General features: G+C 46.9%; 55 protein-coding genes (2 of these 55 cut by a window edge). 12 read left to right on the top strand and 43 right to left on the bottom strand.

Features of this window, described 5'->3' with window-relative positions:
• Positions 1–686, top strand: partial view of a Na+/H+ antiporter NhaC gene (gene nhaC, locus ACFQZR_RS03620; RefSeq protein WP_379342931.1) — the end only. The gene continues 691 nt to the left of window position 1, outside the view; 686 of the gene's 1,377 nt are visible here — the last part of the coding sequence; its start codon lies off the left edge, out of view; the stop codon is at positions 684–686.
• Between the two features lie 365 nt (positions 687–1,051).
• Here the strand turns inward: nhaC and ACFQZR_RS03615 are convergent, their stop codons facing one another.
• The 7 genes from ACFQZR_RS03615 to ACFQZR_RS03585 all read right to left on the bottom strand — a co-directional run bounded on the left by ACFQZR_RS03615 (position 1,052) and on the right by ACFQZR_RS03585 (position 8,032).
• Positions 1,052–1,252, bottom strand: a complete 201-nt coding sequence (locus tag ACFQZR_RS03615) for a hypothetical protein (RefSeq protein ID WP_018756525.1) — start codon at positions 1,250–1,252, stop codon at positions 1,052–1,054.
• A 161-nt stretch (positions 1,253–1,413) separates the two neighbouring features.
• Positions 1,414–2,403 carry an acrylyl-CoA reductase family protein gene (locus ACFQZR_RS03610; protein ID WP_018756526.1) on the bottom strand — a complete coding sequence of 330 codons (990 nt, stop codon included), beginning with the start codon at positions 2,401–2,403 and terminating at the stop codon, positions 1,414–1,416.
• 162 nt (positions 2,404–2,565) lie between these two features.
• Complete coding sequence (locus ACFQZR_RS03605) at positions 2,566–2,853, bottom strand: stage VI sporulation protein F (protein ID WP_379342928.1); 288 nt, start codon at positions 2,851–2,853, stop codon at positions 2,566–2,568.
• Between the two features lie 70 nt (positions 2,854–2,923).
• Positions 2,924–4,981 (bottom strand): ATP-dependent DNA helicase RecG, encoded by a 2,058-nt coding sequence (gene recG, locus ACFQZR_RS03600; RefSeq protein ID WP_379342926.1) that lies wholly within the window; start codon positions 4,979–4,981, stop codon positions 2,924–2,926.
• Positions 4,982–4,983: 2 nt separating this feature from the next.
• The gene (locus ACFQZR_RS03595; protein WP_379342924.1) at positions 4,984–5,859 is read right to left on the bottom strand and encodes a DegV family protein; all 876 of its coding nucleotides are present in this window, start codon (positions 5,857–5,859) and stop codon (positions 4,984–4,986) included.
• 55 nt (positions 5,860–5,914) lie between these two features.
• Positions 5,915–7,657 carry a DAK2 domain-containing protein gene (locus ACFQZR_RS03590; RefSeq protein WP_379342922.1) on the bottom strand — a complete coding sequence of 581 codons (1,743 nt, stop codon included), beginning with the start codon at positions 7,655–7,657 and terminating at the stop codon, positions 5,915–5,917.
• Positions 7,658–7,672: 15 nt separating this feature from the next.
• A complete protein-coding gene (locus tag ACFQZR_RS03585; protein WP_379342920.1) occupies positions 7,673–8,032 on the bottom strand; it encodes an Asp23/Gls24 family envelope stress response protein in 360 nt (119 codons plus the stop codon).
• 169 nt (positions 8,033–8,201) lie between these two features.
• On the opposite strand from ACFQZR_RS03585, the gene rpmB reads away from it, so the two are divergent.
• A complete protein-coding gene (gene rpmB / locus ACFQZR_RS03580; RefSeq protein ID WP_018756532.1) occupies positions 8,202–8,390 on the top strand; it encodes a 50S ribosomal protein L28 in 189 nt (62 codons plus the stop codon).
• Positions 8,391–8,550: 160 nt separating this feature from the next.
• Here the strand turns inward: rpmB and spoVM are convergent, their stop codons facing one another.
• From spoVM to rlmN, 7 genes are all read right to left on the bottom strand, one after another.
• A complete protein-coding gene (spoVM, locus tag ACFQZR_RS03575) occupies positions 8,551–8,631 on the bottom strand; it encodes a stage V sporulation protein SpoVM (RefSeq protein WP_018751565.1) in 81 nt (26 codons plus the stop codon).
• A gap of 115 nt (positions 8,632–8,746) precedes the next feature.
• Positions 8,747–9,004: a hypothetical protein gene (locus tag ACFQZR_RS03570; RefSeq protein WP_379342917.1), complete on the bottom strand. Its 258-nt coding sequence runs from the start codon at positions 9,002–9,004 to the stop codon at positions 8,747–8,749.
• Between the two features lie 12 nt (positions 9,005–9,016).
• Positions 9,017–9,679 carry a ribulose-phosphate 3-epimerase gene (rpe, locus tag ACFQZR_RS03565; RefSeq protein ID WP_379342915.1) on the bottom strand — a complete coding sequence of 221 codons (663 nt, stop codon included), beginning with the start codon at positions 9,677–9,679 and terminating at the stop codon, positions 9,017–9,019.
• A gap of 3 nt (positions 9,680–9,682) precedes the next feature.
• Positions 9,683–10,615, bottom strand: coding sequence for a ribosome small subunit-dependent GTPase A (gene rsgA, locus ACFQZR_RS03560; RefSeq protein WP_379342912.1), 933 nt, complete (start codon positions 10,613–10,615; stop codon positions 9,683–9,685).
• A 53-nt stretch (positions 10,616–10,668) separates the two neighbouring features.
• Positions 10,669–12,825 (bottom strand): Stk1 family PASTA domain-containing Ser/Thr kinase, encoded by a 2,157-nt coding sequence (pknB, locus tag ACFQZR_RS03555; protein WP_379342910.1) that lies wholly within the window; start codon positions 12,823–12,825, stop codon positions 10,669–10,671.
• Positions 12,822–13,595, bottom strand: coding sequence for a Stp1/IreP family PP2C-type Ser/Thr phosphatase (locus ACFQZR_RS03550; RefSeq protein ID WP_379342908.1), 774 nt, complete (start codon positions 13,593–13,595; stop codon positions 12,822–12,824). Before ACFQZR_RS03550 ends, pknB begins: the two co-directional genes overlap by 4 nt.
• A gap of 13 nt (positions 13,596–13,608) precedes the next feature.
• The gene (gene rlmN, locus ACFQZR_RS03545; protein WP_379342906.1) at positions 13,609–14,652 is read right to left on the bottom strand and encodes a dual-specificity RNA methyltransferase RlmN; all 1,044 of its coding nucleotides are present in this window, start codon (positions 14,650–14,652) and stop codon (positions 13,609–13,611) included.
• Between the two features lie 187 nt (positions 14,653–14,839).
• Between rlmN and ACFQZR_RS03540 the strand changes: the two genes are divergently transcribed.
• Together ACFQZR_RS03540 and gerQ are read left to right on the top strand one after the other, a co-directional pair.
• Positions 14,840–15,271, top strand: a complete 432-nt coding sequence (locus ACFQZR_RS03540) for a cell wall hydrolase (RefSeq protein WP_379343791.1) — start codon at positions 14,840–14,842, stop codon at positions 15,269–15,271.
• A 40-nt stretch (positions 15,272–15,311) separates the two neighbouring features.
• Positions 15,312–15,836, top strand: coding sequence for a spore coat protein GerQ (gerQ, locus tag ACFQZR_RS03535; RefSeq protein ID WP_379342904.1), 525 nt, complete (start codon positions 15,312–15,314; stop codon positions 15,834–15,836).
• A 78-nt stretch (positions 15,837–15,914) separates the two neighbouring features.
• On the opposite strand, the gene rsmB is transcribed toward gerQ, so the two are convergent.
• The 12 genes from rsmB to ACFQZR_RS03475 form a co-directional block, all read right to left on the bottom strand.
• Complete coding sequence (gene rsmB / locus ACFQZR_RS03530; protein ID WP_379342902.1) at positions 15,915–17,294, bottom strand: 16S rRNA (cytosine(967)-C(5))-methyltransferase RsmB; 1,380 nt, start codon at positions 17,292–17,294, stop codon at positions 15,915–15,917.
• A complete protein-coding gene (gene fmt / locus ACFQZR_RS03525) occupies positions 17,291–18,220 on the bottom strand; it encodes a methionyl-tRNA formyltransferase (protein ID WP_379342900.1) in 930 nt (309 codons plus the stop codon). Before fmt ends, rsmB begins: the two co-directional genes overlap by 4 nt.
• Complete coding sequence (gene def, locus ACFQZR_RS03520; protein ID WP_379342898.1) at positions 18,221–18,703, bottom strand: peptide deformylase; 483 nt, start codon at positions 18,701–18,703, stop codon at positions 18,221–18,223.
• Between the two features lie 39 nt (positions 18,704–18,742).
• The gene (gene priA, locus ACFQZR_RS03515) at positions 18,743–21,262 is read right to left on the bottom strand and encodes a primosomal protein N' (protein WP_379342896.1); all 2,520 of its coding nucleotides are present in this window, start codon (positions 21,260–21,262) and stop codon (positions 18,743–18,745) included.
• A complete protein-coding gene (gene coaBC, locus ACFQZR_RS03510) occupies positions 21,259–22,494 on the bottom strand; it encodes a bifunctional phosphopantothenoylcysteine decarboxylase/phosphopantothenate--cysteine ligase CoaBC (protein WP_379342894.1) in 1,236 nt (411 codons plus the stop codon). The genes priA and coaBC overlap by 4 nt, the downstream gene beginning before the upstream one ends.
• A gap of 133 nt (positions 22,495–22,627) precedes the next feature.
• Positions 22,628–22,837 carry a DNA-directed RNA polymerase subunit omega gene (gene rpoZ / locus ACFQZR_RS03505; RefSeq protein WP_018756546.1) on the bottom strand — a complete coding sequence of 70 codons (210 nt, stop codon included), beginning with the start codon at positions 22,835–22,837 and terminating at the stop codon, positions 22,628–22,630.
• Positions 22,838–22,887: 50 nt separating this feature from the next.
• Entirely contained in the window at positions 22,888–23,463 is a 576-nt protein-coding gene (gmk, locus tag ACFQZR_RS03500) for a guanylate kinase (protein WP_379342890.1), read from the bottom strand.
• 13 nt (positions 23,464–23,476) lie between these two features.
• Positions 23,477–23,737: an extracellular matrix/biofilm regulator RemA gene (gene remA, locus ACFQZR_RS03495; RefSeq protein ID WP_005548256.1), complete on the bottom strand. Its 261-nt coding sequence runs from the start codon at positions 23,735–23,737 to the stop codon at positions 23,477–23,479.
• Positions 23,738–23,764: 27 nt separating this feature from the next.
• Positions 23,765–24,649 (bottom strand): YicC/YloC family endoribonuclease, encoded by an 885-nt coding sequence (locus ACFQZR_RS03490; protein WP_314584206.1) that lies wholly within the window; start codon positions 24,647–24,649, stop codon positions 23,765–23,767.
• A gap of 84 nt (positions 24,650–24,733) precedes the next feature.
• Positions 24,734–26,608: a bifunctional homocysteine S-methyltransferase/methylenetetrahydrofolate reductase gene (locus tag ACFQZR_RS03485; RefSeq protein ID WP_379342888.1), complete on the bottom strand. Its 1,875-nt coding sequence runs from the start codon at positions 26,606–26,608 to the stop codon at positions 24,734–24,736.
• 208 nt (positions 26,609–26,816) lie between these two features.
• The gene (gene dapF / locus ACFQZR_RS03480; protein ID WP_379342886.1) at positions 26,817–27,653 is read right to left on the bottom strand and encodes a diaminopimelate epimerase; all 837 of its coding nucleotides are present in this window, start codon (positions 27,651–27,653) and stop codon (positions 26,817–26,819) included.
• A 70-nt stretch (positions 27,654–27,723) separates the two neighbouring features.
• Positions 27,724–30,522: a calcium-translocating P-type ATPase, SERCA-type gene (locus ACFQZR_RS03475; RefSeq protein ID WP_379342884.1), complete on the bottom strand. Its 2,799-nt coding sequence runs from the start codon at positions 30,520–30,522 to the stop codon at positions 27,724–27,726.
• Between the two features lie 219 nt (positions 30,523–30,741).
• Here ACFQZR_RS03475 and ACFQZR_RS03470 point away from each other — a divergent pair, with 219 nt between their 5' ends.
• Positions 30,742–32,520, top strand: a complete 1,779-nt coding sequence (locus tag ACFQZR_RS03470) for an Rqc2 family fibronectin-binding protein (RefSeq protein ID WP_379342882.1) — start codon at positions 30,742–30,744, stop codon at positions 32,518–32,520.
• Positions 32,521–32,588: 68 nt separating this feature from the next.
• Here ACFQZR_RS03470 and ACFQZR_RS03465 read toward each other — a convergent pair whose 3' ends face one another.
• The 9 genes from ACFQZR_RS03465 to ACFQZR_RS03425 form a co-directional block, all read right to left on the bottom strand.
• Positions 32,589–33,029 carry a DUF2500 domain-containing protein gene (locus ACFQZR_RS03465; protein ID WP_379342880.1) on the bottom strand — a complete coding sequence of 147 codons (441 nt, stop codon included), beginning with the start codon at positions 33,027–33,029 and terminating at the stop codon, positions 32,589–32,591.
• Positions 33,030–33,082: 53 nt separating this feature from the next.
• The gene (locus ACFQZR_RS03460) at positions 33,083–33,931 is read right to left on the bottom strand and encodes a PHP domain-containing protein (RefSeq protein ID WP_379343789.1); all 849 of its coding nucleotides are present in this window, start codon (positions 33,929–33,931) and stop codon (positions 33,083–33,085) included.
• Between the two features lie 87 nt (positions 33,932–34,018).
• Positions 34,019–34,924: a selenium metabolism-associated LysR family transcriptional regulator gene (locus ACFQZR_RS03455; RefSeq protein WP_379343787.1), complete on the bottom strand. Its 906-nt coding sequence runs from the start codon at positions 34,922–34,924 to the stop codon at positions 34,019–34,021.
• A gap of 127 nt (positions 34,925–35,051) precedes the next feature.
• On the bottom strand, positions 35,052–35,489 hold the full coding sequence (locus tag ACFQZR_RS03450) for a hypothetical protein (RefSeq protein ID WP_018756556.1): 438 nt from the start codon (positions 35,487–35,489) through the stop codon (positions 35,052–35,054).
• A 113-nt stretch (positions 35,490–35,602) separates the two neighbouring features.
• Positions 35,603–35,866: a YlbG family protein gene (locus tag ACFQZR_RS03445; RefSeq protein WP_018756557.1), complete on the bottom strand. Its 264-nt coding sequence runs from the start codon at positions 35,864–35,866 to the stop codon at positions 35,603–35,605.
• Between the two features lie 24 nt (positions 35,867–35,890).
• Positions 35,891–36,334, bottom strand: a complete 444-nt coding sequence (locus tag ACFQZR_RS03440) for a YlbF/YmcA family competence regulator (protein ID WP_018756558.1) — start codon at positions 36,332–36,334, stop codon at positions 35,891–35,893.
• A gap of 76 nt (positions 36,335–36,410) precedes the next feature.
• Positions 36,411–38,411 carry a helicase-associated domain-containing protein gene (locus ACFQZR_RS03435; protein ID WP_379342877.1) on the bottom strand — a complete coding sequence of 667 codons (2,001 nt, stop codon included), beginning with the start codon at positions 38,409–38,411 and terminating at the stop codon, positions 36,411–36,413.
• Positions 38,408–40,108: a DNA repair helicase XPB gene (locus tag ACFQZR_RS03430; RefSeq protein WP_379342875.1), complete on the bottom strand. Its 1,701-nt coding sequence runs from the start codon at positions 40,106–40,108 to the stop codon at positions 38,408–38,410. The genes ACFQZR_RS03435 and ACFQZR_RS03430 overlap by 4 nt, the downstream gene beginning before the upstream one ends.
• A 132-nt stretch (positions 40,109–40,240) precedes the next feature.
• Complete coding sequence (locus ACFQZR_RS03425; protein WP_379342873.1) at positions 40,241–41,422, bottom strand: amidohydrolase; 1,182 nt, start codon at positions 41,420–41,422, stop codon at positions 40,241–40,243.
• 224 nt (positions 41,423–41,646) lie between these two features.
• Here ACFQZR_RS03425 and ACFQZR_RS03420 point away from each other — a divergent pair, with 224 nt between their 5' ends.
• On the top strand, positions 41,647–41,994 hold the full coding sequence (locus ACFQZR_RS03420) for a YugN family protein (protein ID WP_018756562.1): 348 nt from the start codon (positions 41,647–41,649) through the stop codon (positions 41,992–41,994).
• A 12-nt stretch (positions 41,995–42,006) separates the two neighbouring features.
• The gene (gene ftsW, locus ACFQZR_RS03415; protein WP_379342870.1) at positions 42,007–43,203 is read left to right on the top strand and encodes a putative lipid II flippase FtsW; all 1,197 of its coding nucleotides are present in this window, start codon (positions 42,007–42,009) and stop codon (positions 43,201–43,203) included.
• 129 nt (positions 43,204–43,332) lie between these two features.
• Here the strand turns inward: ftsW and ACFQZR_RS03410 are convergent, their stop codons facing one another.
• Positions 43,333–43,722 (bottom strand): Asp23/Gls24 family envelope stress response protein, encoded by a 390-nt coding sequence (locus tag ACFQZR_RS03410; protein WP_026263877.1) that lies wholly within the window; start codon positions 43,720–43,722, stop codon positions 43,333–43,335.
• Positions 43,723–43,866: 144 nt separating this feature from the next.
• On the opposite strand from ACFQZR_RS03410, the gene cax reads away from it, so the two are divergent.
• A complete protein-coding gene (gene cax, locus ACFQZR_RS03405; protein WP_379342868.1) occupies positions 43,867–44,928 on the top strand; it encodes a calcium/proton exchanger in 1,062 nt (353 codons plus the stop codon).
• 45 nt (positions 44,929–44,973) lie between these two features.
• Here cax and ACFQZR_RS03400 read toward each other — a convergent pair whose 3' ends face one another.
• From ACFQZR_RS03400 to ACFQZR_RS03380, 5 genes are all read right to left on the bottom strand, one after another.
• Entirely contained in the window at positions 44,974–45,261 is a 288-nt protein-coding gene (locus tag ACFQZR_RS03400) for an Fpa/YlaN family protein (protein ID WP_018756566.1), read from the bottom strand.
• A 139-nt stretch (positions 45,262–45,400) separates the two neighbouring features.
• The gene (locus ACFQZR_RS03395) at positions 45,401–45,640 is read right to left on the bottom strand and encodes an HPr family phosphocarrier protein (RefSeq protein ID WP_314584242.1); all 240 of its coding nucleotides are present in this window, start codon (positions 45,638–45,640) and stop codon (positions 45,401–45,403) included.
• An 89-nt stretch (positions 45,641–45,729) separates the two neighbouring features.
• On the bottom strand, positions 45,730–46,845 hold the full coding sequence (locus ACFQZR_RS03390) for an aminopeptidase (protein ID WP_379342864.1): 1,116 nt from the start codon (positions 46,843–46,845) through the stop codon (positions 45,730–45,732).
• A 96-nt stretch (positions 46,846–46,941) separates the two neighbouring features.
• A complete protein-coding gene (locus ACFQZR_RS03385; RefSeq protein WP_379342862.1) occupies positions 46,942–47,697 on the bottom strand; it encodes a hypothetical protein in 756 nt (251 codons plus the stop codon).
• A gap of 125 nt (positions 47,698–47,822) precedes the next feature.
• The gene (locus ACFQZR_RS03380) at positions 47,823–49,787 is read right to left on the bottom strand and encodes a sensor domain-containing diguanylate cyclase (protein WP_379342860.1); all 1,965 of its coding nucleotides are present in this window, start codon (positions 49,785–49,787) and stop codon (positions 47,823–47,825) included.
• A gap of 365 nt (positions 49,788–50,152) precedes the next feature.
• On the opposite strand from ACFQZR_RS03380, the gene rpsD reads away from it, so the two are divergent.
• Both rpsD and ACFQZR_RS03370 read left to right on the top strand, forming a co-directional pair.
• A complete protein-coding gene (rpsD, locus tag ACFQZR_RS03375; RefSeq protein ID WP_379342858.1) occupies positions 50,153–50,752 on the top strand; it encodes a 30S ribosomal protein S4 in 600 nt (199 codons plus the stop codon).
• Between the two features lie 149 nt (positions 50,753–50,901).
• Entirely contained in the window at positions 50,902–54,048 is a 3,147-nt protein-coding gene (locus ACFQZR_RS03370) for a transglycosylase domain-containing protein (protein ID WP_379342856.1), read from the top strand.
• 49 nt (positions 54,049–54,097) lie between these two features.
• Here the strand turns inward: ACFQZR_RS03370 and ACFQZR_RS03365 are convergent, their stop codons facing one another.
• Positions 54,098–54,850: a DUF1836 domain-containing protein gene (locus ACFQZR_RS03365; protein WP_379342854.1), complete on the bottom strand. Its 753-nt coding sequence runs from the start codon at positions 54,848–54,850 to the stop codon at positions 54,098–54,100.
• A gap of 285 nt (positions 54,851–55,135) precedes the next feature.
• Here ACFQZR_RS03365 and ACFQZR_RS03360 point away from each other — a divergent pair, with 285 nt between their 5' ends.
• Positions 55,136–56,437, top strand: a complete 1,302-nt coding sequence (locus ACFQZR_RS03360) for a hemolysin family protein (RefSeq protein WP_379342852.1) — start codon at positions 55,136–55,138, stop codon at positions 56,435–56,437.
• 62 nt (positions 56,438–56,499) lie between these two features.
• Here ACFQZR_RS03360 and ACFQZR_RS03355 read toward each other — a convergent pair whose 3' ends face one another.
• Positions 56,500–57,150: a GNAT family N-acetyltransferase gene (locus tag ACFQZR_RS03355; protein WP_379342850.1), complete on the bottom strand. Its 651-nt coding sequence runs from the start codon at positions 57,148–57,150 to the stop codon at positions 56,500–56,502.
• Positions 57,151–57,239: 89 nt separating this feature from the next.
• On the opposite strand from ACFQZR_RS03355, the gene ACFQZR_RS03350 reads away from it, so the two are divergent.
• Positions 57,240–57,671 carry the 5' end (the start) of a MerR family transcriptional regulator gene (locus ACFQZR_RS03350; RefSeq protein WP_379342848.1) on the top strand. Its footprint extends 435 nt past the window's final position, so only the first 432 of its 867 coding nucleotides appear in the window; the start codon lies at positions 57,240–57,242; its stop codon lies beyond the right edge, outside the window.

Raw genomic sequence — 57,671 nt, 5'->3', positions numbered from 1 at the left:
TCCATTGGCTAACATTGTTATCGCCATTAGCTGTTCTGATCTGCTCCGTTAGACGCGTACCCATCTTGCCTACGCTAATCGTAGGGATCGTCACAGGCCTCTTGATCACCGCGTTCGTGCAGCATCAGAGTGCAATCGACATGTGGTTCCAAGTCATGCAGAGCGGCTACAAGAGCACGATTGCGAACGAGACAGTCGCTTCCATCGTCAATCGCGGCGGCTTGCAATCGATGATGTGGTCCGTCTCTCTGATCTTGATCGCCTTATCTCTAGGTGGATTGCTGCAGCATTGCGGCGTCATTGAAGCCTTCTTCCGCACCGTAATCGCGCCGCTGAAGCGGAAGAGCAGCATCGTGCTTATGACAGGCGCATCCTCCATTGCGGTGAACGGCATGACGGGGGAGCAATATCTATCGATCCTTCTACCTGGTCAAATGTTCAAGGACGAATACGCGCGGCGCCAAATTCCGGCGAGAACGCTCTCCCGGACGCTTGAGGACTGTGGAACCCTCGTGAATCCTTTAATTCCTTGGGGAGTCAGCGGCGCCTTTTTCGCATCGACGCTGGGCGTTCCGGTCGTCGAATACTTACCATATGCGATATTCCTATGGGCCAGTCCTTTATTCACCTTCGCCTATGCCATTATCAAGCCGTTACAGAAGAACTCGCTCGGAAGCAACGAATAACCATCCAAGATGAATCACATCTCATCGATCAACGCAAAAAGGGAGCGCGCAGCGCTCCCTTTTCTTCTAATTTGATTTCATCCTAATCTCAGAACCCAAAAAACCAAATACCTTCATCGTTCTCCCTCCTATAGCTTGCTATAGGTGTACGCATTCTGTTTTGATGTTATCACCTGTCATAGCACTCAAAATGACCAAATGACCATTACGGTCATTCATCTAATATTTAGACTTTGTAATTATAAACCTATCGATGCAATTGATCCAGTCACAATAAAAAAAGGATCCCCCGCTCATACCTTATCGGATTGAGCTGGCATCCTTTTTACCCCTTCACCTGCTTTCCTGCTATTTTCATCTCTCTTTTACGTGAAATCCCCCCCTTGACGATGTTCTTGCAATTTCTTGAACCAAGGCTGATGAATAACCCCTTCAACTTTACGCATCCCAACCCAAGCTCCAGCCCCCTGTACTGACCCCGTTTCCTCACGTGCTCGACTTCCCAGTAGGTCCGTATTTCGATGTTTCAAGCCACAGTCCAAGTACGATGACAGTCTTACTCTCATAACGAATCCACCTTCCTATGCTGATGACAACAAAAAAAAGAACGCAAACCGGGAGTTATCTCCTCAGCTTGCGTTCTTCGCAAACGTAATATTTTCCAATTACCCCTATTGTATCAGAACAAGTATCGACCGTCTACCAAATTATGTCGATTCCTGTCACGTTATAACGCTACGATCAACCGCCCGCGTTGCTTCCCTTGCAGGATTATCTTCAGTTCATGTGACAAATGCGCAAGTGTCGTCACACGCCCAATCTCCTCGAGCAGCAAATCCGGCTTCAGATCCGAACCTAACCGCTTCCAAATCGCAATTCGCTCGTCCATCGGACAATAGACGGAATCGATCCCAATGAGTTGTACGCCGCGCAAAATAAATGGATACACATTGCCCGGGAATCCCGCGCCCCCGATCATTCCACTCACCGCAATAGCCCCACCGTACTTGGTGGTACTAAGTGCATGTGCAAGTGTATTCCCGCCCACAGGATCAACAACAGCTGCCCAGCGTGCTTTGCTGAGCGGTCTAATCTGCTCAGGCGATACATCCTCCCGTGAGAGAATCTCCTTCGCCCCTAATTTACGTAGGAAATCATGCTCCTCCGTCTTGCCCGAACTTGCCACCACGTGATAGCCGATCTTGGATAGCATGGCCACCGCCAGACTCCCTACGCCACCAGATGCACCCGTGACTAATACTTCTCCCTGGTCCGGCCTCAGACCGTGTTGTTCCAACTTATGTATAGATAATGCCGCAGTAAACCCAGCTGTACCAAGTGCCATCGATTCTTTGAGCGTTATGCCTTCCGGGAGATGAACGATCCAATCCCCTGGTACTCGAATATATTCGCTATACCCGCCAAAATGAGACACGCCTAACCCATAACCTGTGACTAGGACGAAATCTCCTTCTTCAAACCGCTCGTCCTTCGACTCGATAACCGTCCCTGCAACATCAATGCCCGGGATGAACGGATATTGGTTCACAATACCGCCATTTAGCAGTGTCGCCAGGCCGTCTTTATAGTTCACACTGGAATATGCAGCACGTATGGTTACATCCCCAGCAGGTAGATCTTCCATCGTTAACGTCTTGACTTGCGTAATGACTTCCTCATCTTGTTTATCTACCACGAAAGCTTGAAATCTTGTCACGTCAAATCCCTCCCGTATGTACGTAAATCATGTATCCGCGCTTCCTATTGTAGCATATGTTGCCCAAATCACATAAAAATGACTTCCTACTTATATGGAGCAAAAAACCCGCCTTCTAAAATCGAAGAACGGGCATTTCCCTGAGAACCAGGCATCACAACCTTAACGGAACATCCCCCACAGCTTAATGAGATGAAACGTATTATTCGGATCAATCTTCTGCGCCAAGACGAACGCAACAATCTGATCTTCCTGCGTTCCCGAAATCTTCTCATTCAGAATGACCCCAGCCGATTTGACGAGACGGCGCACCTTCGTTCGATCCTGCAGATCGTGTTTGTTCACGCCATCCAGCATTTTTTTCAATTTGTCTTTCACTTGCGGATTCTTCGTCTTCGTCTTCACCCGCTCCACGAATTCCGGACTAATCCCATATTTGACATAACTCACCCGTAGACACCTCCTGAGAAACGACTTATGCAATATTCCCAGTATATGCGCAGGCAGCTTGTCAATTGAACTAATCTAACAGGTCCCCTTGGAAAATTTGTTCACGCTGCAAGAACTTACGAAGCCCAACATATTGCGCAGATGTCCAGAACGCCGCATCATTGACGAGTCTACCTGCGTCATCACGCGCTTGTTCAAGAACAGCAAAATCCGCTACCATATCCGCAAGACGGAACTCCGGAAGACCACTCTGTTTCGTACCGAAGAAATCCCCCGGACCACGCAGCTCCAAATCCCGCCGAGATACCTCGAACCCATCATCCGTCTCCGTCATGACCTGCATTCGCTGCTGACCCACTTCGGACTTTGGATCTGCGATCAGAATACAATAGGATTGGTGTTCTCCCCGACCAACGCGTCCACGAAGCTGATGAAGCTGCGATAACCCGAATCGATCCGCATCCATTACGATCATCAATGTGGAATTCGGCACATCCACCCCAACCTCGATAACCGTCGTCGAGATAAGTACCTGCACTTCATTTCGACTGAATTGCTGCATGACTTCTTCTTTCTCCTGCGCACTCATCCGACCATGAAGAAGACCTACACGATAATGAGGCAGTGCTTGCTGAATCTGGACATGCAGATCAATCGCATTCTGAACATCAATCTTCTCCGACTCTTCGATTAACGGACAAATCATATAGGCCTGTCGACCTTGATCCACCTCTTTGCGAATGAAGCCAAGTACGCGCTCCAGCATGCTGTGCTTCACCCAGAACGTCTGAATCGGCTTCCTCCCTTTAGGGCGTTCCGAAATCGTGGAGACATCCATATCACCAAAAGCAGAAATGGCGAGTGTCCGTGGAATAGGAGTCGCTGTCATCGTCAGCACATCCGGGTTCATCCCTTTGCGCCGCAGAATACTCCGCTGATTCACCCCGAACCGATGCTGCTCATCCGTCACGACAAGACCAAGCTGTCTGAAGAATACATCCTCTTGGATCAACGCATGTGTACCAACCACAATATCGATCATGCCCATCTGAAGCGATGCGAGCAGATCCTTACGTTTGCGTCCCGTTACACTGCCTGTGAGCAGACCGACTTGAATACCGTGAGGCTCGAAGAGCTTCTGCAGTGAGCGCAAATGCTGCTCGGCGAGAATCTCTGTCGGTACCATCAGCGCGCCTTGATACCCTGCCCGTACCGTAGCGAACAATGCAATTGCAGCAACAACCGTCTTCCCGGAACCAACATCCCCTTGCAGTAGTCGATTCATACAGCTAGGAGAGCGTAAATCACTTAATATTTCGGTGACGACCTGCTTCTGTGCATCGGTTAGCTCGAAAGGCAAGCTGCGCACAAACTCTCGCACTGTGCGATTCTCGACTTGATGTGCTATACCATCCATCCGTTCACGCGTCAACGTCCGGAACGCTTGCAGCTTCAGCTGGAACATGAACAATTCCTCATAGACCATCCGATTGCGGGCCTGCTGCCCTTCTTCCGTATTCTGCGGATGATGGATAAGTGCAATCGCTTGTTTGCGAGGCATAAAATGATACTGCTCCACCAAAGCGTACGGAAGCACCTCTTCAATCATCGCACCGAACTGTGCTAAGGCTTGTACCATCGTCTTGCGCATCCAGGTCTGCGTGATCTTCCCGCCGACCGTATAGACTGGCTGCAGCGTACCTTTCCGTCCGGCACCACGGTCTGGGAACTCCGAGTCCGCGACCGTAATTTGCATCCGCTTCTGCTCCCATTTTCCCGTTAGCACGATTTCTCGGCCAGCAATGATCTGCTCTTGAAGGAAGTGACGGTTGAACCACGTGGCTGTCACTAGAAAATCGCCAATCATCACCTTACAAGTCATTCGAGATTTATTCTTGCCGAATCGAGAGACGACGGGAGGGCTCGCGATCTTCCCTTCTACCGTGACTTTCTCGCTATCTTTCACTTCGGTTAAATCTCGTAGCCGATAGTCCTCATAGCGGTAGGGATAGTATTCGAGCAGATCGGCTACCGATAAAATGCCAAAGGCGTGAAGCTCTAGTTCCTTCGGAGCACTCACGCCACTTACTTTACGTAATGAAATTTGTCTTAAGTCCATCTGTTCCATGGCTAACCCTCATTCACCGGGGTCACGAAGAGTGCGATTACACCTGGACCCGTATGGGTTCCGATGACCGAGCCAATCGTTGTATATTCCACAGAAGCTACATCGAATTGCTCACGCATAAGACCAATTAATTCTTCTAACGCACCACGCTCTGTCGCATACCCCGCAGCAATATGTATTTGTCTGCCCTCAAAATCCTTCTTGAACATGTCGACAACGCGCGCCATTGCTTTCTTCTGACCACGTACCTTATCGACAGCGTGCACTTCGCCTTCCTCATCAATCGATAGGATCGGCTTAATGTTCAGTAACGTTCCGAGTACAGCCGAGGCTTTCCCGATACGGCCGCCCTTCTGTAAGAAATCGAGCGTATCGAGAAGAAAGTACAATTTACGTTCCTGCTGAAATCTAGCGATCATCGCTAGAATTTCATCCTTCGACTTCCCTTGCTCTGCAAGCTGGGCGGCCAGCACGACCATCTGCCCGAACCCATAGGAGGCCGATCTGGAATTCACTATGGATACGCGCCCCTCATTGGAGGTATCCTCTTCTTCAACCATCGATTTCGCGAGAACAGCCGACTGATACGTACCGCTTAAAGCCGCAGATAAATGAATCGATATAATTTCGGTATCTGGCTCCGCTAACAATTGTTTGTAGACCTCAGTGAAATCAAGCGGAGAAGGCTGCGACGTCGTCGGGAGCTTCTCCGATTTCGTAAGCTTATCATAAAATTGTGCCGGCTCGATCGTAACCGCATCCATGTACATCTCATCACCAAAATGCACTTTCAGTGGAACCATTCGGATATCATACTGCTCTCTTATCTCACGAGGGATATCCCCGGTGCTATCTGTTACAATACGCACTTTACCCATATCCAATTCCTCCTTCAAGGCTTAGGTATACGCAATGCGAGTTATTATCGAAGATTTACTCTACGGAGAACAGATAATGATAGATTGGCTGTCCGCCTGAATGAATCTCCACTTCCGCATCTGGGAATTGCTCTGCCATCCATGACGTTAACTGCCCAGTTGTCTCTTCTTCTGCATCGTCTCCGACCAAGATCGTGACGATCTCGTCGCCGCTGCCGATCATTTGGCGAAGCAAGTCCTGACAAGTCTCCACAATGGAATCGGTTGTCGCGACAATTTTGGAATTATGAATCCCGATATAGTGACCCGCTTTGATCTCAAGGCCATCTAGGCTCGTATCACGGATCGAATACGTCACTTGACCTGACTGCACATGCGAAATGGCCTGCCCCATCGCTTCAATATTCACTTCGACGGATTCGTCTTCTTGGAAAGCAAATGCTGCCGCAAGACCTTGCGGAATTGTCTTCGATGGCAATACCGTCACTTCACGGTCCGTTACGAGCTCCTTGGCTTGTTGTGCCGCAAGAATAATGTTCGAGTTGTTCGGAAGAATTAAGATATGCTGCGCGGAGATCGACGCAATCGCCTTAACGAAATCTTCTGTACTCGGGTTCATCGTCTGCCCACCTGAGAGAACGACATCTACGCCAAGACTTATGAAGATATCCGATATCCCTTGTCCCATCGAGACAGAAATCATCCCATAAGCAGCAAGCTCATCTGCTGGAGGTTCAACAACCGTCTCTACAGTTCCCGCTTCTTCTCTATTAATGGCAGGATACAGTTCCGGCATCGGCGTAACATCGCCGCCATCGGCTAGTAGATCACGGTGCTGCTCACGCATATTCAGAATATTAATCTTGATCAATTCGCCATATTGCAGCGATTCACTCAGGACATCGCCTGGCGCTTTGGAATGTACGTGAACCTTCACAATCTCTTGATCCGCGATCACGATGATCGAGTCCCCATTCTTCGCAAGCGCTTTCCTGAATTGGTGCTCGTCGAACTTCTTTTGCGGTTTTCCTAAATTTAACTGAATGAAAAACTCCATATCGTACAAAAATTCAATATCTTCCGTTGATAATTGCGATTGTGCAGACACCGTATGCTTCACTGAATCTACAGTGGAAGCTGTAGTTGCAGGATGCGCTGGCACGTCCGTAAGAGAAGCTTCGCCAGCCTCAATAGCTTGCAAGAACCCTTCGTAAATGTAGACGAGTCCTTGTCCCCCTGAATCCACGACACCGACTTGCTTCAGCACCGGCAGTTGGTTTGGCGTGTTCGCCAAAGCCTCATTCGCCTTCTGGAGCACTTCACGCATCAATTCCAAGATATCTGTCGTACGGCGAGCGATTTGCACTGCGTGCTTGGCTGCCTCTTTCGCAACGGTCAAGATGGTCCCTTCTACGGGTTTGACGACTGCTTTGTAAGCTGTATCCACACCACTCTGCAGTGCAGCAGCAAATTGATTCGAATTGATGGAATCTAAACCTACGACGGATTTGCTAAATCCACGGAATAATTGGGAGAGAATAACTCCCGAATTCCCACGTGCGCCCATCAGTAATCCTTTGGACAGCACCTCAGCGCTCTTCCCAAGCGACGGAGAGCTCTTCTCCCGTAGTGCATTCACGCCCGCCGCCATCGTTAAATTCATATTCGTTCCTGTATCTCCGTCTGGGACAGGAAACACATTTAATGAATTCACATGATCGGAATACTGATGCAATTGATTTGCACCCCGTAAGACCATGCTTGTAAAATCTGCCCCATCCAATGAAAACTTCCTCAAGGTGTATTCCCCTTCCTAACTTATTACACGTACGCCCTGCACAAACACATTCACCACATCAACATGAATTCCGACGATTTCATTCAGCACATACTTCACTTTAATTTGAATATTATGAGCAACTTCGGATATTTTCGTACCATAGCTGACAATAATGTATAAATCTATTTGAACCTGGTCATTCACCTTACGAATCTCAACACCACGAGCCAAGTTCTCACGGCCGAGCAGTTCAGCAATGCCATCCTTCAATTGTTTGCGCGAAGCCATTCCTATCAGCCCATAACAATCCAGAGCAGCAGAACCTGCAATGATCGCTACGACATCATCAGATATGTATACTTTTCCACTTTCCATGCTGAGTTGAATAGTCATCTCTCTTTTCTCCACTCCTTTTTGTGTATTATGGACTAATCAACATTGTACTATAATAGATAAGATAAATAAATAAAGTTTTTTAGGTGAGTTGACGAAGCAAATTTGCCTATGCTATTATATATAAGTATTGTTTTATGCAGGTGTCTCGAACAAGGAGGTGTACTCAATGTCTCGCAAATGTTTCGTAACTGGCAAATCGCCAAAAACAGGAAACCACGTTTCCCACGCAAACAACAAAAACAAACGCACTTGGGGCGTTAACGTTCAAAAAGTTCGTATTTTGGTAGATGGCAAGCCAAAACGTGTTTATGTTAGCACACGCGCATTGAAATCCGGTAAAGTAGCTCGCGTATAATAACTGATAAACTCATAAGCAAAAAGCACCTGCTCGCGCAGGTGCTTTTTTAAATGTAAAAAACTTTTATAAGTATCATAATTCCAGCTAGCCTATACAAAGTCTTGACTCCACCACAGGATGAAGAAGACGATACCGCAGATTAGCGCGTTACTACGCGCTAGTTCTTATGGAACGTATTCAGAATCGCCTTTACAAAGCCTCCCAAGAACTTCGGTAACTTGAATGTATAAAATTTCATACTCCACCCTCCCAACATTTTCTAAAGAACCCCCACTCCCGCACACTTATGTATCCATCATATGCGGGAACGGCATGCCCTATTCCATAGAGAATGATAAGGATAAGCCCAAATCCTAAATCGATGCAGGTATCGGATTCGTCTTCACAAATTGAATCATCGTGATCACGATAATAAAGAGGAAGAAGAATATGATCGATAGAACGACATACCAAATCCGAATCGCAAGGCGTTCATATTTGCGGAAGAAATAAATCGTAATCACAAGCGCCAGCAAGGAACAGATTAAGTTCGCAGGCGACGCCATTAACGTATAAGTCCCGAGCAATATGCCCGATAATAGACTGGCTACAATTAACCACAGTGCTGTCACGAAAGTCACTCCTTACAATGTCATGCGATCTCGAATGCGTTCCATTGCAGCTTTGCGATCTTGCTGCCCAAATACAGCGCTGCCTGCAACGAGCACGTCTGCACCTGCTTGAACGACACGCGCAACGGTCTCTTCGTTAACTCCACCATCTACCTCAATATGCACATGCTGTAATCCACGAGCATCTAACATGTTGCGTAGTCTAGTGATTTTGGACAACGTGCTCTCAATGAAGCTCTGACCGCCAAATCCCGGATTCACCGTCATAATTAAGACCATATCCAGATCTTCAAGCACTTCCTCAATCGCCGATAACGGTGTTGCTGGATTCAGAGCGACGCCAGCCTTAACCCCCTGCTCTTTGATCAAGTGGATGACACGGTGGAGATGCGTACATGCCTCAGCATGAACCGTAATCCAATCCGCACCTGCCTTAGCGAATACAGGAATATATTGTTCAGGTTTCTCAATCATCAGATGAACGTCAAGTGGTAGCGTTGTATGCGGACGTATGGCATCCACAATTAACGGACCAATCGTAATATTCGGCACGAAATGACCATCCATCACGTCCACATGGATCCAGTCGGCTCCTCCGCGCTCAACTTCTTTAATTTCATCCCCAAGCTTAGCAAAATCCGCAGACAAAATGGACGGAGCAATTTTATGTTTCATCGATTAGTACCTCCGTTTCTTTTCTTTCATTTCATTGTAGAACAGCTCGTAATGCGCATACCGGCTCGCCGAAACCTCACCCGCTTCTTTGGCAGCAAGCACTTTACAGCCCGGCTCATGCAGATGCGTACAACCTCGGAATTTACACCCTGCCGCATAGTCCCGGAACTCCCGGAAGCAGTCGCCTAATGCCTCAACACCAAGCTCTAAGAAGTCGAGCTGACTGAATCCCGGCGTATCCGCTACGAATCCCCCAGCAGGCAGAGGAATCAATTCCACATGTCTTGTCGTATGCTTACCGCGGCCAAGCCGCATACTGATCTGATTCGTCTCCAGTGCAAGCCCTGGCAAGAGCGCGTTAAGCATCGAAGACTTACCCACCCCGGATTGACCAGCAAAGACACTGATTTTCCCCGTCAGCTGCGCCATGAGTTCTTCTGTGCCCAGGCCCGTTACAGAACTTGTCCGAATAACGGTATAGCCAATTTGTTTGTACAGCGCCTCAGCATCCTCTATCTTCGTTAACTCTTGTTCCCCATTGAAGGACAGGCTAACCTCTGCATCCTTCTCCATTGAAGACTCATCAAGCAAGTCTTCCTTGGTGAAACAGATCACAACATCCAGTCCAGCATGTTCAATATGAACAAGGAATTTGTCGAGCAACTGTAGATTAAGTTCCGGTTCTTGAACTGAGAAGACAAGAATCGCTTGCTCCACATTGGAGATTGGTGGACGGATCAGCTCCGAAGAGCGAGGGGAGATCGCATCGACCATCCCCTCCCCGTTCTCCGTAAGCGTATATTCAACGTAATCGCCAACGAGCGGCGACTCGCCTCTTTTCTTGAAAATCCCACGCGCCCGGCATTGAATGAGCTCACCTGACACTTCAACATAGTAATAACCGCTTAATGCCTTGACAATTAACCCTTGAGGCATATTCTCGCTCCTATTCTTCGAATGGCAGCATCCCTCCGCTTCGATTATGTGACTTAGTTATCATTATGTTTGTTTTTCTTGTCTTTCCCATTACCATGGCCGTTGCCATTACCGTTCCCATTGTTCCCCGTATCGAAGGTGCTATCGGTCCATTCGTCGGTCGTAGTTCCATCCGTAGGATCCGTTGTCGCAGGGACATCGATTTGCGGAATTTGAACCGTCCCATTCTTCGCATCAAAGTAAGAGACAGGATACGAATCAAGGAACTCTTTGTTCCGATAGACATTAACGACACCATCTTTATTCGGCGCAAGCACGAGATCGATGGCAAACGTCTGAACATGTGAAATGGTCTGAGCAGGACCCCATTCAATATTTTCTCCGCGAGCATCGGAATAGACAATCCGAATGGAGCTCTTCTTGCCCTCTTCAACTGGCGCAACCGGCAGATTGAACGTATATTCAATCGCTTCCGGCGGATAACCTGAACTCACGTAGATCATAACCTCCGAATTCGGCTCCACCATCTCCTTCGGTTCATACGGCCATTGCTTAAACACTTCACCTTTCGGGAAGTAGCTCGGCTCGCGCTTCACGCCACCGGATTCCGCTGCAAGCTTCAAGCCTTTGGATTGAATAGCCGCCTTCGCTTCATCTTCCGTCATTGTGATCAAATTCGGCATCGGGATGGCTGCGCTGCCCTTACTCACTGTCAGGCGTACTTGCACCTGTGTGAGGTCACTATCCGTACCAGCCTCAGGCGTTTGCGCGAACACGAGGCCTGCTGCCACATTATCATTATTTTCTTCCACTTTCGTAATCTGGCTCTCCGGCACCTTCAGATCGATTAGCATCTGACGTGCTTCCGAATACGATTTATTGGTCAACTCCGGCATCTTAAACATTGGAACCCCTTCGCTGACCGAAATCGAGATCGTAGAGCCTTCCTTCACTTTCGTGCCTTCCGGCTTGCTCTGCTCGAATACAATTCCCTTCGCAAAGCCTTCCTTATTCACGCGGTTAACCGGCTCTTCGATGTCAATCTTCAGATCCGACAACTGCTTCCTTGCCTCTTCCTCCGTAAGATTCACGAGGTTCGGCAGCGTTACCTCCGGGACATAGACAAGCTTCTGCACGTACAGCACGACCCCGAGCATAATCGCAAGAAACACGATAGTCGCTCCTACCCAAACGGCTGGCTTCACCCACTTCTTCTTGGGCTCTGTACGTTCGTTCTCCTGCTCTTCTGTCTCTTCTTTCACTTCACGAGCAATCGGAGCTGCAGCTTTCTTCGGCGCAATACGATCCGGCTTAATGGCAGGAATAACACGAGTCTTCTGCTCATCGATAAATGCATCGTCTTCGAAGCCAATCTTCTTCTCGAACCGACGATCCGCTGATAGACTCGTATCCAGATCCGCCATCATTTCTTTAGCCGATTGATAACGTTCCTGTGGATTCTTGCGCATCGATTTCAGAATGATGTTCTCTACACTCTGCGGAATCAACGGATTGACTACGCGAGGCTCCTCGAATTCATCTTGCAGATGCTTAAGCGCAACACTGATCGGGCTCTCGCCAAGGAATGGCAGACGCGCAGTGAGCATCTGATAGAGCACAATCCCAAGCGAATATAAGTCCGACTTCGCCCCTGTAGCAACGCCCTTCGCATGTTCTGGCGAGAAGTAATGCACAGACCCCAGCACCGAACCTGCATGTGTAATCGTAGACGAGGTTACAGCACGTGCTATCCCAAAATCCGTCACCTTCACACGGCCATTTTTGCCAATAAGAATGTTATGGGGCTTGATGTCACGATGAATAATCTCGTTATGGTGCGCATGATCCAAAGCATCACAGATTTGCATCGCAATATGTATCGCTTCTTCGGCCTGGAGCGGCGCCTTCTCTTTAATATACTCATTTAAATTCTGACCTTCGACGTATTCCATCACAATATAATGAATGTCTTCTTCTTGACCTACATCATAGATACTTACAACATTCGGATGTGATAAGGCTGCCGCTGACTGGGCCTCCCGACGAAACCGACGAATAAACTCCTCATCATGGACGAACTCTTGACGCAAAATTTTAACGGCTACGTTACGTCCTAATAATAGGTCCTGGGCTTTATAGACAAGCGCCATACCGCCGCCGCCTACTCGTGTTAGTATCTCGTATCGTCCGCCTAGTTCATGACCAATCATTCCGCCCACCCCCTTACTGCGCTGTCGTTAATTCTTGATGTCTGTTCCAATAGAACAACTGTAATATTATCTTCGCCGCCCGCTTGCAGGGCTAATTGAAGCAGTTGATCCGCTCTCGCAGCAAGAGAGTCTTGTACCGTATTGACGGTACGCTTCATTTCATCTTCCGTAACGCGATTGCTTAACCCATCGCTGCACAGCATAAGCGTATCATGCTCAGTAAGTGCGACAGGGATTAACTCTACGGACACATGTGGGTCCGTTCCTAATGCACGAGTCACAACATTTTTCATCGGATGATGCTGCGCTTCTTCGCTGCTAATCTGACCCTTCTTCACCAACTCGTTCACGAGAGAATGATCTTCTGTCAGCTGTTCGATCACATCTTCATTTATTTTGTAGACGCGACTATCTCCAATGTGACCGATCATGCCCTTCAGACCATCGAGAAGGACAGCCACGATCGTCGTCCCCATATTATGATACTTCCTGTCTTGCGAAGCGAGTTCGTAAATCACGCGGTTCGCTCGCAGAATCGCTGCAGCTAGCGCATCTCCTAATTCTTCAGCAGAAAGCCCCGAACGGAGCGACAGCAATTGCTGCGAGACCGTCTCAACGGCTAGCCTGCTCGCGGTGTCCCCCGCTTGATGACCACCCATTCCATCTGCAACAATCGCAAGTGTTACCCCGCTGTCCAGAGCTTGTACCCAAGATAGATCTTCATTGACTGTTCGAACGCGCCCAACATCGGAACGCTGTACCATATTCATGGCTCTCACCTCGCTATTTGGCTTCCAAATGCTTCGCCCGCAATTGTCCGCAAGCCGCTGCGATATCATGTCCTTGTTCGCGACGAATGGTCGCATTAATTCCTTTACGTTCTAGAATCCGTTGGAATTCAAAAATATCATTACGCGGTGTTCTTACGTAGTTGCGCTCAGGCACGTGGTTAACAGGAATCAAATTCACATGGCAGAGCATGTCCTTAATCACATCAGCAAGCTCTTCCGCATGTTCAGGACGATCGTTCACACCGCCAATGAGGGCATATTCGAACGTAATTCTGCGTCCCGTCTTCGCCAAATAATAACGAAGTGAATCCATAACATCATTGAATGGGAATCTGCGATTCACCGGCATGAGCTTTGAGCGAAGCGCATCATTGGGAGCATGGATGGAAATCGCTAGATTAATCTGTGTATTCTCGTCCGCAAATTTATAAATATTCGGTACAATGCCACTTGTCGAGACAGTGATATGACGCTGCCCAATATTAAGACCTTTCTCATGAATCATAAGACGCAAAAACTTCATGGTCTCCTCATAGTTCTCGAAAGGTTCGCCTGTTCCCATAATCACGATACTGCTTACGCGTTCATCGCGTGTATCGAGAATTTTCTGAGCTTGAACGACTTGCGCAACAATCTCGCCTGCTGTTAAATTCCGTTTCAATCCACCTAAGGTTGAAGCACAGAACGTACAACCGACACGGCAGCCCACTTGCGTCGTGACACACACGCTATTACCGTAGTTGTGCTTCATCACAACTGTCTCAATCGCATGTTCATCGTGTAGACCGAAGAGGAATTTCACCGTACCGTCTTTGGATTCATACTTCGTAATTTCTTTTAAGGTTACAAATTGAAACTGCTCTTCTAGTTTATGCCGGAGTTCTTTGGACAAATTACTCATTTGTTCAAAGTTATCTACGCGTTTCACATAAATCCAATCGAAGATTTGAGCCGCTCGAAATACAGGCTCCCCGTTCTCCTTGGCCCATGTTTGCAGTTCTTCAAGTGTAAAATCATAAATAAATGGTTTATCCAATTTTTCTCACAACCTATTCAGTCCATTTTCTACTTAGTTTATCTCATTCGTCCTATTTTAACATAAATAACCCCCTGGCTAAAGAGGGAGGAATTTTTCGCAAGAAAGTAATCACCTCTTACCCCCTCGCTCAATATGATAGGTATGGGTGAATGACCACGTCAGAGACGGAAGGGGTGAAGAGAGTATAGCTGTCATCAAAGCAAATTCCGAAGATTTGAAGTTGCTGGCACGACTCTTGCGAGCAGAGGCAGAAGGCGAGGGTGAACAAGGCATGTTGATGGTTGGCAACGTTGGTGTTAACCGCATTTTAGCTGACTGCCTTGATTTCTTGAATATTCGCAGTATCAACGATATGGTCTACCAAAGTCCTGGCGGATTCGAAGCAGTCCAAAAAGGATACTTCTATCAAAAGGCACGCGACAGAGATATCCGCCTCGCCCAAAGAGCAGTTAACGGCGAACAATTATGGCCGGCAAGCAATGCACTATGGTACTTCCGTCCAGTCGGAGACTGCCCGCCCTCTTGGTACAACCAAGAGCATAGCGGCAGATTCAAATTGCATTGCTTTTATATCCCGAAAGGTGAAGATTGCCCGCAAGTCTATCGTTCATGTTAACACCTAAAAAGAGATATTATTTGAGGAGGAATAGAACGCAATGAATTACGTTTATCGAGGATCAGTAGGTAATTATGGGTATATGATGCCAGCTCCCGCTCCAGCACCAGCAGGAATCCCCATGCCGCAGAGCACCATGCCCGGTTATCCCGCTACCGCTCCAATGAACCCTGGCATGCAAGGCATGCAAGGAATGCAAGCGCAAGGGGCAGCACCAGCACCTGGTACGCCCGTCGGGCCTATGGCTGCCACAACCGGTGCCCTGATTACACCATCAGGGACGACAGTAGCTCCACCTCAATTTGAGCAATCTTATGTAGAGAATATTCTTCGCCTGAACCTCGGCAAAACCGGTACATTCTACATGACATATGAGAATAACTGCGAATGGAACGCCAAAATTTTCCGCGGCGTCATCGAAGCAGCAGGGCGCGACCACATTATCATCAGCGATCCGATAACAGGACAACGCATCCTCCTGCTGATGGTGAACCTCGATTATATAACTTTTGACGAACCTCTCAACTATACGTATCCAGGCGTTATAGGCAACCCGCCTCGCTAATTCACGAAACAAGTTTATAAATCTAAAAAAGAACCTCCCGCTCCCACAAACCTGTGGAATAGGAGGTTCTTTGATGGATTAGGATTTGCGTTTCATGAATCTTGCGATAAAAAATCCGTCCGAATGGAACTGATGCGGTAGAATCTGAATTAGATTCGCAGACTCCCCAGTCTTCTCGCAAATATCGAGCCAAGCCGGACTCGCCGATTCTTCGTCCGCCCAAGTGAAGTCAGGGTGCCGGTCAAGGAAAGCTTCCGCCATACGAACATTCTCTTCCGGTTCGGTCGTACAGGTGCTATAGACGAGAATTCCGCCTGGACGAAGTAGAGATTGAACTTCATCCAGAAGCTTCGATTGCAGCGCTGCAATCTGTTCCACTTCTTCCGGCTTCTTTGCCCATTTCAAGTCTGGTTTACGCCGAATTACGCCAAGTCCTGAACAAGGAGCATCGAGCAGAATGCGCTCGAAGGACGCAGGCTTCAGCTGCTTAGCCAAAGATAACGCATCACTCACTCTCGTCTCAATCGACCCTAGCTTCAATCTGAAGGCTTGTTCCGCAATCAGCTTCTGTTTGTGCGGGTGTACATCATTCGCCAAGACATGGCCTTTATCATTCATCAGCTCTGCGATATGTGCCGTCTTGCCGCCTGGGGCTGCACAGCAATCCAATACTTCCATTCCCGCCTCCGGATTCAGCGCTTCGGCAACAAGCATCGAGCTCTCATCTTGAACCGAGAAGAGTCCGTCTTTGTACCAATCCGTCAAAGCCATATTGCCGCCGCTATCAACCACAATGCCTGCAGGCGATAGCTCGGACGGACGTGCATCCATACCTGCTGACGTCATCGCTTCAAGCATGGAATCCCGATCCGTCTTCACACGATTTACTCGAACACTTACATGTGGTGCTTCATTGTTCGAAGCACACATCGCAATGGCAGCTTCTTCACCATACTGCCGAATCCAACGTTCTACCATCCATTCCGGATGCGAATAAGAGAGCGCGATGCGGGCAACACGATCCAGCGATTCAGGAATGCTAAGTGATTCCTTATTACGCAGCACATTCCGCAGAACGCCGTTCACCATGCCTGAGATCCCTTGATGTCCTTTGCGTTTGGCAATGTTCACCGCTTCATTCACGGCCGCATGCGGTGGAATCCGATCGAGGTAATAGATCTGATAGAAGCTTAAGCGCAGCAAATTTCGTACCCAAGGCTGCAGCTTCGCAAGTCCTTTGCTCACGAATGAGCTTAAGAAATAGTCAATGGTATTCAGTCGTTGAATTGTCCCATAGACCAATTCCGTAGCAAATCCAGCCTCCGTACGTTCTAACTGCAATTTCTGGAGCGATTGGTTCAAGAGCAGATTGCTATAAGCTCCCTCTTGCTCGACACGGGTCAAGACATCAAGTGCAACTTCACGAGCAGGCACCTTTCTTTTCGCCGCCCCGCTCACGTGAGTATCGTTCCCTTCGTCATTTTCCCGCCGCGCACAAATTCCGAAGCATCCATTGCTTTCTTGCCAGCAGGCTGAACTTGCGTCAGAATGATCGAACCGTCTCCTGTCTTCACTTCAATGCCATTCATATCGCAGGCAAGGACTGTGCCTGGCACAGCATCCGAAGTGCTCGCTGACACACGGCATGACCATACCTTGAACACTTCATCCTGCCAGAGGGTAAACCCACCTGACCATGGAACAAGGCCGCGGACTTGGTTGAAAATATCTCTCGAGCTGCGTGACCAATCAATTCGCTCATCTTCACGCGTCAAATTCGGCGAATACGTAGCGAGTGACTCATCCTGCTTCACAGCTTCGATGCGTCCAGCAATCAATTCAGGCAGCGTCTCTCGAAGCAGATTCGCTCCAGCAATACTGAGCTTCTCGAACATCGTGCCCGCCGTATCCTCGTCGGTAATCGGTACCTCGACGCGCGAGATCATATCCCCCGTATCCAAACCTTCCGCCATATACATAATCGTAACACCGGTAACGGTCTCCCCATTCATAATCGAACGTTGGATTGGCGCTCCACCGCGGTATTCGGGCAGAAGCGAACCGTGTACATTGATGCAGCCTAATCGCGGAAGATCCAAAACCGCTTTTGGTAGAATTTGTCCATACGCAGCCGTTACGATCAAATCAGGTTGCAACTTGGCAAGCTCATCGACCGATTCAGGACTGCGAAGTTTCATCGGCTGGAGCACAGGAATACCGTTCTCAATCGCTACTTCCTTCACAGGGGTCGGTGTTAATAGCCGTTTTCTACCCTTTGGCCGATCCGGCTGCGAGACGACTGCCGCTACGTTATATCCTTCGCTTAATAACATTTGTAGTGATGGAACGGCGAACTCCGGCGTCCCCATAAATACAATTTTCATTTAATTCTCCTTGCCTTTCCGTTCGGAAGTGTCGTAGAGTTTCTCGGCAAGCTCTGTGAACAATATCCCATTCAAATGATCAACCTCGTGCTGAAAAGCGCGTGCCAGCAGCTCCGAGCCTGTAATTGTAAATTCTTCGCCATGACGATTCAATCCCTTCACCGTAACCGTCATTGCACGACGAACATCACCATTGATTCCAACGATGCTTAGGCACCCCTCTGAACCGAATTGCTCACCTTCTTTGGAAAGTATCTCCGGGTTAATCATCTCAATCAACCCATGCTCATCACCACAATCAACCACAATAACACGCTTAAGGATGCCCACCTGCGGCGCAGCTAAGCCAACCCCATCCGCATCATACATCGTCTCTGCCATATCATCGATCAATTTAATAATTTTAGGCGTAATCTCCGTTACTTCTTTTGCACGTTTATGCAGCACCGGATCTGGCTCTTGCACAATAACTCGAACGGCCATCACAGCACCCTCCTTCATTCACTTTTCTCTATCTAGTCGTTACATTAACATTTGGGGATCGACATCCACACTGATAAGCAGTTGTTGTCCTCTGACATGTTCATCGAACTCCGCCGAAATCTCGCGTACAAGCTGCACGGCATCAACGTTCCCCCGATATTTTAACATACATTGAAATCGGTATCTATTCTTGATCCGCGGCATCGGCGATGCAACGGGCCCGAGCAATTCGAATGCATCTTCCGAAGGACTATCCAGCGCCTGACTCCATCCGCGTGCAATCGCTTGTTCCCTCACGCGCGTCGCGAAATTCTCACTCATACGAACCAGCAAAGGAAGCTGTTCATGTGAGAACGTAATCAGAATCAGATTGCAATAAGGCGGATAGGCCCGCTTCCAGCGATGCTCTATTTCATCCCGAGCAAACGCCTCATAATGATGCTCCGATGCATGCTGAATGGAATAGTGCTCTGGCGTATATGTCTGAATAAAGACTTCCCCAGGCAGATGATGACGGCCTGCACGGCCAGCTACCTGCGTTAACAGCTGAAAGGTACGTTCCGCTGCACGGAAATCCGGAATGTTCAGCGCCGAATCAGCTGTGATGACACCGACCAGTGTCACATAAGGAAAGTCAAGTCCTTTCGCAACCATCTGTGTGCCTAAGAGAACATCGGCCTGACGATCTCGGAACTGACCGAGCAGCTTTTCATGGGAGCCTTTCTCCGTCGTCGTATCCACATCCATTCGAATGACTCGGATACCTGGGAACAGCTTGGAGAGCTCCTCCTCGACGCGCTGCGTACCGGTTCCGAAATAGCGAATATGCTCACTCTCGCAAGAAGGACATGTCTTTGGCGCTTTCTCCGCATGACCGCAATAGTGGCAGCGTAAGTGATTCGACTTCTGATGAAAGGTCAAGGCGATATCGCACTCCGGACATTGAGCCACGTATCCGCAAGTCCGGCACATGACAAAAGTCGAATATCCACGCCGATTAAGAAGCAGGACCATCTGCTCCTGCTTCTTGAGGCGGTCTTCAATCGCTTGGTACAGCGGACGACTGAACATCGAACGGTTGCCGTTCTTAAGCTCTTCACGCAGATCTACGATATGAACCGTCGGAAGATCTCGCCCGCCAACCCGCGTCGGCATAGACAGCAGCCGCATCGGAGCTTGATCGTCGAAGCCCGGCAAAGGCTGCCCTTCAACGGCAGCACGATAGCTCTCCAGCGAAGGCGTAGCCGAACCCAAGATGACGACAGCCCCTTGCTGCGCAGCTCGTTTCACTGCCACATCTCGAGCATGATACTTCGGACTCTCTTCTTGCTTATACGAAGTCTCATGTTCCTCATCGATAATCACAAGCCCAATTTGTTCGAATGGCGCGAAAATCGCTGAACGCGCACCAATCGCAACCTTCACCTTGCGCTCGCGAATTTTGCGCCATTCATCATACCGCTCACCATGAGAGAGTCTGCTATGCAGCACGGCGACTAACGCGCCAAATCGGCTCTTAAATCGTTCCACCATCTGCGGCGTAAGGGAGATTTCCGGGACGAGTACGATGGCTTCACGGCCCTGGGCTATACAATGCTGAATCGACTGCAAGTAGACCTCCGTCTTCCCGCTTCCAGTAACACCGTGCAGCAAGAACAAATCATGTTCGCGTGTGTCTAGCGATGCCTCTATCCTATCATATACGTGCTGCTGTTCTTCGGTGAAACGCATCGGCTCCGATTTCTTGAACCGACGATCCGCATAAGGATCACGGAACACTTCCATCTCCTGGATTTCTACATAACCTTTATCTTCAAGCCCTTTAATCGTTGAACTCGTCGTATGCAGCTCTGTGAGCAAATCCGTCATGAGCATCGGCTGCCAGGTCTGCATGAGGAACTCTAAAGCTTCCTTCTGCCGACGGGCCTTGGTTGGGAACGAAGCGAGTATCGCTTCCGCTTCTTCTTCCTCGATCTTTAAGAGCACCGTCTTCACTTTCTTCTTCGCGACACGGTCTTTGATGGATTGTGTCTCGATTAAGTACCCTTGCTTTAGCAGGCGTTTGATCAAGTTCTCATGCGCGGGGAACATCGAGGTCACCTGTTCAAGCTTCATCGGCCCTAAACGCTCAACGGTCTCAAGCACACTGCGTTCCTCTGGAAGCCACAGCAATTCATCATCCTGATATGTCTCCGAGACATGCAGCACGCGCTCAACCTTGCCTTTCAGCGCGGTTGGTATCATCGATTGCAGTGCGGCAATATCGTGGCATACATACTTCGCACTCATCCAAGCGCCCAGCTCGATCAAATCGGGGGATAAAGGAGGAACGAGATCCAAGAGTTCCTGAATATATTTCATGCGACTTTTATTCACTTCTAATGATTCATCCGATGTGAACCCCACCACAAAACCTTGCACAGTTCTTGGTCCGAATGGAACCCCGACCCGGCTGCCGACTTCAATCCAAGGCTCCATCGCATCCGGAATCATATAATCAAATGGCCGATTGGTCTGCTTACTCGGCACATCGACAATCACTCTTGCATAACGTGTCAACCGCGTCCACCCGCCAACCGTTCAGAGACGATGCGGAGTAGACGATGCGCAACTTGATCTTTGGACATTTGCGGTAGTGCTTCAATAAGGCCCTGACGGTCATAGATATGAACAATATTCGTATCCACGCCGAATCCGGCGCCTTCCGCAGTCACATCGTTTGCGACCATAAGGTCGCAATTTTTCCGCGATAATTTATCAAGCGCATAGCGCTCCACATCATTCGTCTCTGCCGCGAATCCAACAACGAACTGCTGCGTCTTCCGTCTCCCAATTTCCTGCAAAATATCTTGCGTACGCTCAAGCTCCAGCGTCAACCGTTCATTGGTCTTCTTCATCTTGCTGGATTCCATTTTCGCAGGACGATAATCCGCGACTGCTGCCGCTTTGATAATAATATCCGCTTCATCCATCCGTTCCATCACACGATCGTACATGTCTTGTGCTGACATCGCCCGAATGACCTCGACACCTTCCGGCGGAGGCCCATCCGTACTTGCTGCGATCAACTGCACATTCGCACCCAAATCCCGTGCTGCACGCGCAATCGCGTATCCCATTTTGCCGGATGAATCATTCGTAATGTAACGAACAGGGTCAATCCGTTCAACCGTCCCCCCTGCTGTTACGATCACTGTGCGACCTGCTAACAGCAATGGCTCATCCTGCTGCGTCGCCGCACGATGCTGATCCGCGAAGAAGCGCTCGATGAAGTGGAATATATCCTCGGGTTCAGCGAGTCTTCCTTGTCCGACGTACCCGCAAGCCAATTGACCTGTCCCCGGCTCAATAAACAACACCCCGCGTTCTTCGAGCACTTTCATGTTATGAACCGTTGCAGGATGCTGATACATGTGTACATTCATCGCAGGGGCAACAACCACAGGAGCTGTCGTTGCAAGCAATACATTCGTTAACATGTCATCTGCCAGTCCATACGTCATTTTAGCCAATGTATTGGCTGTTGCGGGTGCGACTACGACTAAATCTGCCTCGTCAGCGAGATGAATATGAGATACGACGGACGGATCGCGCTCATCGAACGTATCCGTGTATACCGGGTTGCGTGATAACGCCTGCAATGTCAATTCCGTCACGAAATGTTTGGCAGACTCCGTCAAGATGACATGGACGTTCGCACCATGCTGCACGAGTCTGCTGCATAGCGTAATTGCCTTATACGCTGCGATACCTCCGCTAATCCCTAGAATAATCTTCTTTCCGTTCAACATGGGTATCCCCCCTTATCAATAAATAGAATTTGGCATCTCTATCCTTAGAGAATTTCATAAATTCTATTGTGGTAAAAAAATAACAACCTTTCGGTTGTCGAGGAAGAACGAGCCTTATCTTTATAATTCGTGATTAATCTCTAGGTTCAGCGTTCCGCTCAATTTGAACAAAATCACCATAGATCTCTTCAAGCGCTGTTCCTACGAATTTGTGGGATTTGGGATTGCGAAGATCAGACTTGGATCCATCTCTTAATTGTCTAGCCCGACGTGAAGCTGCAACGACTAGCGAGTATTTACTGTCCACTTTGTTCATCATTTCATCGATCGAAGGGTATAGCATTTGAACACCTCATTCTTTTCTAATAAAAATCCAATAAAGCCTTGGCGCTATTATTCTTTCGAGATCTTGCAATGCTCAGCGGTGATAATCGCATCAATCCGTCTGCATGCATGTTCGATCTCATCGTTGACAACCGCATAGTCGTAATATTCAATCATATTGATCTCTTCTTCTGCTACAGACATTCGATGATCAATAACGGTTTCGTTCTCTGTGCCACGGCCTTTGATACGATCCTTCAACTCATCCAAGGAAGGCGGCAATAAGAAGATGAAGACCCCTTGCGGGAAAGATTTTTTCACTTGCAATGCACCTTGAACTTCAATCTCAAGGATAATATCTTTGCCTTCATTGATTGTCTGCTCGACGAAATCGCGCGGTGTTCCATAATAGTTCCCCACATATTCAGCATACTCGAGCAGTTGGTTATGCTCAATCATATCCAGAAATTGCTCGCGGGACTTATAGAAGTAGTTCACACCTTCTTCTTCACCCATACGCGGCTGACGCGTCGTTGCAGACACGGAATAGATTAGATTAGGCATCTTTTTGCGCAGGGCGGTACATACCGTACCTTTACCTACACCAGAAGGGCCGGATAACACAATTAATAAACCTTTACTCATAGTATTCTCCATCTCATTCGTCGTTGTCATCATCCTTGGTCGAGAGGCGATGCGCTACAGTTTCAGGTTGTACTGCAGATAGAATAACGTGATCGCTATCTGTAATAATAACCGCACGCGTACGGCGACCATAGGTTGCGTCAATCAGCATATGCCGATCGCGCGCTTCTTGAATAATCCGCTTAATCGGCGCGGACTCTGGGCTTACGATCGAGATAATTCGATTCGCGGATACGATATTCCCGAAACCGATGTTAATCAGTTTGATAGCCATTTCTGGTTTCCCCCTATAATAAATGCATTATTCCATATTCGCGACCTGTTCACGAATTTTCTCCAGTTCGGCTTTCATGTCAACCACACGATTTACAAGCGCAAGGTGATTCGCTTTCGATCCAATCGTATTCACTTCACGATTCATTTCTTGAATTAGAAAATCCAGCTTACGTCCTATCGGCTCATGCATCTGTAACAAAGTACGGCATTGCCCAAAATGGCTCTTGAGCCGAGTCAATTCTTCATCAATATTGCAACGTTCCGCGAACAGGGCTAATTCCATACCGAATTTATGCTCATCGAATTTGAAGGTGGCATCCTGCAAATCCGCTAGCCGCTGTCTTAATTTCGTTCGGTATTCGGAGACGACGGTCGGGGCGAGGAGGACAAGTTCTTGATGAATCGCCTCTAAAGTGGTCAATCTAGATCCTGTATCTTCTGCGAGATGGTGCCCCTCTCTAGCACGCATCTCACATAATCCGTTCAGTGCTTCTTGTAAGCCAGCTACCAAATGCTCCTCGACTTCTTCGTTCGCAAGCGTCGAATCCTCACGCGCAACGAGAACATCAGGCATCTGCATCAATTGATTCAATGTTAACGTATCCGTGAATCCGAATCGCTCTCGCAGCGCACTAGCTGCTTGCACATAAGAATGTGCTGCAGACCAATTGATATGCGGTGTATTGAGAGCATCTTCTTCCTTCTCTTTGTTGATAAAAATATCAATTCGTCCACGTCCAAGACGGTTCTGGACGATACGTTTCAGTACATCTTCGTAGCATGTCCATTCCCGCGGAAGGCGGATAACCGTCTCACAGTAGCGGTGATTAACGGATTTAATCTCGATCTGCACTCTATAGCCGCCAAAATGTCTCGCGGAATGACCAAATCCTGTCATACTGAAAACCATGGGGACCACATCCATTACACTATAATAATTGATTCTAATAATCGTTACAAGTATGCGTTCAAAAAGTCTGCTTTTGAGCTTCCTCTACCTAGTGGATTGGAGCACTGAGGCTTTTTCCCAGACATACGACGTCAACGTAACACTCATTTCATAGAACATGAACGGTGTCATGAAGTAGATTCCATTAAACCGCGGCATCGCCGTATCGAGCAATTCCTTCGCAATCTCGATACCTACTTTTCTTCCCTCTTCCCCTTCCAGGCCAGCCATCCGTTTGAGAACCTCATCAGATAACTGAATTCCTGGCACTTCATTATGAAGATATTCGGCATTGCGTCCGCTTGCAAGCGGCATAATACCAATGAAAATCGGAATATCCAGATGCTTCGTGGATTCATAGATTCGTTCAATTAATGCTGGATCATAGACAGGCTGTGTCATAATATAATCCGCGCCAGCTTCAATCTTCTTCTCGAGGCGCTGTACAGCTTTATCCAAGTATTTTACATTCGGGTTAAACGCTGCGCCTATGATAAAATTCGCTTTCTGCTTCAGCGGTTTCCCAGAGAAAGCAACGCCTTCATTTAATTGTTTGATCATACGAATAATCTCAAAAGAAGTTAAATCATAGACCGAGCTAGATCCCGGTAAATCGCCAAATCGTGCAGGATCCCCTGTGACGGCGAGTACATGATCAATATTTAATGCATCGAAGCCCATCAGATGCGACTGTGTTCCAATCAAATTACGGTCACGGCATGCAATATGAATGAGCGGGCGCAATCCCGTCTCTACCTTAACTTTATTGCCGAGGGCCATATTACTCATACGTGTAACTGCAAGAGAATTGTCAGCTAACGTCAATGCATCGACCCTCACATCCTTCAAGGCCGCTGCACCCTTCATGAATTTCGTGATGTCCAGATCACGCGGAGGATCTAGTTCAACGATGACTGTATGACGCTGCTTGACAAGATCCACAATGCTAGGATTCCCCGTTGTACCCGCAGGAGGTTCTACAACAGCTTGTTTGGCCGCAGACACGCCCGTGCTGGACGGACCCTTCACATGTACATTTCCTTCCGCGTTCGGTACGAATCCAACAAGCGCCTTTGCAATCGCTTCGACATGCGCCGGTGTTGTTCCGCAGCATCCACCGATAAGCTGTACGCCCATATTCGCGAATTTGATGGCGCATTCACCGAAATACTCCGGAGAAGTCATATACATATATTTGCCATCAACATAGTCAGGAATACCCGCGTTCGGGAACACGGAGATCGGCAAATGGTAGAATCCTTGAATTTTTTCAACGGAATGAAGAATTCCTCTAGGGCCTGTATGGCAGTTAAATCCAATGACATCCGCACCTGCAGCTTCAATAATCTTGAAAGCTTCTTCTAACGAAAATCCGTCCATCGTTGTACCGCCGGCTTCAACAGCAAATTGGCAAATGACCGGCAGATCACTTAATTCTCGCAGCTTCTCGAGCGCAATTTTCATTTCTTCCACATCATAGAATGTTTCTAATAAAACCCCATCGACACCTTCTGCGAGCAGCGCACGAAACTGCTCTTCGAAGCAATCTTGTAAATAATCTACTAAAATATTTTTACGGCGACCGGCACGAATCGGGCCGACAGCGCCTACGACATAAGCCGATTCCCCCGCAGCTTGACGCGCGATACGAACGCCGGCACGGTTAATTTCTTCTACTTTGCCTTCGAGGCCATATTTGGATAATTTATCAGCATTCGCAGAGAATGTATTGGTCTCTACGAGCTGCGCTCCCGCTTGAACATACTCCCGATGAACATTCTCGATAACGTCCGGGTGGAGCAGATTCAACTCCTCATAGGAAATGCCCACAGGAAAACCCATGTTGTACAAATAGGTCCCCATCGCTCCGTCACCTACGAGAATTTGCTGCTGTAATGCTTGACGTAAATCAATCTTCATGAACCCCACCCCATTAAGTTTAAGTAAACCTACTGTATCATAATTCATATGAAAAAATAAGCACAAAATGACTCCACACCGGGCGGCCTTAACTTCGAAGCCGATTCAAGTACTTTGCGAGGACCCCCAAAATCAACCATTCAATAAACAAAAAAATGCTCCTCTCGGAGCATTTTGGACGTCATCTTTCAACGTTCATCGGTTTGAATTATAACACTCCGTCGAACACCATCGCCGCAGGTCCCGTCATATACACATGATTGTCTGTCTCATTCCATTCAATATGCAAGTCGCCGCCTTTGAGCGAAATAACAGCTGTCCGGTCCGTTAATCCATTCAGCACCGAAGAGACGAGCGTCGCACAAGCACCTGTTCCACAAGCAAGCGTAGGTCCCGCACCGCGTTCCCATACACGCATATCCACATATTCCTTCGATTTCACGGTCGCGAACTCTACATTAATCTTCCGCGGGAAGAACGAATGCACCTCAAGCTTCGGCCCCCATGTCTCTAGATCGAAGTTCACGGCATCATCCACGTAGATGACACAATGCGGATTGCCCATGGATACCGCTGTAAAATGAAATGTCTGACCATTGACCTCAATCGGCTCATTCACCACTTGCTTCGCATCAATCGTCGTCGGCACGAGCTTGCCGTCAAGAATCGGCGCACCCATGTCTACACGAACACGTGAGACGGTATTCGTTACGGGATCCACTTCAAGCTGCAGCGGCTGAACGCCAGCGCCTAACGTTTCTATTGTAATATCATGCTGATCTGTCAGACCGCGATCATATACATATTTTGCAACACAACGAATAGCATTGCCGCATTGCTCTGCTTCAGTACCGTCGGAGTTCATAATTCGCATCCGGAAATCCGCCCGTTCAGAAGGCAGAATGTATACAAGTCCATCTGCCCCGATCCCGAAAAATCGATTACACGTCTCTATCGCAAGTTCTGATGCGTTGCTGGGAAGCTCCTGCTCCCCAGCAACGACAATAAAATCATTCCCAAGCCCATGCATTTTCGTGAATTTCATTCTATAGCACTCCTCTACTTCAACCATTTCCATAAGCATATCTTAGAGGCTGCGCCGAAGTGGATTCACTTTATGCACGAATGTTTGTACTTTTTATGAGCGGACTGCGTTTCTGTGTTGGCGTTGTCTTCCGCGGCTTACCGCCCGTTAATACACTGCCAATCCCCATGACGAACGTCGGCACGCCAGCGGCAACAAGGGTAATGGCCCAGTCTCTCAGATCCAGCGGCATTGTCTTGAACACGGGCTGCAGAGGTTCGATATAGAGCACAGCGAGCAGGAGAACAATCGATGATAACACAGCCAACACCAGATAACGATTCTGCAAAATATTGCGGTGGAAGATTGAGCGTGAACTGCGGCAGTCAAATACATGGATAAGCTGTGCCATGACGAGCGTTGCGAAAGCAACGGATTGCGCTTTGACGAGCTGCTCCGCGCTGTTCGGATCCACTCGCAGTGTCAACCAGAACGCAAGAAGTGTGAATACGCCGATCAAGATCCCGCGACTAATAATTTTCCACCCTAATCTTCTGGCAAAAATATTCTCTTTCGCACCACGCGGTTTCTGCTCCATCAAATCCTTCTCTGCCTGATCCACACCTAGCGCCATCGCTGGCAGTCCATCCGTCACGAGATTGACCCAAAGGATCTGAATCGGCACGAGTGGCAGCGGGAACCCGAGCATCATGGCGATGAACATCGTTAAGATCTCCCCGACATTCGATGCGAGCAAGTAGCGGATGAACTTACGAATATTCTCATAGATACCTCGGCCTTCCTCTATGGCAGCCACAATTGTCGAGAAGTTGTCATCACTAAGAATGAGCGCTGATGCTTCTTTCGATACGTCGGTTCCTGTGATCCCCATGGCAATTCCGATATCGGCCGCCTTGATCGCAGGCGCATCGTTCACGCCGTCGCCCGTCATCGCGACAACATGGCCTTTCCGCTGCAAGGACTTCACGATACGAAGCTTATGTTCAGGCGATACCCGAGCGTATACGTAGGTATCATCCACCTTCTGATCCAAATCATCATCAGACATATTCGCTAATTGCTGCCCTGTTAGAAGCAAGCCGCCGCGCTGAATAATACCCAGTTGATTCGCGATGGCCTCCGCTGTCGTCTGATGGTCACCCGTAATCATGACCGTCTTAATGCCTGCTCGGCGGCATTTGGAAATCGCATCACGAACTTCTTTCCTCGGCGGGTCAATCATCCCTGTTAATCCAACGAAAATCAAGTTGCACTCCGCATCATTTTCATTTGCAACTTCTTCATAAGACCTGACTTCACGGTAAGCCATCCCGAGTACACGGAGCGCTGACTTCGCCATGCCTTCATTCGCTGCGAGCACCTTCTGCCGAAGGGTTCCAGTGAACGGCACGACTTTTCCATCCCATAAAATATAAGCGCATTGTTCGAGCAGCATATCCGGTGCGCCTTTCGCATAAATCAACTGCCCGCCTTGATGCTTGAGCTGCACGGACATCCGTTTTCGTTCCGAATCGAATGGGAATTCACAGACCCGCTCATACATTCCGTATAAGGATTGCTGGGTCACGCCCGCCTTCGAAGCAAGGACGACCAGAGCACCTTCCGTTGGATCGCCTTTGATTTCCCACGTTGATGTGGATTCTTCCTTCACCTTTTTCTTCTGTTTCTCTGAACGATAAGCCTCTGCGAGGGACGCATTATTACAGAGCGCCGCGATCTGCATTAATCGGCGTAAAGTCTGATCATTTTTGAGATCGACTGCCTTATTATCCTCTAGTATATGACCAATCGGTTCATACCCTTCACCAGACACTTGCAGCAAGCGGCCTCCAAGCCACATATGCGTGACGGTCATTTTATTCTGGGTGAGCGTACCCGTCTTATCTGAACAAATGACGGAGGCACAACCTAAGGTCTCTACCGACGGAAGCTTACGGACAATCGCTTTGCGCTTAATCATACGTTGTACGCCAAGTGCCAGGGCGATCGTCACGATCGCTGGCAGCCCTTCTGGAATCGCAGCAACCGCCAAGCTAACCCCTGCAAGGAACATGCCGTAGGCCGGCTGACCATGCATAATGCCCGCAATCACGACCATCACCGTTAGACCCAAAGCAACGACAATCAATATTTTACCAAGCTGCTCCAGCCGATGCTGAAGCGGCGTCTCCATGCTCTCGGTTTGCTGAATCAGATCAGCGATTTTACCCATTTCGGTGTTCATTCCTGTACGCACTACGATCCCTCGGCCTGTACCCCGCGTGACCATCGTCCCCATGAATCCGAAGTTTCGCTGATCTCCAAGCGGAATACTCGCTTCATCAATCGGAGAAGCATGTTTACTGACTGGAACGGATTCCCCAGTTAATGCAGACTCTTCCACATCGCAGCTATTCGTCTCCGTCCAGCGAATATCCGCTGGAATCCGGTCTCCACTCTCAAGCAGAACCACATCGCCTGGCACCAGTTGATCTGCAGGAATCTGTATGACTTCGTTATCACGAAGCACATGCGCTGCCGGTGCGGATAGCTTCTTGAGCGCACGCAAGGAACGCTCCGCTCGAAATTCTTGGACAAAACCAAGAATCCCGTTAATGACAATGATCGCCACAATCGTGATCGCGTCCAAATATTCGCCGAGCAAGCCTGAAATCAGTGTGGCTCCCATTAGCACGAGCACCATGAAATCTTTGAACTGGTTCAAGAAGAGCGCAATCGGCGAGACTTTCTCCCCTTCCGACAACTCATTCGGCCCATGAATCTCCAGGCGTTTGTTCGCCTCAACCGAGGACAACCCACTGCTTCCATCCACACTTAATGCTTGTTGCAGCTCCTCTGTATTCATCTGGTGCCACATTTTCTGTTCCATGTCCCTTAATTCCCCTTCCGCGCCATAATCCAAGGACTCTCACTGCATGCGTAACTGCTTTTCCAGTCCTTTGAACAACCCTCTACTGTGGTAAATGTATTCAGACAAGCCAGAAATTATCCCACTTCCTATTAAGTTTTTCCGCAAAGTATGGCATCATAGAGAGGTACGATTGACTTCCTTGAGAATGAAACAAAGGAATAGAATGGAGAATGTATTATGGCATTAGACGGTATCGTTACACGTGCCATTGCATCGGAGTTATCCCGATGCATCGGTGGGCGTATTAATAAAATTTATCAACCAACGGAACGTGACTTAGTCCTGCAAATTCGTGCGCAGGGCGAAAATTTCAAACTGCTCTTATCCGCCAATCCTACATACCCTCGCGTGCAATTTAGCGATCAGCAATTTCTTAATCCGCAAGAAGCGCCGATGTTCTGTATGCTTATGCGCAAGTATTGTGAGAGCGGGATCATCGAATCTGTGGAACAAGTTGCATTCGAGCGCATTCTGCATATCACGATTCGGCAACGGAATGAGCTTGGTGATGAGTCGACGAAGAAGATCATTATTGAATTAATGGGTCGTCACAGCAACATTATCTTGGTCGATCCTACGACAGGTACAATGCTTGACGGCATCCATCATGTTACGCCTGCGATTAGCAGCTATCGGATTGTTATGCCAGGATTCGGGTACACGGAGCCGCCGCAACAGCATAAGCTGCATCCGTTAGAAGTCAAGGAAGCGGAATTCAAATCGGTTATGACTCTTGACCCTGTGGTCGACGAGTTGGAAGCATCTGTAGAGCGAAAAGGGACATCATCCTACGCTACGCGTCTCGTCGAACAATTCAGTGGGATTAGTCCACTCATTGGCCGCGAAATGGAATATCGCGCTTCACAGGCGGGCGAGGGTACAGAACTCGATGCACTATGGCAAGCTTTCTCGGCGATTATGAACGATGTTCGCGAGATGCATTTCAGTCCTTGCATAGCCGTAGATGCGAAAGGCAAGATGTTCTTCTCCGCCATTCCGCTGACATCGATCAGCGGTCAGCATCAGTCATTCCCATCGATTAGCGCTTGTATGGAAGCTTTCTATGGGGACAAAGCTGAACGTGATACCGTCAAGCAACGCGTCAGCGATCTCATTCGTTTCCTACAGAATGAGAAGAACAAGAACATCAAGAAGATTGATAAATTGCATGAGTCGATAGAAGAAGCCAAGGACGCTGACCAATATCGTGTTCAAGGGGAATTGTTATTTGCTTCCCTCCATGCCGTGGAGAAGGGAATGAAAGAAATTGAAGTCGTCAATTATTACGACGATAATCAAGAAGCCATTCGCATTCCACTGGATCCGCTGCTCGGCCCTTCCGAGAATGCACAGCGCTACCTTAAACGGTATAACAAATTTAAGAACAGCCTTGCAGTCATTGAAGAGCAGCTCAAGTTAGCGGCGAACGAAATTAAATATATGGAGCTTTTGCTGCAGCAACTTGAGCATGCTTCCTTACGTGATATCGATGAGATTCGAGAAGAATTAACCGAACAAGGGTACTTGAGGGATCGTTCGAAGAAAAAAGGCAAGAAGAAAAAGAACGATAAACCCACGGTACAGTGCTACACTTCTTCGGAAGGCATAGCGATCTATGTCGGCAAGAATAATATCCAGAACGAATATGTGACCAATCGGCTTGCAGGGCCGGGAGACACATGGCTGCATACCAAAGACATTCCAGGCTCCCATGTCGTCATTCGGAGCAGCGATTTCGGTGATTCGACCTTGGAAGAAGCAGCGATGCTCGCAGCGCACTACAGTCAAGCGAAGTCTTCCAGTATGGTGCCTGTCGATTATACATTAATAAGGCATGTACGGAAGCCAAGCGGTGCAAAGCCTGGATTCGTTATTTATGATCACCAGAAGACGCTATTCATTACACCCGATGAGGATAAGTTAAAGCAGCTGTCTTATGTATTGAAAAATAGCTAAATAAGCATAAAAAGAAGCTCCCACTCACTTTTTTCGAGGTTGTGGGAGCTTCTTTTTCATATAAAAAATCACGACATACTTCTGCGCTTACCCGCGGACGATTCACGGCCTGATACATGTCGAGGCAGGCGCTCGTACCCCAAATACCGTGTACCTTGATACTTGAGGGTGCCATGATCACCTTCTGCCAAGTGACCGAACTCTTGGCCGTCCACTTTGAATTCCATTCGTTCGCCGCTCTCTACTTCGAAGGTGATGTAATATGTTGTACTGGTCGCGTTATGGAAATGACCGTCATTCGTATCATGACGATGACTTACATGGGTACGTTTGCTGACAATTAGAGAGGCTACGTCTAAGACCGGCTGCTTATTGTTACTGCTCCATTGTGATACCCCTTTTGCAAGCGAAAAGATGATGATGACTGCAACAGCGCCAAAAATGAGTGAGATGAATGTCTCGAACATTCCAAATCCGCCCATCATCGCGTTAAAACCATCAAATCCCATATAAATCCCACCTTTCCATTCTCAAGCATCGAACCAACTTCAATATAGTGCGCTTAGCTTCTTGCTTGCTCGAGTGCTGCCAATACATTAGCAGAGATTCTGCGTCCGCCTAACTCACCATGAAACACGACGCCTTGTCTGGCGCCATGGAAATCAGAACCTGCGGTTACAATCAAATGATATTTCGCCGCCATTTGGAGGTATCGCTTCTCTTCTGCCTCCCCATGATCCGAATGATAGACCTCAATCCCCGCCATTAGCGCTTCTCGAATAATCTGCTCAACGAGTTCATCATCTCCATAGAGCCCCGGATGTGCAATGACCGGCGTTCCCCCGGCTTCACGGATCCATTCTGCAGCTGTCGATGGCGTGATTCTCGGTGGGCTTACATAGGCAGCACCACTGGACCCTAGGTAACGATCAAATGCTTCAGCCATATCCTTCACATATCCCTTGAGAACCAGTGTATCCGCGATGTGGGGACGACCAACCGTCTCATCCGGTGCGAGCGGCCTCCCAAGATTCGCGATGACTTCCTCCATCGTAATATTGATCCCAAGCTGCTGCAGCTTCGCGATCATCATGTCATTACGGCGATCTCTCGTCGCGCGAAGCTCTGCAAGTCGTCCCAAGAAAATCGGATCGTGATCATTGATGTAATAGCCTAGAATATGAATATCTTTTCCTTCAAGTACAGTGCTGATCTCTACACCAGGAACCACTGTCATTCCAATGCGTTCCCCTTCGCGTATCGCCTCCTCAATCCCCGCAACCGTATCATGATCTGTAATCGCTACGGCGGTAAGTCCTGCTGCTCTGGCCAGACGAACGTTCTCAGCTGGCGGCTGCATCCCGTCGGAAGCGGTTGTATGTGTATGTAAGTCTACGTATCCTTGCTGCATATTCACGGTGTCAACTCCCTTTCGAGGTAATTCAATAAGTTATCTTTTGATCAAGACGAAGTTCGAGAAACAACTAGGTCTAACGAACTATTTGTCCAATTGCTGCTCCTGAAGAAACGATAAGAACGTCACAGCCGATATCGGGAGCAAGGCTGATTTCAAATAAATGGAATAGAATTGGCGTTCAAAGGAACAATCCTCAATGTCGACAATCTTCACGAGCCCCAGTGTCACTTCATGCTTCACGGAAGAAGGCGAGATGATAGCAATGCCGAGACCCGCTTCGACCGCGGACTTAATGGCACCTGTGCTGCCAAGCTCCATGACGGCGCGAACAGACTGTATATCTATATTCTTACGCGCAAATTGCTCTTCCATGACTTGCCTTGTGCCAGATCCTTGCTCCCGCACAATAAAAGGATACTTAAGCACATCCTCGAGCGAGACCACAGAAGCTTCAGCAAGCGGATGATTTGCAGGAACAATCAGCTTTAATTCATCCTTCATCACCGCTTCGATATGCATGTCAGGGTGCTGTACAGGCGCTTCAATCAATCCAAAATTTAATTGATGGTTCGCAATCTCTTCTAGAATTTGCGCTGTATTCATGACTTTCATACTAATCGCAATATTCGGATACTGCTGACCAAATGGCCCTAGCATGCGAGGCAGTACATATTCGCCGATCGTTAAGCTTGCACCAAGCTGAAGTCGCCCTTGAAGCATATGCGTGAACTTGGACATCGCCATATCGGTGTCCCGAATCAACTCGATACTTCTACGAGCAAATGGCATCAGTGCGCGGCCCGCTTCGGACAGCTCGATCCGCTTCGTAGAACGATTGAACAGCTTCGTACCGAAATACTCTTCCAGCGATTGCACTTGCATGGTCACGGCTGGCTGCGTCATATGTAAGGCTTGCGCGGCAGCAGAGAAGCTGCCCTTCTCGGAAACGGTATAAAAGATATGTAGCTGATGAAAATTCAATGCAATCACCCTCCCGAGTTCACATCATTCGTAGACGAATTACCATCATTATACCAGATCAGGTGCGATAACTTTCCTATTCCTGTACAAAAAAAAGCACACCGCATCAAGCGGCATGCTTAAATAACTCTTATTACTTTCTTTTGCGGCTATTCTTAATCAATGTCATTCGGCGTGAATGCCGCAACCAAGAATAATACGTTTTCAAATCTCGAAGCTCCATGGTCTCCGACATTCGACCAAGGAATGTAACAATAATCATCTTATGAAGTGGATTACCCGCGATATCAATCTCATTCTCAAGAATCGGAAATTCTGCTACGACAACAAGATCATCATCAATTAGATAGACATCTTCTTCATTCCGATAGTACGGCTGGATCCGATTTTGTTTAAGGCATTCCCATAAAAACATTGCAATATCATCATAACCTGTCTTCTCATGCTCAACCCGCTCTGCCCAGCGAAATTTGGCATGATTCGTTATGACCACATCGGCCACTTTCTTATCACCCAAGGTGACATAGAAAGGCTCGTATGTGCTGTATCGTTCCATCACCTTATCTCTCATTGGGCATCACTCTCCAGGTTAGATAGGTCTTTATATCTAAGCATTTATACCCACTATATTACATTAATGCACTATTTTTCTCAAGCCCTATTTACAAGTGTATGCCTATGAGACTAGAGGTTATAGAATTTCGCCTTATCCGGACCATTACTACTATATTCGGTCTTTATTTCATTCCGGTAGGACCTTTCAATCCTCTTCACAAAAGCAAGCCTGCGAATATTCTTGACCGTTTCTTCCGCACGTTCCGAATTAACGTACATCACAACATAGTGCATTCGACGTGAAATATAATGAACCGTTCCATACTTCTCTAAATTCCTTGCTGCTTTTACATCGCTAACCCAGATAATATAACCAGTACGTTCCGCAAACATGTTCGCTAACCCCTCTTCTCCCGATCATCCGCCACAACCGCAGCTGCCACCACTGCCGCATCCGCCGCCTTTTGGATTTGGATCATTACTTGGCACTTTAATGGTCTCAGAGACAGAATGGGCAATAAGCTTCGAGATATTATAGAGCATATCATCTAAGCGTTGTTCCAATTCCTTAAAGCGTCTTACTTCCTCAATCGCATCCATCTTTGCTTCGACAGCTTTTACAGCGTCTTTCGCTTCATGATAATTCGGATGGAAACGACCAAATCTTTGGGTTTCTTCAAAAAGCTCCTTCTTCTTATCGAACTCCCGTAGTAGAAGCTTCACTTCCTCGTTCTGCTCAACCTTCTGCTTCCAATATATATATTCAGCCACGTCGGCAGAACCATTAATCATATCGCCTAATTCATAGGCGTTACATAGCAGAGAGGCCATGTCAATCGTATTGATCTCAGATACGCTCATGAATTTCAACTTCTTTCTATTAAATTTATCGCTCTTCTCTATCATACCATGAAATAGTCTGCAATGAACCTTAAATTTAGTTTATTGTTGGTAGGATGAGTTGAATTTGATCCCATGCATCACTAGAGACCTCCTGGACGCCGCTATCTGCTTGTCCAACGATAAAACCCTTGAGATTCCACGCCCCCCCGGAAGACCTAACTTGAAGCGGCAGCACGATAATCGATCCTGTCTTATTGCCAAGTTTGATGTGCGTCTGCCATGCTATAGCACGTTCGATGATCTCTGTCATCGTTGACGTATGATATGCACGTAATTGTTGCAGCCACATCGGAGAAATTCGGGCAATTTCCGGGAAGAGATCTTCCCGTGTAGGCAGAGATATGTCTAATTCATAATATTGAACCGTCTGCTGTGTGTAGATAAATCCTTGGCTTGATGTCTGGAACCCTTCAGCGTCCTTATTACCCGCAGATACTTCTGCAGTAGCATTCACACTTGCATCATATCGAGCGAATCCAATCTTTGTCTCACCACTAACCGTTGATTCCATCTGCCTTCTTGGCGTAACCCCAGCTTTATCAAGCACTGACCGAAGTGTGTCGACTTGATCTCTTGGAACAATAAAATCGTAGGCGCCAATCGGTGTAATCTGTGGCAAGATCTGTGCCATGCCTCGGATTCGTTCAACCACTTCGGCATCAACACATCGCAGCAGCACAACTTCTGATAAATAGACTCTGCCATACTGCTGACGCCAGTGATCTAATGTAGCTTTGACGGATTCCGGAATACCCGACAAGGACTTTTGTTCTAGAAAATCAATCATATCCTGTAAAGTACGGCCTTGATCAACAGCACGCATATAACTATCTTTCGTTAGCCGATATACAGCAACTTGGTCCGAACGTATCAAATCCGCACAGCATTCTAGTTCCCATCGGGTAAGGAAAGGGACATCCGGTGGAACAATAATCTCCAGATCAGGCTGGACATAGAACCCTTTCATCTGTGTGCTCTGTTCTTCCCGTTCCTCTTCACCATCAGTAGGAGTTAACTCCAGACCTGAATTTATGGTATAGCGAAAGAACCGTTCTCCATCCAATGTCGTACCGAGCTCTACCCAACCGAAAGCACAGAGGACGGACAGCCACACTTGGATCAGATCTTCAATATCCTGTTCAGAGGTGTGTTCAGGGCTTTTCACGTCTATTCGATGCATAACAAGCCACGAGGATATTGATCTTACCGTGTACCAGACCCCCTGTTCATGCGGCGCACTCGCAATAGCATACATGCATTGTTGAATCCATCGCTCTGGAAAAGGTTGAACGGTAAGCCAGATCTGCCAAAGCCGCTGCTGCATCGTTATCCGATTCTGCGACAGCCAAGGATATAACATATCATGATTAAGCTCGTAAGCCTCTGGCGTTTTACGTAGAAGTCCGAATCGAAACCCAAAATCAAGCACCAATGCGATCGAAGAAGGTAATGTCTCTGGATTAGGGTACTGCAAGTAAAGCGGAACCAGATCACGAACTGTAATCTGGAGTGAAGACAGCATTTTCTGTATATGCTTCTTATGCATTGTACCTTTTGCCGTTAGAGGAGCACCGATCTTAGCAATCGTAGCAAGCAAGTAAAATAACTCGTATTCAAGCCCTCTGCCTGCTTCATGGGTAACGGTGAGATCAGATGTTTCGATTGAAGCAGCCTGCAGCTGCAGCGGCATTCGAAGATGCTGCAACGGAGCGTATAAATCCGAAGGAATAAAAAACAATTGATCTCCCCATGCCTTACGAACCGTATATACCAGCCCACGCTGTCGTAGTTCATAGATGCCAACGCGTAGAGCGGCTCCGCTCATACTCGCCCCTCCGTGCTTCAGAAGCTGAGGCAGTTCGAATGACTGCATGCCAAAATGCCTCATAATAAAATCCAGCGCCTCAAGGCCGACATGCGTGAGCTGATCTAATAACAATGACAAAGCGGCATGATTATGGGCAGCCTCCAACGCTTGTCGGTACGTATGCTGATCTGCTTCCGATAATTTGGACGCAATCTCCTGCGTATTCAAGTTGCTGCCGCCTCCTTCGTCACGTTGGATATATTCCGAATGTCATACCGATACCCTTGCTCAACAAGGAACAATTGCCGCTTAAGTGCGAAATCTTGCTCCTTGGTATCACGCGATACAACGGTGTAGAAATAAGCGGTATTGTCTCCTGCTTTGGGCCGCAGAATACGTCCTAAGCGCTGTGCTTCTTCCTGTCTTGATCCGTAGCTTCCAGACACTTGAATCGCGACGGCAGCATCAGGCAAATCGACAGCGAAGTTCGCAATCTTAGAGACGACGAGCAGCGGAATCTCTCCACGCTTAAACCCATCGTAGAGCTCCTGACGCTTTGCTTGCGGCGTCGTGCCTGTCATAATCGGTGCCTGAAGCTCTGCTGCAATAGCCGCGAGTTGATCCAAGTATTGACCAATGATCAATGTTGGTTTCCCTTCATGCTGATCGAGCAGACTGCGGATGACATCCATCTTGGCAGGATTCTCTCCCGCAATTCGGAATTTACTCTTCGCATCCGCTCGCCAGTATAATTCTAGATTCGGCGCAAAGAGAGGTACGCGGATCTCACAGCAGTTCACCGTCGCGATCCACCCTTGCTGCTCTAGCTCCTTCCATGGCAGCTCATATCGCTTCGGACCAATGAGTGAGAATACGTCCTTCTCGCATCCATCCTCACGTACCAAGGTAGCTGTCAATCCAAGTCTGCGTGTTGCTTGAATTTCAGCTGTTGCTCGAAATACTGGCGCTGGGAGCAAATGCACTTCATCGTAGACAATAAGCCCCCAATCCCGTTCTTGGAACAATTGCATATGTACAAATGGATCTGCTTTCTGCTTCCGATGTGTCAAGATTTGATAGGTCGCAATCGTTACAGGCTTGACTACTTTACAGGAGCCCGAATACTCGCCAATATCATCTTCCGTGAGCGACGTCTTGCTCATGATCTCCGCTTTCCACTGCCGCACAGACGTTACATTCGTCGTTAGTATAAGCGTCTCGCATTGGAATTGCTCCATGACCGCCATCCCTACGACCGTCTTACCAGCCCCGCAAGGAAGCACAACAACGCCACTGCCTCCATATCCTCCACCATCTTCTCCCTTAAAAGCCTGTACCGCTTGTTCTTGGTAGGGTCGCAGCGCAAAAGGACGGCTCGGACCTCGCCCCCTATTGAATTCAAATGGCAGCGACTTGCCTTCATGGAACCCTATTGCATCTAAGACGGGATAGCCCAGACGCGTCAACTCCTGCTTCATTAGGCCACGGGTATGCCCCTTGAGCAGAACTGTCTTGACGTCTAACCGCGCATCGATATAAGACTGAATACTTCGCTCCTCTATGAATTCATCGATGATCGTCTCATTCATCGCACAGAGCTGTAATTCTTCGCCCTGCAATTCAAGCTTTAAGTTGCCGTATCTCCCCATCCAGAGCTTAATTTGCTGCTGTACTTTCGCTGGGACATCCCATTTGGCGAACCGCATTAGTTCTTGAATCACGGCTTCGGATGTCATGCCTGCTGAAGCGGCATTCCATAAAGAAAGTGTGGTAATTCGATATGTATGAATATTCGCAGGGCTCTTGAGCAGCTCTGCAACATGGAATAACAGTTCTTTCGCTTCCTGCGATGATGGGTGCTCCGTCTCTAAGAGCACGGTTAAATCCGATTGGACAATACACGGTCGATTTGTCTGATCTAGCATTAATCGAGCCCTCCTTCCGAACACATGTCGTCATTGCTCCATGACAACCTCAACGAATGAAAAACGGCTTGCAGCGCAAGCCGTATCCCATTCATTATCTCATATTCGTCAATATTTTTTCCAATTAAGCATTCATTCATTCATCATTGCATCTGCTGCGAGGTGTATTAACAATTTGGCTGCCGTATACATCGCCTGCTCATCAAAATCAAATCGCGGATGGTGATGCGGATAATGCATGCCCTTCTCCTCGTTCCCCGCACCGACCAGAATGAAGCATCCTGGGACACGCTGCAAATAATAAGCAAAATCTTCAGCAGGCATCATTTTCGGCGCTTCAATCGTCTGTTCTTCGCCGAACAAATGCATCGCAATGCGTTGGTACCGCGCTGTCTCTGCCGCATCATTCACTAACGTCGGATAGCCCATTAAGTAGTTCAGATGGACATCTGCACCGTACATCGCACAGGTCTGCTCAACAATCGTCTCAATCCGACGTTTGATCAAACTGCGTGTTTCTTGATTGAAGGTTCTAGCCGTCCCCATGATCGAACATCGTTCTGCGATAATATTCTGCATCGTTCCCGCTTGCATCGATCCCACCGTAACAACAGCCGAATCCAGCGGGTCCACCGAACGGCTTACGATTGTCTGAAGGTTCATGATAAGGGCTGCTCCTACGAGCACACTGTCAACGGTCACATGTGGGACACCGCCATGCCCGCCTCGCCCTTCAATATCAATGAAGAATTCATCCGCTGCCGCCCAGAGGGGACCTGCAACACTCGCCGTCTTACCGACAGAAATCGGAGTCCAGAGATGTACGCCATAAATAATATCGACACCCTCAAGTACACCCGCTTCGATCATTTGGATCGCGCCGCCGGGGCAGGTCTCTTCAGCAGGTTGGAAAATAAATCGAAGCTCACCACGGATCATGTCCCGATGCTGGCTGAAGTAATTCGCAATCCCGAGTAGTATGGACGTATGTCCATCATGACCGCAAGCATGCATCACACCCGGTACCGTCGAAGCATAGTCACAAGTCTTCTCGTCTTGAATCGGTAGAGCATCCATATCTGCCCGCAGCGCTATGGTCTTTCCCGGAAAATCCCCTCGAAGCGTGCCAACAACCCCATGTCCACCTACCCCAGTCTTTACCTCAATTCCCCATGTTCGCAATCGATCTGCAACGAATTGTGCTGTTTTGGCTTCTTTATAGGAAAGTTCAGGGTTCTTATGCAAATATCTACGCCACTCCACCATAGATGAAAAGATATCCAACAATACATCTTCACGAAATTTCATCTCCATGCAAGTTTCCCCTCCCCTTGATTTGTTAACTACTATCCCATGATTTTCATGTATATTTCTATCATTTTCCTCAATTCCGAACAGATTGTCTACCTAAATTTCACAAAAAGTTCATAACCATTTTCACCCAACTCTCGGGAGGGAAGGCTTGCGTATCATTAGGAAACATACTATCATGAATATTGAATATGGAGGCTTAGTCAATTTAAGGAGGATATATAACGATGATATTTGAAAATACAGGCTTAATCGGTCTCAAAAGCGACTTGGCCTATTTAGATGAAACAGCAGAAAAATTAGGATTTGTTCGTTGGCAATGGGAATACACACGCGCTACATACGATTACAAGATGGAAGATAAAAAAAATAATAAAGAATATTACTTACGTATCAATACACGCGCAATCGAAGGCAAACTTGAGAACCCGGATGCGATTCTTGCCATTGAAGCGGTGTATATGGGCATAACAACCTTCCCGCATGGTCTAGACTATGAAACACCAATCCCTGCGTCGTTCGTCAGTGCGGCCGAACAGAAAATCGAGCAGCTTAAACGTAACCTCGAAGCTTAATCGGACGGGCAGATGAGAGATAAAGAATCTCAAACAAAACGACGGGGTACGCCGGATTTTCAGTTATTAATTCTCACGGTTCTGCTTGTTGGTTTCGGACTCGTTATGGTCTTTAGTGCCAGCTCCAGCATTGCAGTCATCAATAAGAACTTCAATTACGATTCCTTATACTTTGTCAAGAAGCAAATGATGTGGGCAGGTCTTGGGTTTATCGCAATGATGATTGCCATGAATATACGATATGAGAAATATAAGAAGCTGTTTATTCCGTTCTTCATACTGACAATTATATTACTCGCACTTGTACCATACGTCGGTGAGAGCCGTAACGGGGCTCGCAGTTGGTTTGGGATCGGTTCACTCGGTATACAGCCGACAGAACTTGCCAAGATTACAACAATCTTATATCTTGCGGCCCTCATCTCGAAGAAGGGTGAGACGTTCCGCGATTTCAAAAAAGGCTTTTTTCCCGTCATGCTGATCGTCGGCTTCGTCGCAGGACTCATCATGCTGCAGCCGGATTTAGGCTCCTGTATGATCCTGGTCGCTTGTTCGGGCATCATCATTATTGCAGGTGGGGCGAATTTGAAGCATATATTCGCCTGTATAGCTGTCCTTGTCGTTGGAGCCAGTATCGTCTTGGGGATCAACTTCCTCATTAACGGAGGCTCGGGTGGCGGGTATCGCGTAGGGCGGATTACCTCCTTCCTTGACCCTTGGCAAGATCCACAAGGGACAGGCTTCCACTTGGTTAATTCACTCAAGGCATTAGGGCATGGGGGATTAACAGGAGCAGGCTTTGGACAGAGTATTCAGAAGCTGCATTATCTTCCGTATCCGTACAATGATTTTATTTTTGCTGTCATTGGCGAAGAACTGGGGTTTATCGGTAGTGCGATATTTTTACTCTTCTACCTTTACTTTATCTGGCGGGGCTTGATAGTCTCCTTACGTTGTCCAGATCGCTACGGAACACTCGTAGGTGTCGGCATTATGGGGCTATTCGCTGTTCAGACTTTCATTAACATCGGTGGGGTAACTCAGACCATACCGATCACGGGCGTTACGCTGCCATTAATCAGCTATGGGGGGTCCTCCCTCTTCATGATGCTCGGCAGTATTGGAATTTTGCTCAGCATCTCCCGAGAAGCCAATCGGCCTTCGGATACGACGACCAAAGTCACGAAGAACCGCCGCATAACGCTTTAAGAGGTTGTTCAAAAAGTCACGCTAACAACAATAAAGACTCCGAGAGGTCGTATCTCTTCGGAGTCTTTTCAGGTTATGTCGTCATCACTACTATCCGTAGTCGTCTTCATATGTGTCTCGTGGACTGAGTCATTTCAGCTTCTGAGTCTCTTCCTTCAATTGCTGCTCTTCCTCTTGGAACGTAACCCCTTCCACCTTCACATTCACTTCTACGACATGAAGGCCGGTCATATTCTCTACCGCTTCGCGCACGTTCTGTTGAAGATCACGGCATACTTGGTGGATCATGGAGCCATACACCACGATAACTCGCAGATCAATCGCTGCTTCCAGCTGACCTACTTCTACGATGACACCTTTCTGAGCATTTTTCCCCGTTAATCGCTTCGCCCAGCCTTCCGAGATCCCACCCGACATCGCACTAATACCTGGGGTCTCCAAAGCTGCAAGCCCCGCAATTGTAGATACAACATCATCAGAAATTCGAATAACGCCAGATTGTGCTAGTTCTTCTGTCATGGACTTGTCCTCTCCTTTCAATAGCCATAATAACAATAGTTTAATGCCTTTGATGATCGAAAGCAAATAAGTGCACCTCGAGACATTTACTTCAAGAAAAAATTGGTTTATAGTTAGAGAAAAAATTATCGAGGTGTGGAAAGTTTGAAACAGAAGTTATTTTATGGTGCGTTGATCATCACATTTATATTGAGCGGGCTTGCTCATTATACCGGGATGAATGCAACCACTCAATTTATTATCTCGGCGATTTCAATTATCTTCGTCGCGGGATTCCTCGGTAAAGCTACTGAGAGTGTTGCTCATTATGCAGGACAGCGGCTTGGTGGATTTCTGAATGCGACCTTCGGGAATGCAGCAGAACTTATCATTGCCATTTTCCTAATCAAAGAAGGTTTGTTCGATATGGTGAAAGCCAGCTTGACTGGGGCCATCATCGGGAACCTACTGCTCGTCCTAGGACTTAGTCTTTTTGCTGGCGGACTCAAATTCAAAGAGCAGAAATTCAATGTATCGCTAGCTGGACATAATGGAACTCTCATGCTCATGGCAGTTGCGGCCTTGTTCATACCAGCGATGTTCGCTGGCACCAAGGTGATCACTCCTGCAGAGACGAATACGCTCAGCTTAATCGTCGCAGGCGTGCTGATTGTAGCATACATATTCTGGTTATACTTCTCTATGGTCACGCATAAGAATGTCTTGTCTGATCAAGAGGAGATGGAACCCGATCACCATGAAGAACCCGCTTGGTCCAAATCCAATTCGATTCTTTTCCTTGTTATAGCGACTGTCATGGTAGCGTTAGTGAGTGAATGGCTTGTTGGAACCTTACATGAATTTTCGGCCAAATTCGGCTTCACAGAGCTCTTCCTTGGTGCATTCGTCATTGCGATCGTTGGTAATGCGGCAGAACATAGTGCAGCTGTCATGATGGCGCTTAAGAACAAGATTGGCACATCGGTCGAGATTGCTGTCGGCAGCAGCCTTCAGATCGCGCTATTCGTTGCTCCTGTCCTCGTATTCGTCAGCTTCCTCTTCGGAAACCCGATGGATTTCGTCTTCACCACGATTGAGCTCGTCGCGATTGGCGTATCTGTCATTATTGCCAAATCCATCACGCAGGACGGAAAGACCAACTGGTACGAAGGTTTCCTGCTCTTACTGGTCTATATCATCCTTGGCGTTGCCTTCTTCCTCGTCTAGGTCATACTCTGTAAATAAAAAAAAGGTAGCTTTCCATGATGGAAGCTACCCTTTTACATTTAACGCCTCGTATAAGACCGCTAAGTTCCGCTCAAGCTTGCTGAGAATCTCTTTACCTACTGCTTCCTCAATCAGGCCAGCACGAACAGCAAAATCAACCTCACGCGAGAATCCATACATTTGCGTATCAAGCACTTCCTCATACAGAGGACACTTGCGGGTTGCCAGATTCTCCATCTGAACTTCAATAAGTTTCTCGATTTTATCTGCATCTCCCTGAAGCAGAGACAAAGCTTTTAGATTCAATTGTTCCATGAAATCTGATGAAGACAAGTAACTCCCCCCTCTATGCCCGAAAATCAATATACTGCTAATCCTAATATTAAGCGATTATGAGCTATTACACAAGAAAATATAGAAAAAAAGCGCCCCTCATTACGGAAGGCACGCTTTCTTCATGAACATGTCACAATTAGACAACGGCTACTTGCAAACCGTGTTTCTCGAATACTTCTTTCATTGCTGCTCTTGCTTCTTCTTCATCCGGACCGTGGACGTGAAGTTCGTAGGCATGACTATTCACAAGTGTTGTGAAAAGGCCGAGAATACTTTTGACGTCGATATACTTGTGCTCTGCTTGTAGTACGATCGATGAACGGAATTTACTTGCTGTTTGAGAAATCTCTACGATAGCTGTGTTGTTGTTAGACATGGGAACGACCTCCGTCTAGTACGAATTTTTATACAATTTCATGATACATTGATCCTCTGTGTAAACGCAACCACTAAATTTACAAGCTGTTATTTCAAGTTCTCTGGATTGAGCGGTTCCAGCTCAGGAATCACGAAAATTCCGTCTTTACGGATCAGAACGTCGTCAAAATAAATCTCTCCGCCACCATACTCTGGACGCTGAATTAACACCAAATCCCAGTGAACCGCGGAACGGTTACCGTTATCTGCGACGTCATACGCTTGACCCGGCGTGAAGTGCAAGCTGCCCGCGATCTTCTCATCGAATAGAATATCTTTCATTGGCGTCAAGATATATGGATTGAATCCAATTGCGAATTCACCAATGTAGCGCGAGCCTTCATCCGTATCGAGAATCGAATTTAACTTCGCTGTGTCATTCGACTTCGCTTCAACGATCTTCCCGTTCTCGAAGCGGAAGAATACATTCTCGAAAGAAATCCCGTTGTACACCGTCGGTGTATTGTATTGAAGCGTTCCGTTAACGGAATCACGAACTGGCGCTGTGTACACTTCACCATCTGGAATATTCTTCTGACCCGAGCATTTCTCAGCACCGATATCTTTGATTGAGAAAGTCAAATCAGTTCCTGGCGATACGATACGAACTTTGTCCGTCTTCAGCATCAGTGCTTGAAGTGCATCTTGCGCACGATCCATCTTCGCATAGTCGAGGTTACATACATTGAAATAGAAATCCTCGAAAGCCTCCGTGCTCGTATTCGCAAGTTGTGCCATGGCTGCATTCGGATAACGTAATACGACCCATTTCGTTCTTTTCACGCGCTCCTCGGAATGAATCGGATGGCTGTAAATGGAGTTGTAGAGTTTCAAATTATTCTCCGGTACATCCGAAAGATCATTCACGTTCTCTCCCGCACGAATACCGATATAGCAATCCATCTTCTGCATCCGAGCAAGGTCGTACTCCATCCATGTTTTCAGATGTTCTTCATTGGTGTTCATCAGCATAGCGCGAAGCACTGTACGATCCGTTAGCTCAACGAATGGATGTCCACCACGTTTTGCTACTTCTTCGATGATGCATTTTAATAAGTCGCGCTCTGTACCGATCATTTCAATCAGTACATTCTCACCTGGTTGTACATCAACAGAATAGCCCACCAAGTTCTGAGCTAATTTCTCCATTCTCACATCTCTCATCTTCGTAAACCTCCCCTTAATATCACCTTACAGCAGGTATTATGTATAGATTTATTGCATGCAGTTATTGTACCATGGTCAAATCTAAACGTAAATTCATTGGTAGCCATCAAATTGGGATTCGGTCACTACAACCTCTTCGCGTTTCACGCCATCCTCGTGATAGTTCGTTTTTGACTTGGAGTAAAGCTTTGCTGGGAGAAGTGTTGAACGATTAATCCATAGTGTATATGACGAATTAACTTGCATATCATTCGTCATTTTATGTAATTTATTGTAACCATTAGAGATAATTTGACCAAGCTCTGATTGAAGATTTGAACGATCACGCAATGATAAAGAGTGAACGTTCTGAACTTGAATTTTCCGTTCATCTAGTTTACGCATTTCATCATTTAAATTCTGGATCAATAGCTTCTTTCCTGCTTCAGGTGCCAAAGTCATCCGCATAACGATGTGCGTTCGATTCGATGCATAGGGATCAATCTCCATCGATTTCGAGAGATTCTTAATCTCTTCAAGCTGCTTCAGCGGATTCCAGCGATCTGCAAAAGAAGTCTCTTGCTTGTTCGCCATCGACATCTGGAATCCTTGCAGCTGATGTGCTGTTACCTTTCCATGATACATAATGGGTTCTCGAATAAGGGCTTGATTGTTCCCATAGATCACGGATTTACCACGAAACGTAAAATTATCAGTACCCGATAGACCAGATAGTGCCATTTGGTACAATTCATTCGGATCCTTCTTGGACTCAATGGAAAAACACCCCATCATACTCACCAGTAAACACGCAGAAAAAAAATAAGCTAGCCCACGTAACCATCGATCCCACACCCAACCTCTAGACACTTCTTTACGCTCCCTTCCATAAGCCCGTAGTCGCCTTATATCTTTTCCTGAACCCTTGAAGTTATGCGCTCAGGACTTTGCACGCAACAAAAAAGTACCCATTCTAAATGAAAGGGTACTTGGCATTAATCCATTGTAATTCGATTACGTCCATTATTCTTCGACTTATACAGTGCCATGTCTGCCTTATAAAAGAGCAGCTCCACACTGATCTTATCGTCATCCCAGCTCCACTCTGATATGCCGCAGGATACCGTTACGCCGGGATTCGTCTCGAGCTCAACACGGCTCCGGATACGCTCTGCCACACGCGACGCTTGAGATTTCGAGAGCTGTGGAAGATAGATCGCGAGCTCTTCTCCTCCCCACCTTGCTGCAATATCCGAATCTCGAATCGATGAGCGAATAATCTCACAGACCTGGCGTAATATTTTATCGCCAATCTGGTGACCGTACGTATCATTAATCTGCTTAAAGTAATCGATATCTACGACAATTAGAGAGCCGCAGAAATCAATCTTCTGCTTCTGGTGAACACGGTCATCCAAATAGTGCCTAGCATAGAGTCCTGTTAAATTATCATGATTCGCCATCCGTTGAACCTTCGCATGCAGCGAGGCATTCGCGATTGCAAGACCAATATGAGTGGAAAGCACTTGAAATAACTTGAAGTTGTCATAAGAGAAGTAGTTCGCATCACGATGAGATAGAAGGATTGCACCATTTACTTCATTATTAATGACAAGCGGAACAGCCATCAATGAACGTGAATCCGTCTCCTCCATAAATTCAGAACGAACCTTGCTGAACATTTTATAATCGAGTAGGATGAGCGGTTCTTTCGTTGCATACACGAGTCCGCTGAACCCGTAATCTGTGGAGTATATTTGCTTAGAGATCTCATCGACATTACTGGACATGACTTTGAAAAAGCTTTTCTCCCCATCTAACTGAAGAATGGAGCAATATTCTGCCTTAAAAATATGCAACAACTCGTTCAATGCAAAATCAAATACTTCGCTTAAGCGTAGACTCTGATTCAGCTGCTTCGTTAATTCATTGATAAGTCGCAGCTCGCGAATGAGCATATTCGATTGTTCATACAACTTAGCATTTTCAAAGGCCGTACCGGCTGTGTCAGCTAGCATCGTAATCAATTGAAAATCAAGATCCTCAAGCAGATGCATCTCCAGACTAATGAACAACACACCGTATACCCCTTGCTTACCACTCAGCGGCACGGCAATGTTAACCTGTTCATTCTCTGATTCTTGCGAAGAAGTCTCTTGAATCATACGACCTTCCATAAATGCACGCACACACAAATCATCGGTAAAGTTATGAAGGATAAGCGGCTTTACATGTTCGTTCGCACTGCGATGATCTGAGGAGATATATAATTCCATACTTGCTGATGGATATAGAAACGAAATACTCTCGATAACTTCACTGAGTACAGAATCGACGTCAAACTTTCCATGGATCCGTTGGACAACATTAAAAAACACAGTCTTCTTGCGTGCTTCTCGATCTGAATAATTCTGCAGCTGCATCAAATCACTGATAAATATATGCTCAAATCGACGGTAAAAATGATTACGTAACGTCAAAACAGCCATGGAGAGCAAATCCAGCATACTGGACTCGTACACATGACCGGGCAGCTGGTATGCTACAACGGCAAACACTTCCTGCCCCTTACGACTTAGAATAGGCACAGCGATCGTTGCCTGCGTATAGACAGCAACCGTAGGTTCCTTCGTTGTAATGACAGCTTGTACAATCTGCTCGTTCCATGCTGCAGCAGGTTCTTCCGGGCTATCACTTCGATTAGAAGCAATCATCTTCCCCTGATAGTCGAATACGGCTAACACACCAAGATGAAGCTTTTGAAAATCTGAGATTACACCCAGCCATTCCTGAAAGCTTTCTATAATAAGCGGTTCGATGTATGGATAATCACTGCTAGCAATATCTTGATGTTGCAGCCATAGCTCATTATCATCGTAAGTACTTGAGGGTGAAGTAGGCCATTGGACTGTATGATGTTGTTTGAGCTCTACTTGAGCATTTCGTAGATTATGAATCATACGCTTCCCACCACCCGCTTTATGTCATCAAATCCTTGCAACGAAAAACCTATTCTCATCATAACGTTTTTTCATATATTTTGCACTAGTATTCTAGCAGTTCTTCATATATTTTTAGGTATTTCGAACTATAATTTTTTCTAACGGACCGGATAACTTGACATTCGTCTAAGATTTCATATAATATTTATTGATGAATGCATCGGGCGTAACGATTGTGTCACCCTCACGAATTTTGTTGCTGACAGGACAGCGGCTGAACTATTCATGTCAGAAGTTGAATGCGAGATGAACTCGTACAACGTTAAACAAAATTCGGCGCAAAAGGACCCCACTAAATTTAACATTAAAGGAGTCTTTTATACATGTCACGTTACACAGGTCCTAAATTTAAATTAAGCCGTCGTCTTGGAATTTCCTTGAGCGGTACTGGTAAAGAATTGAAACGTCCTTTCCCTCCAGGACAACATGGCCCAGGCCAACGCAAAAAAGTTAGCAACTACGGTATGCAACTTCAAGAGAAACAAAAACTTCGTCACATGTACGGTTTGAACGAAAAACAATTCCGTAACTTGTTCGACAAAGCTTCCAAAATGCAAGGTATTTCCGGTGAAAACTTCATGACTTTGCTTGAGAGCCGTTTGGACAACCTTGTATATCGTCTTGGTTTTGCAAACTCCCGTGCAGGCGCACGTCAGTTGGTTTCCCATGGTCACATCACAGTTAACGGTAAAAAAGTAGATATCGCTTCTTACCTTGTTAGCACTGGCGATGTAATCAGCCTTCGTGAAAGAAGCCGTAGTCTTTCTTCGATCAAAGAAGCTCTTGAAAACCGTAACCACCTTGCTGGTTACCTTGAGTACAACGACAACGCTATGGAAGGTAAATTCATCCGTTTGCCAGAGCGTGCTGAGTTGCCTCAAGAAATCGATGAGAAACAAATCGTCGAGTTCTACAGCCGTTAAGATCGATTATTGCATTATGAAACCCTTGATCCTCGGATCGAGGGTTTTTTTCTTCTTTTTTGCGTCGTTACCCCTCTCCTTTCACAGATCTCTTTTCCAAAAGGTACCCCACTTATGCTATAATAGTGCTGTTAAAAGGAGGCCAATGCATGGACGAAGAAAATTTGCAGACACAATCCGATAAACCTGCTGCCAAGAAAAGATCCGGTGGACGAATCGCTTGGAGCATTACGAAATGGTTCTTATTTATCGGATTTACGTTAGGGTTATTCGGAGCTAGTGCCGTTGTCGGCTATGTAGCTTCGATCGTCAAAGACGACCCTGTTCGATCTGCCGCACTCATTGATGAGAAGATACACGAGAATTCTGAAACAGGATTCGTATATTTTAACGACGGTACGCTCGTAGGGCAACTGCGAACCGACGAAGACCGCCGATTAGTTGCACTCAAGGACATTCCACAGCCATTGATCGATGCGGTGCTAGCCATTGAAGACAATAATTTCTATCATCATATTGGAATTGATTTTAACGGTGTTATTCGGGCCGTTAAGCAGAAAGTGTTGAATGAAGACGTTCAGACGGGCGGAAGTACTCTCACACAGCAATTAGCACGACGTGTATTTCTGAATCTAGACCGTACGAATAATCGGAAAGTCAAAGAAATCTTCCTCGCGATCCGGTTAGAGCGTTACTTATCCAAGGAAGAAATTCTAACGGCTTATTTGAATAAGGTCCCATTCGGCAATGGCTCTACCGGGTATAATTTATTCGGTGTGAAAGCAGCAGCCAAAGGCATATTCAATCTCGAGATTAATAAAATCAATATTGCTCAGGCCGCATATATCGCAGGGCTGCCTCAGTTGCCTAGTGCTTACTCTGCATTTAATGGTAAAGGCGCATTTAACGAAAAAGGGTTCAAACGAGCCGTCGAACGCCAAAAGCTCGTACTGCGTCGTATGCTTGAAGAATCAAAAATTACAAAACAACAATATGACGAGGCGCTCAGCTTCGATATTAAGGCCTCACTCGCGAAGCCGAATCAAAAAGCTTATAATACATACCCTTACCTCATGATGGAGGCGGAACGTTCTGCTTCGGAGGCCTTGGTGCTTCAACAGAACCCATCATTGACGGTTGCGGATTTGCGTAAGAAAGAAAATGCGGAGCTCATGCAAGATGCACGTGAGCAAATGCTGCGCAGCGGTTACAAAATTTATCTAACGATCGACAAGAAGATCTACGATGCAATGCGTAAAATTGCTAGCGATCCGAAGAATTTCTCTCCGGACAGCAAAACAAAAGGGATGGAGCAAACAGCAGCTGTCATGCTCGATCACAAAACAGGCGCAATCCTCGGAATGATCGAAGGTCGTGACTACTATGTTGAGCAAATGAACTATGCGACACAAATGCTTCGTCAGCCTGGTTCTGCGATGAAGACAATTGGAGCCTATCTGCCAGCGATCGAAGATGGCTCAGTCCAACCTGCTACCATCCTTGACGATGCACCGATCGTGCTCAAAGACGGAACAAAAGGCTTCCATATCCCGAAAAATGCGAATAATCGCTACAAAGGCTTAGTTACGGCAAGGCAAGCATTAAACCAATCACTCAACTTACCAGCCTTGAAGGTATTCCTGGATAAAGTCGGGATCGAGAAGGCATGGGCTTTCGTGGAGAAGCTCGGGATCACTTCCATTCAACCGGAAGATTACTATGCGCAAACAGGCGTTATTGGAGGTCTGAAGTACGGGGTTTCTGTTGAGGAGCTCACGAATGCTTACGGATCGATCCCGAACAAAGGCGTTCTGAACGATGCCTATATCATTCAGAAGATTGTGGATACCAAAGGAACTATCATCTATCAGCATCAGAATAACCCTCAAACCGTATACTCCGAGCAGACGGCATACATTATGCAGGATATGCTCCGTACGGTCATTGCTGGGCCTTCAGGAACAGCAGGTCGATTGACTGGAGAATTTAAGAAGTATGGTAAAATTCCAATTGCCGGTAAGACGGGTACGACACAAAACTATGGCGATGTGTGGTTCATGGGCTTCACACCTGATATTACACTCGGCGTCTGGGCGGGTTATGAGCAGCAGATCAATACGTTGACAGGTGACGGGAAAATGCGCGCTCGTAAAATCTGGGCGACGATTATGAATCAAGTTACTGATATCAGGCCGGAATTATTCCAGACCAAAGCATTCGGGAAGCCAGATGGCATTGTATCTATGACCGTGTCAGGCTACAGTGGTAAGCTTCCTACGGATTTAACGCGACAAGCGAATCGGCTTGTGACCGATATCTTTAACAAGAAATTCATCCCGACCAAGCGAGATGACGCCATTACGAGTATGAAGATCATTTCATATAACGGCGTCAATTATATCGCGCAAGACGCGACCCCTGCAGATATGGTGCAAGAAAAGGTTGTCGTCAAGCGAGAGAAGTCCATTCAAGACTTGATCGAGGAAATACAAAAAGCATTGCCAAGAATGCCGAGCAGCAGCCGGAAATCCATTCAATCCTATCTGCCGCAGGATGCGGATCTTGATGCGCCATCCAAAACAGATCCGAGATCAGACGACGGGCATGCACCAGGAGCACCGCAAAATGTGCAGCTTCAGAATTCCGGCGGGAAAGCGATTATCACCTTTACTCCGAATAGTGAAGCTGACGTTGTTGGCTATCGCCTATACCGTTCGATGAACGGCGGAGGATATCAAGTGACTTCTACACCGGTGTTAACAGGGCAACCTGCTCGATTCTCGAACTTCGTATCCGGCAGTAATGGATATAGTTATTATGTGACGGCTGTTGATGTTGCAGGCAAAGAATCTGCACCAAGCTCTATCGTATCTGCCAATGGAGGCAGTTCGAACCTTCCAGGCATTCCGGTCACACCAGATCCAGGGACGACAGATCCTGGATCATCCGTTGGAACGGACCCAAGCACAACCGATCCAACAGGGAATACGAGTGGCGAGACCACGAATCCAAAAGATAATGAGCAGTCAGGAACACCGTCCAAGCCTAGTAAACTAAAAGCAAAGTCATCGAATATGGGCCTTGAATTAACTTGGCAGAACAATTCCAAATCCTCTGTCAAAGAATATCGAATTTACTACAGCGATAAGAAAGATGGGAACTTCACCCTTCTCGCTTCTTCGCCAGAGTCGCATTTCGAATACATCGGTACTGGCCTTACTGGCTATTACCGTGTAACTGCAGTCAATGATGCGGGGGAATCCTCACCTTCATCTGCTGCGTACTACAAAGAATAAATAAAACGCCTAGTGCACAAATCGTGCGCTGGGCGTTTTTATTTCCGCGTTACGGTGTCATATGCTGAAGGAATAAGGTTGCGTTAAAGAATCGTTTGGCCATCGATTGAAAATAAGAAGTCTGGACAGACAACATCGTGATGAATACCAAGTTACTTATCGCTTCCCTCTCCTTCTCCGAAATTCCATTCAGTCCCGCAGCATATTCATCTGCCTTCTGCTTAATTAAATGTTCCAAAATATGATCTTGATTCCTCTTCCCGCTCTCATGTCCGGATAAATCTAAAACTTGGTCATTATTTTTATCCAATTGCTCAAAAATCGATGTATATGCCGTATAGATCTGCAAAGGGCTTACGGGACGACGCGTGTTCCCTGCTTCCCCTTGGCCAAATACAATCGTAAGCAGTTTACGGATAGAATCAAAATCAAGTGTAGCCTTTAGATCATCAATCATAAAAATAAGTGCCGCTTGATCAATGGAATACTTTTTTCCATGGTCTGGTACACTGATAAGGTCTTTAAAATCTCGCTTCACCCAATTCTGTACGGACGTAATCGAATAGTGAGAGTATTCAATCTGATTACCTAGCGCGATAATTTCATTTAGTGAAAATCCTGTGCTGCGTGCAGTCATCTTGATTAATTTCTCAAAAATAGGCGGCAACGAGGTTTCAACGAAGGCGCCGAGCATCTTGCCGCTCGTCTTCACAGCAGCATGTGTCTTGGCCCAAGCTTGCTGCAAGATCACTAACGGTGATTTGGAACCTGTATAGGCTATACCGCTGAGCAACTCAGACATTTGGTATCGTGTTATCGTAAAAATCTCCATGGAGATCCCCTTTTCGCAATAAGTTCATTTGAACTTATCTTAAGACTTTCGCTTCTGATTGTCAAAGCGAGCATAAATAAGCGATTCGATGCTATTCCCTGGATGTAACCCCCTAAAATGAACGGATTACGATGAAATACATTCGAAATCGACTTTGATATTATTGAATATTACTCCTATAATTAGTTCATAGTATAAGTTCATAAGAACTCATATTAAATAAAATAAAGCCATAAGGAGACTTTAGAGAATCTAATGCCTATTCTCAATCTATTTCTTGTCGCATTACTAATCATCGCAACAGCTTTCTTCGTTGCTACTGAGTTTGCAATGATTAAGTTGCGGCCCAGCCGAGTCGATCAACTGGTGTTAGAAGGCCGTAAGAATGCAATGGCTGTCAAAATTGTGACTTCCAATCTTGATGGTTACTTATCCGCCTGTCAGCTCGGTATTACCATTACCGCCCTTGGCCTCGGGTGGTTAGGAGAGCCAACGGTCGAGCAACTACTGCATCCCCTATTCGAACAACTAGGAATTGCAGATCGTGCAGCGTCCATCATCTCTTTTATTATCGCGTTTCTGTTAGTAACCTACCTGCACGTTGTGCTTGGTGAGTTGGCACCTAAAACATTTGCCATTCGTAAAGCGGAGACGATCAGTTTACTTACCGCTCGTCCGATTATTTACTTCTATAAAATCATGTACCCGCTCATCTGGTTGTTCAATGGATCTGCGAACGCTATCGTCCGTCTATTCGGACTGGCACCCGCGAAGGAGCATGATGAAGCCCATTCCGAACAAGAGCTTCAGATTATTTTGAATGAGAGCTACGAGAGCGGTAAAATTAATACAACGGAATATGGCTATGTCAGCAAAATCTTTGCTTTTGACAATCTATTAGCCCGTGAGATTATGGTTCCCCGGACCGATATGATCTGTCTCGATGCAGATCAGTCGATGGAAGAGAATCTTAAGATTATACAACGCGAACAGTATACACGTTTTCCCGTTATCTCTGGAAGTAAAGACCATATTATCGGCATGATTCACACGAAGCAGTTCATTGTAAATAAAGATCTCTGCGACGATACGAACATCAAGCCATTAATTCATAACGTACTGACGGTATCCGAAGCGATCCCGATCAAAACCTTGCTCAAACGTATGCAGCAAGAACGTACACATATCGCGGTACTCATTGACGAATACGGCGGTACTTCCGGTATGATTACGATCGAGGATATTTTAGAGGAAATTGTCGGTGAGATTCGTGACGAATTCGATGCGGATGAGCAAGCGCCTGTCGAGAAGATTAATGATGACCATTATATCCTAGATGGGATGGTCCCACTCTCCCAAGTCAATGACATCCTGAACACGCATTTCGAGAGTGAGCATGTCGATACGATTAGTGGATGGCTCTTCGAGCAGCATCCCGATTTATCCCGCGGCGGAGAATGGCGTTATGGAGACTTCCTATTTACGATCAAGAAAGCGGATAAACACCGAATTCGCAGGGTCGAAGTGAAAAAAATAGACGCGGAAGCATCTCAATAAAGTATCATACGCAAAGCCCTCTTACCTTCGAGATGAAGATGAGAGGGCTTTAATCGCTTTTATTAAGCATCCTGCCACATCTCATCGTCTGGCAATTGTTGAAGTTCATACATAAAATTGGTTTGAGCGATACCTGGTTGAATCTCAACGTGTTGCTTCTCTACACAATGAAAACCTTGTCGGTCATAGAAGGGATAATTGCATTTTGTATTCGTGAACAAATAAAAATTCGAAGCTCGATTCTTCTTCATATACGAAATGAACGAATGCAACAGCTGCTTGCCAACTCCCCTACCCTGTACATCCGGATGTGTCACGAGCAAGACAAGCTCCCCGTCATAATTGTTCGATCGTGCATTTTTTAACATGCGCTGCTGAAGTCTGTCTGCCGCCAAGATAGATCGAATGAAAGCTCGGCCTTCGCTTGATAATAATAACTTTAGAGCCGGAGGTATTAACATTTTCCCATATTTCAAATTTGAGTAGAGCTGATATTTACTCTTATGACGACCGATAATAACTCCGACAGGCTCTCCGTTTCGTACCGCTACCGTTGAGAAACTACCAGAAGCCATCGCTAGGTACAGAAAAACTTCCTCTATATGCTGCAGAATCTTGTCATCTGAGCAGTCCCTCTCAAACTCCCATACCGTACTGCACAATCCCATTAAAGATGGTACATCTTGCTCGCGCATGGATCGATATTCAATCATCTTTCTCCCTCTCCCTATCTTATTTGACATGACTTCTACCTGACCCTACAATAAGGTATACAGTAACTGTATAGTCAAGAGAGGGATTTATGGACCAACTTCCTAAAAATCATTTCACAACCGGAGAATTTGCCAAACTTCATCACATCAATAAACGGACACTAATGTATTACGATGACATTGGATTGTTCAAGCCTCAGTTTAAGGACAATCATGAATACCGCTATTATGCTTACGAGCAAAGCGAACTGTTGCTTGTCATTCTTGCCCTGCGTGAACTTGATATATCCGTCAAAGATATTAAAGCCTATATGGAAAACCGGTCTCCTGATGAATTGATCTCCCTGTTAGTAGAGCAGAAATCCAAAGTAAATGATCAGATGCGAGTTCTCGAGAGAATAGATCAGTTATTAACCAAAAAAATCTCGTCCCTAGTTGAAAATAAAGATTCTTATATTGATTCCATTGAAATCATTCCACGGGCAGAAGAATATTTGGCTTTGAGTGAATCCATCTACTTA

The sequence above is a fragment of the Paenibacillus sp. GCM10027629 genome (genome assembly GCF_042676425.1).
In the GTDB taxonomy this organism is placed as follows: Bacteria; Bacillota; Bacilli; order Paenibacillales; family Paenibacillaceae; genus Paenibacillus_K; species Paenibacillus_K terrigena.
The sequence above is the reverse complement of the archived record's forward strand: the minus strand, read 5'-3'. Positions and strand labels throughout refer to the sequence as shown.

Coding starts and splice junctions, on each gene's coding strand:
- ACFQZR_RS03380 (WP_379342860.1), bottom strand. CDS start 49,787: ATGATTCATAATCTACGAAATGCTCAAGTAGAGCTCAAACAACATCAT.
- ACFQZR_RS03470 (WP_379342882.1), top strand. CDS start 30,742: ATGGCATTAGACGGTATCGTTACACGTGCCATTGCATCGGAGTTATCC.
- rsgA (WP_379342912.1), bottom strand. CDS start 10,615: ATGCCTCAAGGGTTAATTGTCAAGGCATTAAGCGGTTATTACTATGTT.
- pknB (WP_379342910.1), bottom strand. CDS start 12,825: ATGATTGGTCATGAACTAGGCGGACGATACGAGATACTAACACGAGTA.
- rpoZ (WP_018756546.1), bottom strand. CDS start 22,837: ATGCTATACCCTTCGATCGATGAAATGATGAACAAAGTGGACAGTAAA.
- rpmB (WP_018756532.1), top strand. CDS start 8,202: ATGTCTCGCAAATGTTTCGTAACTGGCAAATCGCCAAAAACAGGAAAC.
- ACFQZR_RS03395 (WP_314584242.1), bottom strand. CDS start 45,640: ATGTCTAACAACAACACAGCTATCGTAGAGATTTCTCAAACAGCAAGT.
- ACFQZR_RS03450 (WP_018756556.1), bottom strand. CDS start 35,489: ATGAGAGATAAGGTGATGGAACGATACAGCACATACGAGCCTTTCTAT.
- ACFQZR_RS03615 (WP_018756525.1), bottom strand. CDS start 1,252: ATGAGAGTAAGACTGTCATCGTACTTGGACTGTGGCTTGAAACATCGA.
- gmk (WP_379342890.1), bottom strand. CDS start 23,463: ATGAGTAAAGGTTTATTAATTGTGTTATCCGGCCCTTCTGGTGTAGGT.
- ACFQZR_RS03360 (WP_379342852.1), top strand. CDS start 55,136: ATGCCTATTCTCAATCTATTTCTTGTCGCATTACTAATCATCGCAACA.
- ACFQZR_RS03485 (WP_379342888.1), bottom strand. CDS start 26,608: ATGAAGATTGATTTACGTCAAGCATTACAGCAGCAAATTCTCGTAGGT.
- ACFQZR_RS03585 (WP_379342920.1), bottom strand. CDS start 8,032: ATGACTATTCAACTCAGCATGGAAAGTGGAAAAGTATACATATCTGAT.
- ACFQZR_RS03390 (WP_379342864.1), bottom strand. CDS start 46,845: ATGAGAGATGTGAGAATGGAGAAATTAGCTCAGAACTTGGTGGGCTAT.
- ACFQZR_RS03440 (WP_018756558.1), bottom strand. CDS start 36,334: ATGAGCGTATCTGAGATCAATACGATTGACATGGCCTCTCTGCTATGT.
- recG (WP_379342926.1), bottom strand. CDS start 4,981: ATGGAACAGATGGACTTAAGACAAATTTCATTACGTAAAGTAAGTGGC.
- ACFQZR_RS03365 (WP_379342854.1), bottom strand. CDS start 54,850: ATGTCTGAGTTGCTCAGCGGTATAGCCTATACAGGTTCCAAATCACCG.
- ACFQZR_RS03425 (WP_379342873.1), bottom strand. CDS start 41,422: ATGGAGATGAAATTTCGTGAAGATGTATTGTTGGATATCTTTTCATCT.
- ACFQZR_RS03430 (WP_379342875.1), bottom strand. CDS start 40,108: ATGCTAGATCAGACAAATCGACCGTGTATTGTCCAATCGGATTTAACC.
- ftsW (WP_379342870.1), top strand. CDS start 42,007: ATGAGAGATAAAGAATCTCAAACAAAACGACGGGGTACGCCGGATTTT.
- ACFQZR_RS03355 (WP_379342850.1), bottom strand. CDS start 57,150: ATGATTGAATATCGATCCATGCGCGAGCAAGATGTACCATCTTTAATG.
- ACFQZR_RS03445 (WP_018756557.1), bottom strand. CDS start 35,866: ATGTTTGCGGAACGTACTGGTTATATTATCTGGGTTAGCGATGTAAAA.
- def (WP_379342898.1), bottom strand. CDS start 18,703: ATGGCCGTTCGAGTTATTGTGCAAGAGCCAGATCCGGTGCTGCATAAA.
- ACFQZR_RS03465 (WP_379342880.1), bottom strand. CDS start 33,029: ATGGGATTTGATGGTTTTAACGCGATGATGGGCGGATTTGGAATGTTC.
- rpsD (WP_379342858.1), top strand. CDS start 50,153: ATGTCACGTTACACAGGTCCTAAATTTAAATTAAGCCGTCGTCTTGGA.
- coaBC (WP_379342894.1), bottom strand. CDS start 22,494: ATGTTGAACGGAAAGAAGATTATTCTAGGGATTAGCGGAGGTATCGCA.
- rpe (WP_379342915.1), bottom strand. CDS start 9,679: ATGAAACATAAAATTGCTCCGTCCATTTTGTCTGCGGATTTTGCTAAG.
- gerQ (WP_379342904.1), top strand. CDS start 15,312: ATGAATTACGTTTATCGAGGATCAGTAGGTAATTATGGGTATATGATG.
- ACFQZR_RS03460 (WP_379343789.1), bottom strand. CDS start 33,931: ATGCAGCAAGGATACGTAGACTTACATACACATACAACCGCTTCCGAC.
- ACFQZR_RS03420 (WP_018756562.1), top strand. CDS start 41,647: ATGATATTTGAAAATACAGGCTTAATCGGTCTCAAAAGCGACTTGGCC.
- ACFQZR_RS03370 (WP_379342856.1), top strand. CDS start 50,902: ATGGACGAAGAAAATTTGCAGACACAATCCGATAAACCTGCTGCCAAG.
- ACFQZR_RS03595 (WP_379342924.1), bottom strand. CDS start 5,859: ATGGGTAAAGTGCGTATTGTAACAGATAGCACCGGGGATATCCCTCGT.
- ACFQZR_RS03490 (WP_314584206.1), bottom strand. CDS start 24,649: ATGGTTTTCAGTATGACAGGATTTGGTCATTCCGCGAGACATTTTGGC.
- ACFQZR_RS03410 (WP_026263877.1), bottom strand. CDS start 43,722: ATGACAGAAGAACTAGCACAATCTGGCGTTATTCGAATTTCTGATGAT.
- remA (WP_005548256.1), bottom strand. CDS start 23,737: ATGGCTATCAAACTGATTAACATCGGTTTCGGGAATATCGTATCCGCG.
- ACFQZR_RS03475 (WP_379342884.1), bottom strand. CDS start 30,522: ATGGAACAGAAAATGTGGCACCAGATGAATACAGAGGAGCTGCAACAA.
- spoVM (WP_018751565.1), bottom strand. CDS start 8,631: ATGAAATTTTATACATTCAAGTTACCGAAGTTCTTGGGAGGCTTTGTA.
- dapF (WP_379342886.1), bottom strand. CDS start 27,653: ATGAAATTCACGAAAATGCATGGGCTTGGGAATGATTTTATTGTCGTT.
- ACFQZR_RS03550 (WP_379342908.1), bottom strand. CDS start 13,595: ATGAATATGGTACAGCGTTCCGATGTTGGGCGCGTTCGAACAGTCAAT.
- fmt (WP_379342900.1), bottom strand. CDS start 18,220: ATGAAAATTGTATTTATGGGGACGCCGGAGTTCGCCGTTCCATCACTA.